The organism is Bradyrhizobium sp. JHI2711, assembly GCF_056156565.1.
Map to the genome: position 1 here is coordinate 901,044 of NZ_JBPZPT010000002.1, position 43,957 is coordinate 945,000.

At 65.4% G+C, this 43,957-nt stretch carries 40 protein-coding genes, 2 tRNA genes, 1 rRNA gene and 1 riboswitch (1 of these 44 running past the window's edge); of the genes, 26 read left to right on the forward strand and 17 right to left on the reverse strand.

Annotated features, from left to right (window positions below):
- Window positions 1-575: the 3' portion of a LysR family transcriptional regulator gene (locus ACTEK7_RS16770; RefSeq protein ID WP_225147401.1), read on the forward strand. It extends 313 nt beyond the left edge of the window; 575 of the gene's 888 nt are visible here — the last part of the coding sequence; its start codon lies off the left edge, out of view; the stop codon is at window positions 573-575.
- On the opposite strand, the gene ACTEK7_RS16775 is transcribed toward ACTEK7_RS16770, so the two are convergent.
- Window positions 572-1,225, reverse strand: coding sequence for a DNA-3-methyladenine glycosylase family protein (locus ACTEK7_RS16775; RefSeq protein ID WP_225147400.1), 654 nt, complete (start codon window positions 1,223-1,225; stop codon window positions 572-574). The genes ACTEK7_RS16770 and ACTEK7_RS16775 overlap by 4 nt on opposite strands.
- 184 nt (window positions 1,226-1,409) lie before the next feature.
- Between ACTEK7_RS16775 and gluQRS the strand changes: the two genes are divergently transcribed.
- A complete protein-coding gene (gene gluQRS / locus ACTEK7_RS16780) occupies window positions 1,410-2,282 on the forward strand; it encodes a tRNA glutamyl-Q(34) synthetase GluQRS (protein ID WP_225142852.1) in 873 nt (290 codons plus the stop codon).
- A 101-nt stretch (window positions 2,283-2,383) separates the two neighbouring features.
- Window positions 2,384-3,637 carry an ATP-binding protein gene (locus ACTEK7_RS16785; RefSeq protein WP_225147399.1) on the forward strand — a complete coding sequence of 418 codons (1,254 nt, stop codon included), beginning with the start codon at window positions 2,384-2,386 and terminating at the stop codon, window positions 3,635-3,637.
- On the opposite strand, the gene ACTEK7_RS16790 is transcribed toward ACTEK7_RS16785, so the two are convergent.
- Window positions 3,564-4,457 carry a YihY/virulence factor BrkB family protein gene (locus ACTEK7_RS16790; RefSeq protein WP_225147398.1) on the reverse strand — a complete coding sequence of 298 codons (894 nt, stop codon included), beginning with the start codon at window positions 4,455-4,457 and terminating at the stop codon, window positions 3,564-3,566. The two genes, ACTEK7_RS16785 and ACTEK7_RS16790, sit on opposite strands and share 74 nt — an antisense overlap.
- Before the next feature lie 313 nt (window positions 4,458-4,770).
- Here ACTEK7_RS16790 and ACTEK7_RS16795 point away from each other — a divergent pair, with 313 nt between their 5' ends.
- From ACTEK7_RS16795 to ACTEK7_RS16820, 6 genes are all read left to right on the forward strand, one after another.
- On the forward strand, window positions 4,771-4,965 hold the full coding sequence (locus tag ACTEK7_RS16795) for a twin transmembrane helix small protein (RefSeq protein ID WP_036020744.1): 195 nt from the start codon (window positions 4,771-4,773) through the stop codon (window positions 4,963-4,965).
- A 2-nt stretch (window positions 4,966-4,967) separates the two neighbouring features.
- Window positions 4,968-5,552, forward strand: coding sequence for a cob(I)yrinic acid a,c-diamide adenosyltransferase (locus tag ACTEK7_RS16800; RefSeq protein ID WP_225147397.1), 585 nt, complete (start codon window positions 4,968-4,970; stop codon window positions 5,550-5,552).
- A 127-nt stretch (window positions 5,553-5,679) separates the two neighbouring features.
- The gene (locus tag ACTEK7_RS16805; protein ID WP_036020746.1) at window positions 5,680-6,429 is read left to right on the forward strand and encodes an electron transfer flavoprotein subunit beta/FixA family protein; all 750 of its coding nucleotides are present in this window, start codon (window positions 5,680-5,682) and stop codon (window positions 6,427-6,429) included.
- Window positions 6,429-7,373, forward strand: a complete 945-nt coding sequence (locus ACTEK7_RS16810) for an electron transfer flavoprotein subunit alpha/FixB family protein (RefSeq protein WP_225147396.1) — start codon at window positions 6,429-6,431, stop codon at window positions 7,371-7,373. Before ACTEK7_RS16805 ends, ACTEK7_RS16810 begins: the two co-directional genes overlap by 1 nt.
- Window positions 7,374-7,569: 196 nt before the next feature.
- Window positions 7,570-8,451 (forward strand): 3-hydroxybutyryl-CoA dehydrogenase, encoded by an 882-nt coding sequence (locus tag ACTEK7_RS16815; protein WP_035996839.1) that lies wholly within the window; start codon window positions 7,570-7,572, stop codon window positions 8,449-8,451.
- A gap of 204 nt (window positions 8,452-8,655) precedes the next feature.
- A complete protein-coding gene (locus tag ACTEK7_RS16820; protein WP_036020754.1) occupies window positions 8,656-8,850 on the forward strand; it encodes a glutathione S-transferase family protein in 195 nt (64 codons plus the stop codon).
- A gap of 4 nt (window positions 8,851-8,854) precedes the next feature.
- Here the strand turns inward: ACTEK7_RS16820 and tlpA are convergent, their stop codons facing one another.
- Window positions 8,855-9,520, reverse strand: coding sequence for a thiol:disulfide interchange protein TlpA (gene tlpA / locus ACTEK7_RS16825; protein WP_225113053.1), 666 nt, complete (start codon window positions 9,518-9,520; stop codon window positions 8,855-8,857).
- Window positions 9,521-9,620: 100 nt separating this feature from the next.
- On the opposite strand from tlpA, the gene argH reads away from it, so the two are divergent.
- The 3 genes from argH (at window position 9,621) to lysA (ending at window position 12,695) form a co-directional block, all read left to right on the forward strand.
- Complete coding sequence (gene argH / locus ACTEK7_RS16830; RefSeq protein ID WP_225147395.1) at window positions 9,621-11,018, forward strand: argininosuccinate lyase; 1,398 nt, start codon at window positions 9,621-9,623, stop codon at window positions 11,016-11,018.
- Between the two features lie 94 nt (window positions 11,019-11,112).
- Window positions 11,113-11,406: an LPS translocon maturation chaperone LptM gene (gene lptM / locus ACTEK7_RS16835; RefSeq protein ID WP_035996882.1), complete on the forward strand. Its 294-nt coding sequence runs from the start codon at window positions 11,113-11,115 to the stop codon at window positions 11,404-11,406.
- Window positions 11,407-11,429: 23 nt separating this feature from the next.
- A complete protein-coding gene (lysA, locus tag ACTEK7_RS16840) occupies window positions 11,430-12,695 on the forward strand; it encodes a diaminopimelate decarboxylase (protein ID WP_035996848.1) in 1,266 nt (421 codons plus the stop codon).
- Between the two features lie 131 nt (window positions 12,696-12,826).
- On the opposite strand, the gene ACTEK7_RS16845 is transcribed toward lysA, so the two are convergent.
- Complete coding sequence (locus ACTEK7_RS16845; RefSeq protein ID WP_225147394.1) at window positions 12,827-13,717, reverse strand: NAD(P)-dependent oxidoreductase; 891 nt, start codon at window positions 13,715-13,717, stop codon at window positions 12,827-12,829.
- Window positions 13,718-13,941: 224 nt separating this feature from the next.
- Window positions 13,942-14,325, reverse strand: coding sequence for a carboxymuconolactone decarboxylase family protein (locus tag ACTEK7_RS16850; RefSeq protein ID WP_028134137.1), 384 nt, complete (start codon window positions 14,323-14,325; stop codon window positions 13,942-13,944).
- A 169-nt stretch (window positions 14,326-14,494) separates the two neighbouring features.
- Between ACTEK7_RS16850 and ACTEK7_RS16855 the strand changes: the two genes are divergently transcribed.
- Window positions 14,495-17,155 carry a TIGR02302 family protein gene (locus tag ACTEK7_RS16855; RefSeq protein WP_225147393.1) on the forward strand — a complete coding sequence of 887 codons (2,661 nt, stop codon included), beginning with the start codon at window positions 14,495-14,497 and terminating at the stop codon, window positions 17,153-17,155.
- Window positions 17,156-17,358: 203 nt separating this feature from the next.
- Here the strand turns inward: ACTEK7_RS16855 and ACTEK7_RS16860 are convergent, their stop codons facing one another.
- Both ACTEK7_RS16860 and ACTEK7_RS16865 read right to left on the reverse strand, forming a co-directional pair.
- Window positions 17,359-17,733 (reverse strand): response regulator, encoded by a 375-nt coding sequence (locus ACTEK7_RS16860; RefSeq protein ID WP_035996894.1) that lies wholly within the window; start codon window positions 17,731-17,733, stop codon window positions 17,359-17,361.
- A gap of 37 nt (window positions 17,734-17,770) precedes the next feature.
- Entirely contained in the window at window positions 17,771-18,649 is an 879-nt protein-coding gene (locus tag ACTEK7_RS16865) for an MJ0042-type zinc finger domain-containing protein (RefSeq protein ID WP_225128574.1), read from the reverse strand.
- A 180-nt stretch (window positions 18,650-18,829) separates the two neighbouring features.
- Here ACTEK7_RS16865 and ftsE point away from each other — a divergent pair, with 180 nt between their 5' ends.
- From ftsE to ACTEK7_RS16885, 4 genes are all read left to right on the forward strand, one after another.
- Window positions 18,830-19,489 (forward strand): cell division ATP-binding protein FtsE, encoded by a 660-nt coding sequence (gene ftsE, locus ACTEK7_RS16870; protein ID WP_057028593.1) that lies wholly within the window; start codon window positions 18,830-18,832, stop codon window positions 19,487-19,489.
- Window positions 19,482-20,450: a cell division protein FtsX gene (locus ACTEK7_RS16875; protein ID WP_225147392.1), complete on the forward strand. Its 969-nt coding sequence runs from the start codon at window positions 19,482-19,484 to the stop codon at window positions 20,448-20,450. Before ftsE ends, ACTEK7_RS16875 begins: the two co-directional genes overlap by 8 nt.
- Window positions 20,451-20,732: 282 nt before the next feature.
- Window positions 20,733-21,437: a YdcF family protein gene (locus ACTEK7_RS16880; protein ID WP_225147391.1), complete on the forward strand. Its 705-nt coding sequence runs from the start codon at window positions 20,733-20,735 to the stop codon at window positions 21,435-21,437.
- 11 nt (window positions 21,438-21,448) lie between these two features.
- On the forward strand, window positions 21,449-22,219 hold the full coding sequence (locus ACTEK7_RS16885) for a lysophospholipid acyltransferase family protein (protein ID WP_035996922.1): 771 nt from the start codon (window positions 21,449-21,451) through the stop codon (window positions 22,217-22,219).
- A 97-nt stretch (window positions 22,220-22,316) separates the two neighbouring features.
- Here ACTEK7_RS16885 and ACTEK7_RS16890 read toward each other — a convergent pair whose 3' ends face one another.
- Window positions 22,317-22,928 carry a gamma-glutamylcyclotransferase gene (locus ACTEK7_RS16890; protein ID WP_109142250.1) on the reverse strand — a complete coding sequence of 204 codons (612 nt, stop codon included), beginning with the start codon at window positions 22,926-22,928 and terminating at the stop codon, window positions 22,317-22,319.
- Between the two features lie 110 nt (window positions 22,929-23,038).
- On the opposite strand from ACTEK7_RS16890, the gene ACTEK7_RS16895 reads away from it, so the two are divergent.
- Complete coding sequence (locus tag ACTEK7_RS16895; RefSeq protein WP_035996928.1) at window positions 23,039-24,223, forward strand: DUF2125 domain-containing protein; 1,185 nt, start codon at window positions 23,039-23,041, stop codon at window positions 24,221-24,223.
- 119 nt (window positions 24,224-24,342) lie between these two features.
- Here the strand turns inward: ACTEK7_RS16895 and ACTEK7_RS16900 are convergent, their stop codons facing one another.
- From ACTEK7_RS16900 to ACTEK7_RS16910, 3 genes are read right to left on the reverse strand one after another with little or no spacing between them, the layout of a single operon-like run.
- The gene (locus ACTEK7_RS16900) at window positions 24,343-25,278 is read right to left on the reverse strand and encodes a prephenate/arogenate dehydrogenase family protein (protein WP_225128579.1); all 936 of its coding nucleotides are present in this window, start codon (window positions 25,276-25,278) and stop codon (window positions 24,343-24,345) included.
- Window positions 25,275-26,372: a histidinol-phosphate transaminase gene (hisC, locus tag ACTEK7_RS16905; RefSeq protein ID WP_225147390.1), complete on the reverse strand. Its 1,098-nt coding sequence runs from the start codon at window positions 26,370-26,372 to the stop codon at window positions 25,275-25,277. The genes ACTEK7_RS16900 and hisC overlap by 4 nt, the downstream gene beginning before the upstream one ends.
- Window positions 26,373-26,406: 34 nt before the next feature.
- Window positions 26,407-27,255, reverse strand: a complete 849-nt coding sequence (locus tag ACTEK7_RS16910) for a chorismate mutase (protein WP_036040392.1) — start codon at window positions 27,253-27,255, stop codon at window positions 26,407-26,409.
- Window positions 27,256-27,411: 156 nt separating this feature from the next.
- Window positions 27,412-27,491, forward strand: a riboswitch (SAM riboswitch).
- 94 nt (window positions 27,492-27,585) lie between these two features.
- Here ACTEK7_RS16910 and metX point away from each other — a divergent pair.
- Entirely contained in the window at window positions 27,586-28,788 is a 1,203-nt protein-coding gene (metX, locus tag ACTEK7_RS16915; protein WP_225134394.1) for a homoserine O-acetyltransferase MetX, read from the forward strand.
- A 2-nt stretch (window positions 28,789-28,790) separates the two neighbouring features.
- Complete coding sequence (gene metW, locus ACTEK7_RS16920; protein WP_035996939.1) at window positions 28,791-29,453, forward strand: methionine biosynthesis protein MetW; 663 nt, start codon at window positions 28,791-28,793, stop codon at window positions 29,451-29,453.
- Window positions 29,454-29,569: 116 nt separating this feature from the next.
- Here the strand turns inward: metW and ACTEK7_RS16925 are convergent, their stop codons facing one another.
- Window positions 29,570-30,433 (reverse strand): alpha/beta fold hydrolase, encoded by an 864-nt coding sequence (locus ACTEK7_RS16925; protein WP_225147389.1) that lies wholly within the window; start codon window positions 30,431-30,433, stop codon window positions 29,570-29,572.
- Between the two features lie 213 nt (window positions 30,434-30,646).
- On the opposite strand from ACTEK7_RS16925, the gene ACTEK7_RS16930 reads away from it, so the two are divergent.
- Window positions 30,647-31,300: a TIGR02594 family protein gene (locus tag ACTEK7_RS16930; protein ID WP_109142255.1), complete on the forward strand. Its 654-nt coding sequence runs from the start codon at window positions 30,647-30,649 to the stop codon at window positions 31,298-31,300.
- Between the two features lie 128 nt (window positions 31,301-31,428).
- Here ACTEK7_RS16930 and ACTEK7_RS16935 read toward each other — a convergent pair whose 3' ends face one another.
- Window positions 31,429-32,217, reverse strand: a complete 789-nt coding sequence (locus ACTEK7_RS16935) for an MOSC domain-containing protein (RefSeq protein WP_225142819.1) — start codon at window positions 32,215-32,217, stop codon at window positions 31,429-31,431.
- A gap of 239 nt (window positions 32,218-32,456) precedes the next feature.
- Between ACTEK7_RS16935 and clpB the strand changes: the two genes are divergently transcribed.
- Complete coding sequence (gene clpB, locus ACTEK7_RS16940) at window positions 32,457-35,096, forward strand: ATP-dependent chaperone ClpB (protein WP_035996950.1); 2,640 nt, start codon at window positions 32,457-32,459, stop codon at window positions 35,094-35,096.
- A 41-nt stretch (window positions 35,097-35,137) separates the two neighbouring features.
- Here clpB and ACTEK7_RS16945 read toward each other — a convergent pair whose 3' ends face one another.
- On the reverse strand, window positions 35,138-35,557 hold the full coding sequence (locus tag ACTEK7_RS16945) for a nuclear transport factor 2 family protein (protein WP_225147388.1): 420 nt from the start codon (window positions 35,555-35,557) through the stop codon (window positions 35,138-35,140).
- Window positions 35,558-35,683: 126 nt separating this feature from the next.
- On the opposite strand from ACTEK7_RS16945, the gene ACTEK7_RS16950 reads away from it, so the two are divergent.
- The gene (locus ACTEK7_RS16950) at window positions 35,684-36,424 is read left to right on the forward strand and encodes a helix-turn-helix domain-containing protein (RefSeq protein WP_225147387.1); all 741 of its coding nucleotides are present in this window, start codon (window positions 35,684-35,686) and stop codon (window positions 36,422-36,424) included.
- 200 nt (window positions 36,425-36,624) lie between these two features.
- On the opposite strand, the gene ACTEK7_RS16955 is transcribed toward ACTEK7_RS16950, so the two are convergent.
- From ACTEK7_RS16955 to ACTEK7_RS16965, 3 genes are all read right to left on the reverse strand, one after another.
- Window positions 36,625-36,888, reverse strand: coding sequence for a hypothetical protein (locus tag ACTEK7_RS16955; RefSeq protein ID WP_035996955.1), 264 nt, complete (start codon window positions 36,886-36,888; stop codon window positions 36,625-36,627).
- An 82-nt stretch (window positions 36,889-36,970) separates the two neighbouring features.
- Entirely contained in the window at window positions 36,971-38,590 is a 1,620-nt protein-coding gene (locus ACTEK7_RS16960) for a Vgb family protein (protein ID WP_225147386.1), read from the reverse strand.
- A 154-nt stretch (window positions 38,591-38,744) separates the two neighbouring features.
- Window positions 38,745-40,808 (reverse strand): M23 family metallopeptidase, encoded by a 2,064-nt coding sequence (locus ACTEK7_RS16965; RefSeq protein ID WP_225147385.1) that lies wholly within the window; start codon window positions 40,806-40,808, stop codon window positions 38,745-38,747.
- Between the two features lie 1,126 nt (window positions 40,809-41,934).
- Here ACTEK7_RS16965 and ACTEK7_RS16970 point away from each other — a divergent pair.
- The 3 genes from ACTEK7_RS16970 to ACTEK7_RS16980 all read left to right on the forward strand — a co-directional run bounded on the left by ACTEK7_RS16970 (window position 41,935) and on the right by ACTEK7_RS16980 (window position 43,801).
- Window positions 41,935-43,423 (forward strand): 16S ribosomal RNA (locus ACTEK7_RS16970).
- A gap of 192 nt (window positions 43,424-43,615) precedes the next feature.
- A tRNA-Ile gene (locus tag ACTEK7_RS16975) sits at window positions 43,616-43,692 on the forward strand.
- Window positions 43,693-43,725: 33 nt separating this feature from the next.
- Window positions 43,726-43,801 (forward strand) — tRNA-Ala (locus ACTEK7_RS16980).
- Window positions 43,802-43,957 lie beyond the last annotated feature (156 nt).

Sequence of the window (43,957 nt, forward strand, 5' to 3'; positions counted from 1 at the left end):
GGCTGATGCCGCGCTTGCCAGCCTTCCTGCGCGCGCACGATCATATCCAGCTCGAGATCATCACCCATCCATTTCCGGCGAGCGTGCGCCGGCGTGAGGCGGACGTGGTGCTGCGGCCCTTCGATACCGGGGAGGAGAACCTGGTCGGCCGCAAGATCGGCCGTCTCGGCACCGGCTTCTATGCCTCGCGCGATTATGCCGCCGGTCGGTCCCTGCCGGAACGGCGCGGCGACTGGAAGGAGCACAGCGTCATCGGCTTCGCCGACCAGACCTCCAATGCGCAGCTTGCGCGCTGGAGCGACGTCGTCACGCGGCAAGCAAGGGTGGTGATGCGCTGCTCGTCCCAGGGCGACATGCTGGCGGCGGCCCGAGCCGGAATCGGAATCTCCGCGCTGTCGTGCTTCGTCGCGGAAAGCTATTCCGATCTCGTGCGCGTCGCTCCGCAGAAGCTTGCCAGCGTCGCGGATCTCTGGCTGCTGGCCCATCCCGACCTCGTCGAGCTGCCGGCGGTGCGCGCCGTGATCGAATTCGTCGCCGAATGCGCCCGGACCGACCGCGCGCGGCTGCGCGGTTAGCCCGATCCTGCTAGGACGCCCTCACGCTTCTTCACCGCGCGGTAATAGCTCCACCACAGATGCGCCGCCGCACCGCGCAGCGGACGCCAGGGCTCGGCGATCGGCGCCATCTGCTTCTCCGTCGGCCGCGCCTTGAGGCCGAGGCCGATACGGATGCCTTCCTGCACGGCGAGGTCGCCGGCCGGCCAGGCATCGCCGTGGCCGAGGCAGAACAGCAGGTAGAGGTCGGCCGTCCAGGGGCCGATGCCGGGCAGCGCGATTAGCGTGTGATGCGCCGCATCGGCATCCTCCTCGGCGAGCACGTCGAGATTCAGCCGCTGCGCGGCGATCTCGCGGGCGAGATGCTTGAGCGTCTTGATCTTGGCGGCGGAGAGGCCGAGCCGCCCCAGCCGGTCGGCGCGGGCGCGGCGCACGGCGTCATGGTCGAGCGGATCGAATGCGGCCGACAGCCGCCCCCAGATCGCCGCGGCGCTCGCGGTGGAGAGCTGCTGCCCGCAGACGATGTGCGCGAGCCCCGTAAACCCGGGCTCGCGCCGCCGCAACGCCGGCATGCCCGCGATCTCGAGCACGGGCTTGAGGCGCGGATCGCGCTTGATCAGCGCGTGAACGGCCTCTTCGAGATCGGACTGGGTTTCGAGGTGGATGGTCATGGCGGGCGGGTTCTCTCCAGCGTCATGGCGGGCTTGTCCCGGCCATCCACGTCTTTCTCACCGCGAGGCACTGTGTAGCATGAGCGGTGATCGTGGTGTTTGTTCGTGACGTTGACACCATCGGTCTGTGGTACCGAAGAACGTGGATGGCCGGGACAAGCCCGGCCATGACGAGATTCATGTGATGGCACCACCCGTTTTCCGATTCGCCCCGAGCCCGAACGGCTTCCTGCATCTCGGCCACGCCTATTCCGCGCTGCTCAACTTCGATCGTGCGCGAAAGACGGGCGGGCGGTTGTTGCTGCGGATCGAGGACATCGACGTGACGCGGTGCCGGCCGGAGTTCGAGACGGCGATCTACGAGGATCTCGCCTGGCTCGGGATTGCCTGGGAGACGCCGGTGCGGCGGCAGTCGGAGCATCTCGCCGATTATCGCGCTGCGCTGGACAAGATGTCTGCGCTCAGTCTCGTCTATCCCGCCTTCGAAAGTCGGGCCGAGATCGCAAGGCTGGTCGCGGCGCGCGAGGCCGACGGGCCGTGGCCGCGCGATCCCGACGGCGCGCCGCTTTATCCGGGCGAGGCCAAATCGCTGTCGGTTGACGAGCGCTCGCGGCTGATCGCCTCGGGCGCGCCCTATGCGCTGCGGCTCGACATGGCGGCCGCCTGCCGTCACGCCCCAGGCGTGAGCTGGAACGAGCTCGGCGAGGGGCCGGACGGCGCGCGCGGCGTGGTGCCGGCGCGGCCGGAGGCCTGGGGCGATGTCATCCTGGCCCGCAAGGAGACGCCGACCAGCTACCATCTCTCGGTGGTCGTCGACGACGCGCTCCAGGGCGCCAGCGAGATCGTGCGGGGGCAGGACCTGTTTTACGCCACCGCGGTGCACCGCCTGCTCCAGGTTCTGCTCGGCCTGCCCGAGCCGGCCTATCGCCATCACCGGCTGATTCGCGATGAGGCGGGTCGGAAGCTGTCGAAATCGGGCCGCTCGACCGGTCTGCGCGAATTGCGCGCGGCCGGCCTCACGCCTGCCGCGATCCGCCGGCTAGTGGGATTAGGTTAAGTTTCTCTGGGGGTTAGCGAAACGTCGCCGTGACTCCGGGCGTTCCTCCGTGCCATGCTTGGCCAGCGCGGGGTTCGAAGAGGGTACTTCGAAGGGGATTCATGGCGGCGAAGACGCGTCCAGTGCGCACCACCCGGACGTCCAAGCGGCGGCCGCTTCGGAAGCGGCCCAAGGCGGGCGGTCAGCTGCGCAAGCGCAGCACCAAGGCGGTTGCGCCGGATGTCGTCCAAGCGGCGCTGGCCGCGTTTGCCCATGAGGTCCGCACCCCCCTGACCGGCATTCTCGCGATCAGCGACCTGCTCGCGACCTCCGACCTAGGCGAGCGGGAGCGGCGCTGGGCCGACACCATCAAAGCCGGCGCCGAGCATCTGGCGAGCCTCGCCACGCTGTTCGTGGATGCTGCCAGAACGGGGAAGGGCGGCAGCACGCCGCGCCAGGACCTGTTCGATCTCAAGGCGCTCGCCCGCACCGCCGGCGATTCGCTGGCCGGCCGTGCCGCGGCCAAAGGTCTCCAGGCCAAGGTCGAGATCGCCGAAAAGATCCCAGGGCTCGTGGTCGGTGATTCCGTCCGCCTGCGCGCCGCGCTCGAGAACCTGATCGACAACGCCGTGAAATTCACCGATCAGGGCGGAGTGGCCCTCGCCGTCGAGCCGTGGCGTCCCGCCAAAGGCAAAGCAAAGGGCAGAGTCGGCGTCGCCTTTGCGGTGTCCGACAGCGGCATCGGCCTGACCATGGCCGAGATCAAGCGGCTGTTCCGCCCCTTCACCCAGGCCAATGTCACCATTGCCTCACGCTTCGGCGGCGCCGGCTTGGGTCTCTCCTCGGTCAAGCAATTGGCGCGGGCGATGGGCGGCGACATCAATGTCGCTCCGCGCCGCGGTGGCGGCGCCACCTTCACATTGACGGTGTCGCTGGACTTGGCGGGACCGGGCACCGCCCGCAAGGCAAAGGACGGCAGCGAGCCCGAGGCGGTCGCTGCGCTTCGCGTTCTCAGCGTCGAGGACAATCCGTTCGGCCGCGTCGTGCTCAACACCATCCTGACCGAGCTCGGCCATCACGCCGAGTTCATCGGGCGCGGTGAGGACACCGTGAACCGGCTGGAGCAGGGCGCATTCGACGCGGTGCTGATGGACATGGTGCTGCCGGGCATCGACGGCATCGAGGCCATCCGGCGGATCCGCAGGCTGCCAACGCCGCTGGCTCGGATCCCGATCATCGGCGTGTCCGGCCGCGGCGAGGACGAGGCCGCCTCGCGCGAAGCCGGGGCCGACGCCTTCCTGGTCAAGCCTGTGTCTCCGCGGGCTTTAGCGACTGCGCTGCTTGAAGCGACACGCCGTGAGGAAGCCGCGACTTGATGATCGCAGCGTTCAGCTCGCCGCCGTAAACGAAGATCGCGGCGATGAAGTACAGAAACACCAGCGCGATGATCACCGAGGCGAGCCCCGCATACATCGTCACGTAATTGTTTGCGAAGCGGGCCAGGTATTGGCCGAACACGATGCTCGAGATCAACGACGCCACGATGGTGAAGACGATGCCGGGCAATATCTGCAGGAAGCTGCGCCGTCCCGCCGGCAGCCAGGCATGTAGGATGATCAGCGCCACCACCAGCGCGCCGATGGAGATGCCGTAGCGCACCCAGGTGAGGATGCTCTCGTTGGATTCGACGAACAGCGGAATGTGGCGCCGCGCCGCCTCGATGATGAGCGGACCGAGCACGATCAGGAACGCCATGGCGAGCGCCGTGAAGGCCGCAATGATCGTATAGGCAATTGATTCCAGCCGGAGCCAGTACCAGCTTCGCATCTCCACCACCGCATAGGCGCGGTTGAGCGCGACCCGCAGCGCCTCGACGCCGTTCGAGGCGAAGTAGACCGACAGCGCCGCGCCGATGGTCAAAAGGCCGGTCCGGGTGGTGGTTAGCACGTCATGAACCTCGCCCGAGATCGAATCGGCGACTTGCTTGGGCCAGACCTGGAGCATCAGGCTGGCGGCCTGGTCGGCGAGTTCCTTGGAGCCGAAGAAGCCGGCGAGCGCGGTCAGCACGATCAGGAACGGGAACAGCGCCATCAGCGTCGACAGCGCGATGTGGCTCGCGATCGCCCAGCCGTCATCGGCGAGGAACGTGTAAAACGCGTCCTCCAGCACGCAGTAAATGTAGCGGATGGCTTTCACTTGGCACCTACACCGCTGCTCTCTCCCTCTGCACGTAGGGAGAGGCCAGGAGAACGAGCAATGGGCGCAAATCGAAAAATCATCGCGCTACCATCTGATATTCTTGGCCCAAAAGCCAGTTCGCGAAGCCCCCCTTTGTCATTCCGGGGCGCGCGCAGCGCGAGGCCGGAATCCATCTAGCCGCGGCGCAAGTGGCGCGATGGATTCCGGGCTCGACGCGCCGGGTCTCGCTGCGCTCGATCCCGCCGCGTCGCCCCGGAATGACGAGCTGGGGAGATGGCGGACCGGCACACACGGTGTTATCTACCCTCAAATGGCATCTTTTCTGAGTACTTTCATCCTGCCGGCCGCAGCCGGCGCCGTGGCACTGGTGCTGCTGCTCGGGCTCATCAACATGATGCGCGGCGGCTCGCCCAACACCTCGCAGAAGCTGATGCGCTGGCGCGTGCTGCTTCAGTTCGTGGCGATCATCGTCGCGATGCTCGCGGTCTGGGCTATGGGACGCTGATCATGGTCGTACTCAATCGCATCTACACGAAGACCGGTGACGACGGCACGACGGCGCTGGGAACCGGCGAGCGGCGGCCGAAATACGATCTGCGCATCGAGGCCTATGGCACGGTCGACGAGACCAATGCCGCGATCGGCCTGGTCAGGCTCCACACCGCGGAGATGCCCGAGCTCGATGCGATGCTCGGCCGCATCCAGAACGATCTGTTCGATCTTGGTGCCGATCTCGCCGTGCCGGAGCGGGAAGGCAAGGACAAGGGCAAGGCCGAGCGGCTGCGCGTGGTGGCGAGCCAGGTCGAGCGGCTCGAGCGCGACATCGACGCGCTCAACGACAAGCTCGCGCCGCTGACTTCCTTCGTGCTTCCCGGCGGCACGCCGGCCGCGGCCTATCTGCATGTGGCGCGCACGATATGCCGCAGGGCGGAACGCGTGATCGTGGAACTGGCGGCCCAGCCGGACGAGCCGGTCAGCGCGGCTGGCATCCATTATATGAACCGTCTGTCCGACTTTCTGTTCGTGGCCAGCCGGGCCGTGAACGGCAATGGCGCCGGCGACGTGCTCTGGGTTCCCGGCCAGAACCGCTGACCCATCGCGCTCGGCGCATTTCAGAAGGCCAAAATTAGACCCGTTCGCGCGTTGACCGGGGCAGATCAGGCCTTTAGGTTCCGCGCCAGTTGATAACCCCCCTCCCAAATTGAGTGAAAGAGGATCGATGAAGGTCTTAGTGCCGGTAAAGCGGGTGGTCGATTACAACGTCAAGGTCCGCGTCAAGGGCGATGGATCGGGCGTTGAACTCGCCAACGTCAAGATGTCCATGAACCCCTTCGACGAAATCGCTGTCGAGGAAGCGCTGCGCCTGAAGGAAGCCGGCAAGGCCACCGAGGTCGTGGTGGTCTCGATTGGACCTGCGCAGGCGTCCGAGACGATCCGCACCGGTCTTGCCATGGGCGCCGATCGCGGCATCCTGGTGAAGGCGGACGGCACCGTCGAGCCGCTCGCCGTCGCCAAGATCCTGAAGAAGGTTGCGGACGAAGAGCAGCCGGGCCTGATCATTCTCGGCAAGCAGGCGATCGACGATGACTCGAACCAGACCGGCCAGATGCTGGCCGCGCTGCTCGGCTGGTCGCAGGCGACCTTCGCCTCCAAGCTCGAGGTCGAAGGTACCGACTTCAAGGTGACGCGTGAAGTCGATGGCGGTCTGCAGACCGTGAAGCTGAAGGGACCGGCGATCGTCACCACCGATCTCCGCCTCAACGAGCCGCGCTACGCCTCGCTGCCCAACATCATGAAGGCGAAGAAGAAGCCGATCGCGGAGAAGACGGTCGCCGATTACGGCGTCGACATCGCCGCGCGCCTCGAAGTTCTGAAGACGGCTGAGCCCGCGGGCCGCAAGGCCGGCGTCAAGGTCAAGGACGTCGCCGAGCTGGTGTCGAAACTCAAGAACGAAGCCGGGGTGCTCTGATGACGACGCTTCTGATTGCCGAACACGACAATGCGTCGCTCAAGGACGCCACCAACAAGGCCCTGACCGCAGCTGCCGCGCTTGGCGCGGATGTCGAGGTGCTGGTCGCCGGCCAGAACGCCAAGGCCGCGGCGGATGCCGCTGCCAAGCTCGCTGGCGTGAAGAAGGTGCTGCTCGCCGATGGCGACCTCTACGCGCACGATCTCGCCGAGCCGCTGGCTGCGCTGGTGGTGTCGCTGGCGTCCGGCTATGACGCCATCGTCGCGCCGGCGACCTCGCGCTTCAAGAACGTGATGCCCCGCATCGCCGCTCTGCTCGACGTCATGCAGGTCTCGGAGATCACCAAGGTGGTCGCGCCCGATACCTATGAGCGCCCGATCTACGCCGGCAACGCCATCCAGACGGTGAAGTCGAAGGATGCCAAGAAGGTCATCACGGTCCGCACCTCGACCTTCGCCGCAGCAGGCGAGGGCGGCAGCGCCCCGATCGAGACCGTGGCGGCGGCGGCCGATCCGGGCCTGTCGACTTTCGTCGGTGAGGAAGTCGCCAAGAGCGATCGCCCCGAGCTGACCTCGGCCAAGATCATCGTCTCCGGTGGCCGCGCCATGCAGAGCCGCGAGAACTTTGCCAAGTACATCGAGCCGCTCGCGGACAAGCTTGGGGCCGGTGTCGGTGCCTCGCGCGCCGCGGTCGATGCCGGCTATGCGCCGAACGACTGGCAGGTCGGCCAGACCGGCAAGGTGGTGGCCCCCGAGCTCTATGTCGCGGTCGGCATTTCCGGCGCGATCCAGCATCTGGCCGGCATGAAGGACTCCAAGGTGATCGTTGCGATCAACAAGGACGAGGACGCGCCGATCTTCCAGGTCGCCGACTACGGCCTGGTCGCCGATCTCTACCAGGCGGTTCCGGAGCTGACCGCCGAACTCGGCAAGCTCGGCAAGTAAAAGGCATCGAAAACACCGGCCGGAGGTATAAACTCCGGCCGGTGTTGCGTTTCTGAGGCGTTTTCTTTGGCGTGGGGCGCGCCTTGGAGGCGATCCAATCTAGGTTTCGAGCCAAGGTTCTGATTAAATCGGACCTCCCGGCTCGAGGGGAAAAGGCAGGGCGCGCCCCCCGCGCGCCGTTCCGGTGGATGACAATATGGCGGCAGTGATCAAGAAGGTCGGCGTGATCGGCGCGGGTCAGATGGGCAATGGCATCGCGCATGTCGCGGCGCTCGCTGGCTTCGACGTGGTGCTCAACGACGTTTCGGCCGACCGCCTCAAGTCGGGCATGGCCACCATCAACGGCAATCTGGCGCGCCAGGTCTCCAAGAAGGCCGTCACCGAGGACGACAGGGCCAAGGCGATTGCGCGTATCAAGCTAGCCGAGAAGCTGGACGATCTCGCCGATTGCGACCTCGTCATCGAGACCGCGGTCGAGAAGGAAGAGGTCAAGCGCAAGATCTTCCACGAGCTCTGCGCCGTATTGAAGCCGGAGGCGATCGTCGCCTCCGATACGTCCTCGATCTCGATCACGCGCCTCGCCGCCGCCACCGACCGCCCGGAGCGCTTCATCGGCATTCACTTCATGAATCCAGTGCCGTTGATGGAACTGGTCGAGCTGATCCGCGGCATCGCCACCGACGACGCCACCTTCGAGACCGCCAAGGACTTCGTCGGCAAGCTCGGCAAGCAGGTCGCGGTCTCCGAGGATTTCCCGGCCTTCATCGTCAACCGCATCCTGCTGCCGATGATCAACGAGGCGATCTACACGCTGTATGAAGGCGTCGGCAACGTCGAGGCGATCGACGCGGCGATGAAACTGGGCGCCCACCATCCCATGGGTCCGCTCGAGCTTGCCGATTTCATCGGGCTCGACACCTGCCTCTCCATCATGCAGGTGCTGCACGAGGGGCTAGCCGACTCCAAGTACCGCCCGTGCCCGCTGCTGGTCAAATACGTCGAGGCCGGCTGGCTCGGCCGCAAGACCCAGCGCGGCTTCTACGACTACCGCGGCGCCAAGCCGGTGCCGACGCGGTAAGGTGGCCTTGTGCCCCGGACGCAGCGCGGAGCGCTGCAGAGCCGAGGCCCAGGAGCCGCGCGCTGAAGGCTAGGTCCCGGCTCTGCGGTGCGTCACTTGCGTGCCGCCCCTTGTCCGGGACACGATTGCCCGTACTGCTCCATGACAATTCATGTCGCGTTAACCTCTCGCGCCTAGGTTACGGCCGGCACGAGGGTTCGCGTAATGGACATGATGGCAATGGTCAGCAGCATGCTGGCCGCACAGCAAGGCGCGCTGCAGTCGAATATCGCGGCGACGCTGACCAAGCAGAACGCGGATATGGAGAAATCCACCGTCCTGACGCTGCTCGGCACCGGCCAGCCCTCGCTCGCCAATGTCGCCCCCGGCGTCGGCGGCAATCTCAATGTGACGGCCTAAACCCTTAAAGCGCCGCGGCGGCCTTGCCGGTTGCCGCGCGGATCAGCTTGAGCGCGTCCTCACTCGCCCATTCCGCCGGCCCCGCGATCGTCGCGATTTCACACCCCTGCGGGTCGACCAGCACGGAGGTGGGCATGCCCAGTGCCCGTCCCACGGCCTTAAGATCCTGGAACACCTTGGCTTTCTGGTCGCTGAAATAGGCGAGCCGGGTCAGGTTGGCCTCTTTCAGGAAGGTTTTCGGCTTCTCCAGGTCGCGGGTGTCGATGTTGATCGCCACCACCTCGAAATTCGGGCCCGATAGCTTGCCCTGGAGCTCGTCCAGCGCCGGCATCTCCTTGCGGCAGGGCACGCACCAGGTGGCCCAGAGGTTCACCAGCAGGGTCTTGCCGCGGAAGTCGGACAGCTTCTTCGGCTTGCCCTCGGCATCCTCGAAGGTGAGGTCGGGCAGCTTCAGCGGGGCGCTTGCCATGGTCAGCGCCGCCACCTCGCCATGGGCGAGCGGGGCGATCTTCTGCGCCGTCGCCACCGCCGCCTTGCAGGTCGGATCGCCCAAGGGCGCCCGGCTCGGGCCGAGCCCGTACAGCGCGGCGAAGCCGGCCAGCCCGACGATCGCCACGGCGGCGATGACGAAGGGGATGCGGCGCGTGGCGGAGGGCTTCTGGTCGAGCATATCGTTTGTCATCCGGTCGCAGATATGGCTATCAGGGGCCTCTTAATACGGCTGGCCGCGGCCAGCAAACGTGCGGCAAATCAGGCGTGAGCAGGGGATCATGAGCAACAAGATGTGGGGCGGCCGGTTCTCGGAACGCCCCGACGAGATCATGGAAGAGATCAACGTCTCCATCGACGTCGATCGTCACCTCTTCGCCCAGGACATTGCCGCGTCCAAGGCCCACGCCGCGATGTTGGCCAATCAGGGCATCATCACGGCTTCTGATGCGAAAAATATCGGCAAGGGTCTAGACACAATCCTGTCAGAGATCGGCAAGGGCGGCTTCGAATTCAAGCGCGCGCTCGAGGACATCCATATGAATGTCGAGAGCCGCCTGTCGGAGCTGATCGGCCCGGCCGCCGGAAGGCTGCACACCGCGCGTTCGCGCAACGACCAGGTCGCCACCGACTTCCGTCTGTTCGTCCGCGACGTCATTGACGAGACCGATGCCGCGCTCGCCGCGTTCCAGCAGGCCCTGGTGGACCGCGCGCTGGAGCACGCCGCAACCGTGATGCCCGGCTTCACGCATCTGCAAACGGCGCAGCCCGTCACGTTCGGCCATCACCTGCTGGCTTATGTCGAGATGGCGGCGCGCGACCGCGGCCGCTTCCAGGACGCCCGCAAGCGCCTGAACGAATCGCCGCTGGGCGCGGCTGCGCTCGCCGGCACCTCGTTCCCGATCGACCGCCATGCCACCGCGAAGGCGCTCCTGTTCGACCGCCCGATGGCGAACTCGCTCGATGCCGTCTCCGACCGCGATTTCGTGCTGGAGACGCTGTCGGCCGCCGCGATCTGCGCCGTGCACATGTCGCGCTTTGCCGAGGAGATCGTGATCTGGACCTCGCCGCTGGTCGGCATGATCCGGCTCAGCGACAAGTTCACCACGGGATCCTCGATCATGCCGCAGAAGCGCAACCCGGATGCCGCCGAGCTGGTGCGCGCCAAGACCGGCCGCGTCATCGGCGCGCTCAACGGCCTCCTGATCGTCATGAAGGGCCTGCCGCTCGCCTATCAAAAGGACATGCAGGAGGACAAGCAGGGCGCCATGGAGGGTTTTGCCGCGCTGTCGCTGGCAATCCGCGCCATGACCGGCATGGTCCGTGATCTCGTTCCGGACGAAGCCAAGATGAAGGCGGCCGCGGGCGAGGGCTATGCCACGGCGACCGACCTCGCCGACTGGCTGGTGCGGACGCTGAGGATGCCGTTCCGCGAGGCGCACCACGTCACGGGCCGCATCGTCGCCAAGGCCGCCGAGGGGGGCGTCGCGCTGCACGAGCTGCCGCTCAAGGAAATGCAGGCGATCGAGCCCAAAATCACCAAGGACGTGCTCGGTGTGCTCTCGGTCGAATCGTCGGTGAAGAGCCGCACCAGCTTTGGCGGCACCGCGCCGAAGAACGTGGCGTCCCAGGCCAAGGCCTGGGCGAAGCGGCTGGAAAAAGAGCGAAAATTGGGCTGAGGGCAAAATTTCGCTTATGTTTCATGGTCATCCGGCTCTCGCCAGAACGCGCCAATCTCTGTATGGTGCGCCGCGCGTAGTGGGGATTTTCGTCGTGACGTCAAAGTTTCGCCCGGCCGGCTCGGGGTGGGCCATCATTGTCTTGAGCCTGACGGCGCTCGCGCTTGCAGGTTGCGGCCGCAAGGGCCCGCTGGATCTGCCGCCGACCGCCTCCAACGCCCCCGCAGCCACCGGCGCCGCACCCGTCGAGCCCGAGACCGCGGCCCAGAAGGCGCCGAGCCTGTTCGAACCCACGGCCAGCGCGGATGCTGCGCCCGCGGCGGCCAAGGGCCGGAAGAAATCGTTTATTCTCGACCCGCTCCTGGACGAACCTCCCGGCAAGAAATAAGCCGGGACAACCGAGCCTGCGCCATGAACCATTTCGACTATCGCAACGGCGTGCTGCACGCCGAGGCGGTGAACCTGTCCGAGCTGGCCGCCACCGTCGGCACGCCGTTCTACTGCTATTCGACCGCAACGCTGGAGCGGCATTACCGCGTCTTCACCGAGGCCTTTGCCGGCGAGAAGGTGCTGGTCTGCTACGCCATGAAGGCGAACTCCAACCAGTCGGTGCTGCGGACGCTGGCCAAGCTCGGCGCCGGCGCCGACGTGGTTTCGGGCGGCGAGCTGAAGCGCGCTTTGGCCGCCGGCATTCCCGCCAGCAAGATCGTCTTCTCCGGCGTCGGCAAGACCGAGGCAGAGCTGCGCGCGGCGCTCGCCGCCGACATCCTCTGCCTCAACGTCGAATCCGAGCCGGAACTCGAACTACTGTCGCGCCTGGCGACCGAGATGGGCAAGACCGCGCGCATCTCGCTCCGCGTCAATCCCGACGTCGATGCCGGCACGCACGCAAAGATCTCCACCGGCAAGTCCGAGAACAAGTTCGGCATCCCGATCGTGCATGCCCGCGAGGTCTATGCGCGCGCGGCGAAGCTGCCCGGAATCAAGGTGACCGGCACCGACGTGCATATCGGCAGCCAGATCACCGACCTGTCCGGCATGGAGACCGCGTTCCGCATCCTCTCCGAATTCGTGCAGACGCTTCGGGCGGACGGCCACGACATCAGCCACGTCGATTTCGGCGGCGGTCTCGGCATCCCCTATTACATGGATCGCGAGGCGCCGCCGGCGCCCGCCGCCTATGCCGCCATGGTCAGGCGCGTCAGCCACAATCTCGGCTGCACGCTGATGTTCGAGCCGGGCCGCATGATCGTCGGCAATGCCGGCATCCTGGTCGCCAAGGTGATCTATGTGAAGCACGGCGACGGCAAGAATTTCGTCATCATCGACGCGGCCATGAACGACCTGATCCGCCCGACACTGTACGAGGCGCATCACGACATCCTGGCGGTGAAGCAGCCGGCCAAGGGCGCCGCCACCATCAAGGCCGATGTCGTCGGCCCGGTCTGCGAGACCGGCGATTATCTCGCCCTCGACCGCACGCTGCCGACGCCCGCGCCCGGCGATCTCCTCGCCATCATGACCGCCGGTGCCTATGGCGCCGTGCAGGCCGGCACCTACAACACCCGGCCGCTGGTGCCCGAGGTGCTGGTGAAGGGCGACCAATACGCCGTGGTGCGCCCGCGCATCGAGGTGGAGCAGCTCATTGCAATGGACACGCCGGCGCCGTGGCTGTGAGGCCGCTACCAAAACCTGCAAAACAACCCCATGCACAGTAGACCGGGGGTTTCGGAATGATGCGTGGCCGTCGGGCAAAACCGCTTGAACTGTCGAGCAGATTCAGCACGACCGCGCTATTTCGCTGAACGTCAGTTTTTTCCGCCTACGATCACACCCGCTTTCTTCTCGATCGGCTTGATGGCCGCGGTGAAATCGGACTCGGCGCCTTCTGCGCGGATCACGGTCTCCCACAGCCGCCCGACCGCGTCGGCGACCTCCATCGACAGGCCGAGCTGCGTCATCTCCTCCAGTGCCAGCCGCACGTCCTTCACCATCAATCCCGTGGCGAAGCCGAAGTCGAAGGTGCGCGGCAGCACCGCGCGCGGAAACTTGTCGCGGCTCGCGGTGTTCATGCCCGAGCCCGCATTGATGACGTCGATCATCACGGCGGGATCGAGCCCGGCCTTCACGCCCATCACCACGGCTTCCGACGTCGCCACGATCGCGGTGGCCGACAGGAAATTGTTGGCGAGCTTCATGGTCTGCGCCGCGCCCGGCTTCTCGCCGATGAAGAACACCTTTCCGATCACCTCGAGCGCAGGCTTGAGCAGCGCGAACTCGGCTTTCGGGCCTGACACCATCACGGCAAGCGTGCCCTTCTCGGCGCCGCCAACGCCGCCGGAGACGGGACAGTCGATCTGCACGATGCCGCGCTCTTTGAGCAGCCCGTGAATCTTCGCGGCCATCGCCGAGCCGACGGTTGAGAGATCGACGAAACGTTTGGCACGCGTGCCCTCGATCACGCCGCCAGCGCCGGTGGCAACGTCCAGGGAAGCCTGCAGCGAGGGCAGGCTCGCCATCACGGTCTCGACCTGGTCAGCGACGTCCTTCGGCGACGACGCGGCAGTGGCACCGCGCGCGACTAGCTTGTCCATGACCTCCTTGCGCGTGTCGAATACGACGAGCCTGTGCCCCGCCTCGATCAACCGCCGCGCCATCGGGAAACCCATGTTTCCGAGCCCGATGAATCCGATGTCCATGGTGTTTCCCTTTGGTTGTTGTTGAAAACGCGCACACCGCCCTCGATGTCGTCCCGGACAAGCGCGCCCTAAAGCGCGCGCCGGTCCGGGACTCATAACCACAGGGAGGAATCGTCGCGCAAAGGCGCCGCTCCGAGTCGTCGTAGCCACATCGTCCTGTGGCTATGGGTCCCGGGCTCGCGCTTCGCGCGCCCCGGGACGACAGTTGAGATTGGCGCTGGGTCTCACGCCTTCCCGTCGATCTCCGCGAACACTTCGCGCGCGATGCGGAAGCTGTCGACCGCGGCGGGCATGCCGCCATAGATCGCGACCTGCATCAGGATCTCGCGGATCTCCTCGCGGGTGACGCCGTTGGTCAGCGCGCCCTTCAGGTGCGCGCGAAACTCGTGCTGACGGTTGAGGATCGCGATCATAGCGATGTTGAGCATGCTGCGGGTCTTGCGCGGCAGCTCCTCGCGGCCCCACACCGTGCCCCAGCAATATTCGTTGAGCATCTCCTGGAACGGGCGGTTGAAATCGTCGACGTTCTTCAGGGCGTTGTTGACATAGGCCTCGCCCAGCACAGCTTTGCGGACTTCCAGGCCCTTGTCGTGCATCTTCTTGTCCATGGCGTTTCCTTCGTTTCCCTCGAGATTGGCGCGCGGAAATTACGGGGTTGCACCCGGCCAGTCACGTCCTCGTGTTATGCGGGAAAAGGAGGCGCTCCCGTACGGGAACGGATGCCTCAGTGCTGCCGTTGTGATAGGCTCTGCTCTACCGGGCAACCTGGAGAGTTGATTGAACGGCGTCACCCCCGAGCCGTCAGACCCGATCCGCAACGGCGATGCGCTGTCGCGGCTGAAGCTGGCGCAGGCCCTTGATCGGGCAACTTATGCCATCGCGTGGGAGCGTGCCTGGCCCAATGCGGCGCGCCTTCTGACCGTCGTCGGCCTGTTCCTGGTGGTGTCCTGGGCCGGCCTCTGGCTGGCGCTGCCGTTCACGGCCAGGGCCGTCGGTCTCGCCCTCTTCGCCGCGATCGCGGCGGCCGCCCTGTTCCCGCTGATTCGCTTCCGCTGGCCGAGCCGCGAAGAAGCGCTCGCCCGGCTCGACCGTGGCTCCGGCATCCGGCACCGCCCGGCCACCACGCTCACGGACACGCTGACCTCACAGGACCCGGTCGCGCAGGCGCTGTGGCAGGCGCAGCGCGAGCGCACGCTCGCCTCCATCAAGCGCATCCGCGCCGGTGTGCCGCAGCCCCGGCTCGCGCTTCACGACCCCTGGGCGCTGCGTGCCCTCGTGATGGTGATGCTGGTCGCGACCTTCTTTGCCGCGGGTGACGAGCGTGCGATGCGCCTTGGCGCCGCCTTCGACTGGAACGGGGTGTTGGCCCCGGCCAATGTTCGCGTCGATGCCTGGGTCACGCCGCCGCTCTACACCGGCAGGCCGCCGGTCATCCTGTCGGCCGCCAACAAGGAAGCGGCGGCGCTGCCCGCCAGCGGCCCGCTCGCCGTTCCCGCCGGCTCGACCCTGATCGTGCGCTCCTCCGGCGGCAATTTGGATGTCGCCGTCTCCGGCGGCCTCAAGGAGGTCGCCCCGGCTGAAGCCGGCCCCAAGGGAACCAACGAAAAGCATTTCGCGATTTCCGGCGACGGCACCGCGCAGGTCCGGGCGCCCTCCGGCCAGCCGCAATGGGCGTTCGCCGCCACGCCGGATCGTCCACCGACGATCGCGCTCGCGAAGGACCCGGAGCGCCAGGCGCGCGGCGCGCTCCAACTCTCCTACAAGATCGAGGACGATTACGGCGTCACCGGCGCCGAGGCGAAATTCGCCCCGCGGCCGACCGACGCCAAAGATGGTGTCAAGGATGGCCCTAAGGATGGTCCGAAGGCCGCCGTCGGCGATGGCGACAGCAGGACGGCGCCGCGGCCGCTGTTCCAGCCGCCGAAATTCCCGCTCGCGCTGCCGAATGCGCGCACCCGCAACGGCGTCGGGCAATCCGTGAAGGATCTCAGCGAGGATCCCTATGCCGGCGCCGAGGTCACGCTGACGCTCACGGCCAAGGACGAGGCCGGCAACGAGGCCGCCAGCGAGCCGTTCAACATGCGCCTGCCCGAGCGGCTCTTCACCAAGCCGCTGGCCCGTGCATTGATCGAGCAGCGCCGCATCCTCGCGCTCGACGCCAACAAGAATTCGGACGTCTATGCCGCGCTCGACGGGCTGATGATCGCGCCCGAGATGTTCACGCCGGAGCCGGGACAATATCTCGGACTGCACAGCGTGGCCCGGCAGCTCGAAGCGGCGCGTACCGACGATGCCTTGCGCGAGGTCGTGGCGAGCCTGTGGGCGCTTGCGGTGACGATCGAGGACGGCAAGATCTCCGACGTCGAGAAGGCGTTGCGCGCGGCTCAGGAAGCGCTGAAGCAGGCGCTGGAGCGCGGCGCGAGCGACGAGGAGATCAAGAAGCTCACGCAGGATCTGCGTCAGGCGCTGAACGATTTCATGCGCCAGCTCGCCGAGCAGTTCCGCAACAACAATGACCCGCAGCAGCTGGCGCGGCCGCTCGATCCGAACACCAAGGTCCTGCGTCAGCAGGATCTGCAGAACATGATCGACCGGATGGAGCGCCTGTCGCGCTCCGGCGACAAGGATGCGGCCAAGCAGTTGCTCGACCAGCTCCAGCAGATGCTGGAAGGCCTGCAGATGGCGCAGCCGGGGCAGTCCGGCGAGAGTGACATGGAGCAGGCGCTCAATGAGCTCGGCGACATGATCCGCAAGCAGCAGCAATTGCGCGACAAGACGTTCAAGCAGGGCCAGGATTCCCGGCGCGACCGCTCGCGCGGCAAGCAGCAGCAGGGCGATCAGTCCATGTCGGAGCTGCAGCAGGACCAGCAGGGACTGCGCGATCGCCTGAAGAAGCTGCAGGACGAGCTTGCCAAGCGCGGCCTCACCCAGAAGGGGCAGAAGGGTCAGCAGGCACAGAAGGGCCAGAAGGGTCAGCAAGGCGAGCAGGGCCAGCCCGGCCAGAACGGCGATCAGGATGGCGACCAGGGCGATGACGGCAGCCTGGATGCAGCCGACGGTGCCATGGGCGATGCCGGATCAAAGCTCGGCGAGGGTAATGCCGACGGCGCCGTGGACTCGCAGGGCAAGGCACTCGACGCCATGCGCAAGGGTGCGCAGAAGATGGCCGAGGCGATGCAGCAGGGCGATGGCGACGGCCAGGGCGACGGCCCCGGCCAGCGTGCCGGCCGGCAGCAGAGCGGCGGCAACCAGACCGATCCGCTCGGCCGGCCGCTGCATGGGCGCGAATATGGCGACGATTACACGGTCAAGATTCCCGGCGAGATCGACACGCAGCGTGTCCGCCGCATTCTCGAAGAGCTCCGCCGCCGTCTCGGCGATCCCTCGCGGCCGCAGATCGAGCTCGATTATCTCGAGCGGCTGCTGAAGGAGTTTTGAGGGACGGCTCAGTTCTCGTAGCCCGGATGAGCGCAGCGACATCCGGGGCAGTGTTCCCGCATATTAGCTGCGCTGATGCGGGCTACGATCGCGCCACAGTTTTCGTCATTGCGAGCGCAGCGAAGCAATCCAGAGTCTTTCCGCGACGGCAGTCTGGATTGCTTCGCTGCGCTCGCAATGACGATATGGGGATACCGCCGACGCTAGCCCTTCTTCGCCGCCAGCGCATCGGCGACCGCCGTGCGGATATCGGCGACCGAGAACGGCTTGGTCACGACGTCATGCACCAGCGCGTTCAGGTTCGAGGCGCGCTCGCGCTGGTCGGCAAAGCCGGTCATCAGCAGGATGGTCAGGTCGGGAAAATCGCGCGCCGCGGAGAGCGCCAGCGCGATGCCGTCCATCACCGGCATCTGGATGTCGGTGAGCAACAGGTCGAAGGCGCCATCCTCGCGGGTCAGGATCTCCAGCGCCTCTGCGCCGTCCTGGGCGGTGACGGTCTCGTGGCCGTCCATGGCAATGGCGCGCGCCACCAGCGCGCGCATCGAATCCTCGTCGTCGGCGATCAAGATCTTCGGCATGAGACGAACCTTGGTATCAACCTCCCCTGGGGGGCGATTATACGCTGCCGCCGGCAATGTCGCGCCGGTTGAAGAAACGAACGTCGATGTTGCGGCCTTCCGGCGGCGGTGAGGCCAGGCGCGAGCGGAAGAAGGCGCGCTCACCTGGCCGCAGCACGGTCTGCTCCAGCACCGCATTCCAGGCATAGATCTCCGCGCCCTGGGCGTCGCGCACGGCAAAACGCAGCCGCGGAATGTCGAGCGGCTTCTTGCCCTCGCCGACGATGACGCCCTCGATCACCAACACCTGTTTACCGTCCACGGTCTCGCTGGAGAGCTTGACGTCCTTGAAGGCGAGACCCCGCAAGTTCACCTCGAGCCCGACCATCTTGTAGAACGCTGCCGTCTGCGGCAGCAGCCGCACCACGTCGCCGCGCCAGAGCACCAGTGCCAGCACCAGCGCGCCCATCGCGGCGCAGGCGGTCGGCAGGCCAAGATAGGATTTGCGCGGAGCTGTGGTGGCGACCGGGCGGCTCACCCGCGCGCCGCGGCGGGGGAACAGGCTGCGGAACCAGGACTGGTGTTGCGCGCCGACGGCCTCCTCTTCGGCCTGCCGGGCCGCTGCCGACCATTCGTCCTCGGTCTCGCGGGTCTCCTCATCCGGCCAGTCGCTGGCGATCGAGGGACTATCGACGACCGGCGTATCAGTGGCGCCGTCGTCCTTGGCATAGGAGTTCCATTGTTCGGCGAGGTCGGACTGGTCGTCGGCTCGGCTGGCCGCGGCCATGGCCGGAACGGACGCCTCCTCGATGGCATCCTCGGCGTGGGCGATCCAGGTCTCCTTGCAGCGGGAGCAGCGGACCGCCCGCCCGTTCGCCCCAAGGCTCGCGAGCTTGATGGCGTAGGATGTCATACAATGGGGGCAGACGATATGCATGGACGAGCCTTGATGCATGAACGAAGGTCTTGACGATGCCACGGTCGCGGAGACCGGGCGCCCCTTATGCTACTGGGCGACCGTTAACGAACCGGAAACCATAACGGCGGCAAAACCCGTTGATCGCGTATGGCGGAGCGCCGCAAGGCGGCCCGCGCCTCCTCTCGAACGGAGCTGAGCTTGGTTCGGTTCGAAAATGTCGGATTGCGTTACGGTCTGGGGCCGGAGATTTTGCGCGACCTCACCTTCCAGATCCCCGCGCATTCCTTCCAGTTTCTCACCGGACCGTCCGGCGCCGGCAAGACGTCGCTGCTGCGCCTGTTGTTCCTGTCGCATCGACCGACGCGGGGCCTCGTCAATCTGTTCGGCCACGACATCTCGCAGCTCGGCAAGGACGAGATCGCAGACCTGCGCAAGCGCATCGGCATCGTACTCCAGGATTTTCGCCTGCTCGATCACATGACGACCTATGAGAACGTCGCGCTGCCATTCCGCGTCATGGGCCGCAGCGAGTCGAGCTACCGCAAGGAGGTGATCGATCTGTTGCGCTGGGTCGGCCTCGGCGACCGCATGGACGCGCTGCCGCCGATCCTGTCGGGCGGCGAGAAGCAGCGCGCCGCGATCGCGCGCGCCGTGATCTCGCGGCCGCAGCTGCTGCTCGCGGACGAGCCGACCGGCAGCGTCGATCCGACGCTCGGCCGTCGGCTGCTGCGGTTGTTCATCGAGCTCAACAAATCAGGCACCGCCGTCATCATCGCGACCCACGACATCGGCCTGATGGACCAGTACGAGGCGCGGCGCCTGGTGCTGCACCAGGGACGGCTGCACGTCTATGAGTAGGCTGGACGAGCGCGGCGTGCTGGTCGATCTCGGGCAGGAGCGTCCGCAGCTTCCGGCCAAGGCGCGCAACATGTCGCCGATCGTGCCGCGCGCCTCGATCCACGGCAGAGCGCTGCTCGCGGTGGTCGCCATCATGACGTTCCTCGCCTCGATGGCCACGGGCACGGTGCTGCTGGTGAGTGCCTCCGCCGCCGAATGGCAATCGGATGTCGCGAGCGAAATCACCATCCAGATTCGTCCGCAGGCCGGCCGCGATCTCGATCGCGACACCGCCGCCGTGGCGGAAGCGATGCGCACGCAAGCCGGTATCGTCGAGGTCAAGCCGTTCACCAGGGACGAGAGCGGCAAGCTGCTCGAGCCCTGGCTCGGCACCGGCCTGTCGATGGACGATCTGCCGGTGCCACGCATGATCATCGCGCGCGTGCAGCCGGGCACGCCGCTCGATCTCGGCGCCTTGCGCGCGCGCGTGGCGCAGGTCGCGCCGGGCGCCAGCGTCGACGATCACCGCGCCTGGATCGAGCGCATGCGCCTGATGACGAACGCCACCGTGCTGGCCGGCCTCGGCATCCTCGCGCTCGTCATCGTCGCAACCATCATCTCGGTGTCGTTCGCGACGCGCGGCGCAATGGCGGCGAACCGTCCGATCGTCGAGGTCCTGCATTTCGTTGGCGCCGGCGACCGCTACATCGCCAACCACTTCCTGCGTCATTTCCTCAGGCTGGGCCTGGAGGGCGGCGTGATCGGCGGCGGTGCCGCCATGCTGATGTTCGGCTTCTCCGAGTCCATCGCAGGCTGGTTTTCCGGGACTCCCGTCGGCGACCAGTTCGCCGCGCTGCTCGGCACCTTCTCGCTGCGCCCCTCCGGCTACATCGTGCTCGCGGTTCAGGCCGTCCTGATCGGCGCCATTACCGCAGTCGCCTCGCGCCAAACGCTGTTCGCGACATTGAACGATGTTGATTGAGTTTCTTTTCTTCCCTTCTCCCCTTGTGGGAGAAGGTGGCGCGAAGCGCCGGATGAGGGGTTCTGTCCACGCGTACAAATGTCGAGGTGAATGCGCGGAGAGAACCCCTCACCCGTCTCGCCGCTTTCGCCATAGCCGATGCAAAGCATCGGCGTTCTTAAGAACGGCGGCCGGCGGCCGCCTATGCCACCCTCTCCCACAAGGGGAGAGGGTGAAGAAACCGGACTCCACTTCGCCTCAAAACGTCATAAAATCAGATCGGGAAGGGATCACCGACATCGCATGAGCTCGCCGACCGACGATCGATCGCCGAAACTGCCGCGCGGCTGGCTGCGCGCGGCAATCGTGTCGACGATCGCGCTCGCCTTCGTCGGCGCGGCGGCGGGCTTCATTGCGTTCCTGGCGCAATTGCGCGGGGCCGAGAAAGTACCCGATCGCAAGGCGGACGGCATCGTGGTCCTGACCGGCGGCTCCTCGCGGGTATCGGACGCGATGGAGCTGCTGGCTGCCGGCTACGGCAGGCGGCTCCTGATTTCCGGCGTGCATCCGACCTCGACGGCGAACGACATCTCCCGCACCTTGCCGGAGAATCAGTCCTTCATGACCTGCTGCGTCGACCTCGACCGCACCGCGCTCTCGACCCGCGGCAACGCCGCGGAGGCGCGGCGCTGGGCCGAGGGGCGCCGGTTTACGTCTCTGATCGTGGTCACCTCGAACTATCACATGCCGCGCGCGCTGGTGGAATTCTCGCATGCGATGCCGCGGACGACGCTGATCCCGTTCGCGGTGGTCGGCGAAAAATGGCGCGAGGAGCCGTGGTGGATCTCAGGCTCGACGCTGCGGCTGCTCCTGTCCGAATACGTCAAGTACGTTGCGGCCGAGCTCAGGGTGCGGCTGGAGGATTTCGGGATTGACCTTTGGCCTGAGATGTCGGAGCAGCCTGCAGGTCAGCAACCGAAGCGGCCCGCCACCGCGCAGGCCAATTGATCGGACCATCGATGTTCCTGATTTTCCTGCGATCGCTCGTGTTCAACGTGCTGTTCTACGCCGTGCTGGTCTGTCTGGCGATCGTTGCGCTGCCGACCTTTGCATTGCCGCCGCGCGCCATGCTGACGGTGGCGCAATGGTGGGCCAAGGCCACGCTGGTCCTGATGCGCCTGGTCTGCAACATCAAGGTGGAATTCCGCGGGGTGGAGAAGATCCCGACAGGACCGCTGCTGATCGTGGCCAAGCATCAGTCGTTCTGGGAGACTTTCGTGCTGCCGGGCTTTTTCAATCGCCCGATCTTCATCCTCAAGCGCCAGCTGATGCAGATCCCGGTGTTCGGTCAGTTCCTGGTCAAGACCGGGATGATCGCGATCGACCGCAATGCCGGCGTCAAGGCGCTGCTCGAGATGACGCGGCGCGCGCGCGAGGCGGTGCGCAGTGGAAAGCAGCTCGTGATATTTCCGGAAGGCACGCGCCGTGCGCCGGGCGCGCCGCCCGATTACAAGACCGGCTTTGCGCAGATCTATTCCTCCTGCGGCGTGCCGTGCCTGCCGATCGCGCTCAATTCCGGCCTGTTCTGGCCGCGCCGCACCTTCATGCGCTATCCGGGCACGCTGGTGGTCGAGTTTCTCGAACCGTTGCCGCCGGGCCTGCCGAAGGACGAGTTTCTCGCACGCGTGCAAGCGGCGATCGAGGACGCGACCGCCCGGCTCGTCGAAGCAGGACGGAAGGAGCAGGAGCAGTTGATCGGCTCGGCGCCGAGCTACGCGCCGACCGGCTAAAGCGCGATGAGATTGGGATGAATCTTCATCGCGCTTTAGGTTGTTGTTTACGCATGATCTTTCCGGAAAACCGCTTCGCACGTTTCCGGATCATGCTTTAGCGGCTTTCCCGATCCTGGTCCCGAGCCGCCGCGTGCAGGGAATGCGCATCACCATGCAGCATCAATGCAAGCTGATGCAGCTGCGTGTCGCGAAAGCCTTCGGCCTCGATCGCCTTCACCGTCGCGGTGACGTAGTCGCGGTTGGCGCCGGACTGGCCGTGGCCCTGGACGACATGGCGGTGCTGCTCGGCCAGCGAGAGGCGGCCGGCATATTGCACATGACCGCGGTCGACGACGTAAGCGAGAGCGGCGACGCGCTGGCGTGCATCGTTCTCCAGCCACACCGAGCGCATCACCTCGCGATAGACCGAGGTGACCTGCTCGCGTGCGCGCAAATATGCGACCACTTCGGCACGGTTCTTCTCGGCGACGCGGAAGGCGATGCCGCGGCAGGCGCCGCCGCGGTCGAGTCCGAGCACCAAGCCCGGCTTCTCCGGCGTGCCGCGATGCACGAAGGAATAGACGCAGAGCGCGCGATGCTCGCCGACCAGCCGCGCCGGGACGCGCTCCTCGAAATCGAAGCCCGGCCGCCACATCAGCGAGCCGTAGCCGAACACCCAGAGGTCGCCCTTGGCTGTGGTGACGGAGGGGAGGGTGATTTCGGACATTTCGGGGACGGCTACCAGAACCCTGCGCCCAAGCGAAGCGATTTCTGCGCCTTTCGTCGCAGGCCCGCCCCGCTTACATTTGCCTGAATCTGGCGTCAAAGGGTCGCCGCATGTCCAATATGACCGTTGCCACTGGCCGCCGCTCCCGCTGGGGCCTTTTCATCGCCCCCGTTCTCGTCCTGGTCCTCGCCGTCGGCTGGACCTGCTTCTGGTTCTATGCGGCGTGGCAGGCCGAAATCGTCGCCGACGCCTGGCGGGCGCAGGAGGCCAAGGCCGGCCGCATCTATGATTGTGCCAAGCGCTCGATCGCCGGCTTCCCGTTCCGCTTCGAGGTCCAGTGCTCCGGCGCCAGCGTCGCCCTGGTCTCGCAGAACGCGAGCAAGACGCCGTTCACGGCCAAGCTCGACAACATCCTGGTCGTGGCCCAGGTCTACGACCCCAAGCGCATCATCGCCGAATTCGCAGCGCCCGCCACGCTGATCGACGGCATTACGCAAAACACCTTCACCGTGAATTGGAGCAAGGGCCGCGCCAGTGTGGCGGGTCTGCCGGCTGTGCCGGATCGCGCTTCCATCGTGTTCGACGACCCCAGCCTCAACCGTCTCGATGGCAGCGTGCAGGTGCCGCTTGCGCGCGCCAAGCAGGTCGAGCTGCACGGGCGCCTTGCCGATGGCTCGCCGGCCGATCATCCGGTGATCGAGACCGTGCTCCATGTCGCGCAGGGCAGCATCCAGGGCGTGCATCCGCTGCTCTCCGAGCCGTTCGAGGCGGACACCCGCGCCAAGATCACCGGCCTCTCCGACCTCACGCCCAAACCGTGGCCGCAGCGCTTCCGCGAGATCCAGGCCGCCGGCGGTCACATCGAGATCGTGCAGTCGCGCATTCAGCAGGGCGAGATGATCGCGGTCGCGGCCGGCACGCTCGGCCTGTCGCCCAACGGCCGGCTCGACGGCGAATTGCAGATGACGGTGACCGGCCTCGAGCGCGTGATCCCGGCGCTCGGCATCGAGAAGATGCTGGAGGAGGGCGTGCCGCAGGCCACGCTGGACCGCGTTGCGCCGGGCGTGAAGTCGCAGGACCTCAACAATCTGTTCGGCGCGCTCGACCGCGCCGTGCCGGGCCTCGGCAAGGTCATCAAGCAGAACGCCAATGCCGGCGTTGCCGCCGGCATCAATTCGATCGGTACCGAGAGCACGCTGGAAGGCAAGAAAGCGCGGAGCTTCCCGCTGAAATTCGTCGACGGTGCCGTGCTGCTCGGCCCGGTCAAGGTCGGTCAGATCCCGCCGCTGTATTAGTTGGCTCCCGTAGCCCGGATGGAGCGCAGCGCAATCCGGGGTTCTTGATCACAGCTGGCACTGTCCCGGATTACGCTTGTGCTCCATCCGGGCTACGCAGCTTTGTCCGGGCTACAGGCTCACGGCTTCTTCAGCGCCGCATGCGGCCGTCCGAAATCGGGCGCTGCGGAATCCTGGCCGATCTCGACGATGCCGCGGCGGATGGCGCGGGTGCGGGTGAAGTGGTCGAACAGCGCCTCCCCGTCGCCGCGGCGGATCGCGCGGGTGAGCTTGGCCAGATCCTCGGTGAAGGTGCCGAGCATCTCCAGCACGGCCTCCTTGTTGGCGAGGAAGACGTCGCGCCACATCGTCGGATCGGACGCCGCGATGCGGGTGAAATCGCGAAAACCGCCGGCGGAGAATTTGATCACCTCGGATTCCGTCACCTGCGCCAATTCGTCGGCGGTGCCGACGATGGTGTAGGCGATCAGATGCGGCAGGTGGCTGGTGATGGCGAGCACGAGGTCGTGATGATCCGGCGTCATCACCTCGACCTTGGCGCCCATCGCCGCCCAGAACGCGCGCAGGTGCTCCGTCGCCGCTGCGTCGCTGCCATCAGGCGGGGTCAGGATGCACCAGCGGTTGATGAAGAGCTCGGCGAAGCCCGAATCCGGGCCGGAATGCTCGGTGCCTGCCACCGGATGCGCCGGCACGAAATGAATGCCGCCCGGCAGATGCGGGGCCATGTCGCGGACCACAGCGCCCTTGACCGAGCCGACGTCGGAGACGATCGCACCCGGCTTGAGATGCGGCGCGATCTCCTGCGCTACGGGTCCGCAGGCGCCGACGGGAATGCAGAGGATGACGAGATCGGCATCCCTCACGGCCTCAGCATTGGTCGCCACCACCTGATCGACGATGCCGAGCTCGGCGACACGCGCGCGTGTCTTCTCCGAGCGTGCGGTGGTGACGATTTCACCGGCAAGCCCCTGGAGCTTCGCAGCGCGGGCGATCGAGCCTCCGATCAGGCCGAAGCCGATCAGCGCGACGCGCTGGAAGTGCGCCTGCGCGCTCATTTGCCGCCCATGAAGTCGCGCAAGCCTTCGACGACGAGGCGGTTGGCCTCCTCAGTGCCGATGGTCATGCGCAGCGCATGCGGCAGGCCGTAGTTCTTCAAGCCGCGCAGCACGAGCCCCCGCTTGGTCAGGAACGCGTCGGCGTCATCGGCGGTCGTGCCCTTGTCCGTCGGGAAATGGATCAGCACGAAATTGGCGACGCTCGGCGTCACCTTCAGCCCGAGCTTGCCGATCTCCTCGGTGAGCCAGTTGCGCCAGGTCTCGGTGAACTGCTTCGACATCGCCTGATGCGCGGTATCCTCGATCGCGGCGACCGCGGCATACATCGCCGGCGTCGACACGTTGAAGGGACCGCGGATGCGATTGACCGCGTCGATGACGTGCTCGGGCCCGAACATCCAGCCGATGCGCAGCGCGGCAAGACCGTGGATCTTGGAGAAGGTGTGCGTCACCACCGTGTTCTCGGTGGTGGCGACGAGCTCGATTCCCATCTCATAGTCGTTGCGCGAGACGTAGTCGCAATAGGCGGCGTCCAGCACCAGCAGCACGTGCGAGGGCAGGCCGGCGCGCAGCCGCTTGACCTCGTCGAACGGAAGATAGGTGCCGGTCGGGTTGTTGGGGTTGGCGAGCCAGACCAGTTTTGTCCGCGGCGTCACGGCTTTGAGAATGGCGTCGACGTCGGCAGTGAAGTTGGTTTCGGGCGCGACCACGTTCTTGGCCCCGTTCCCCATGGTCGCGATCGGGTAGACCAGGAAGCCGTGTGTCGTCGAGATCGCCTCGTCGCCCTGGCTGAGATAGGTGTGCGCGAGCAGATTGAGGATCTCGTCCGAGCCGGCGCCGCAGATGATGCGGTTGGGATCGAGGCCGAACGAGCGGCCGATCGCCTCGCGCAGCACGCGCGAGGTGCCTTCCGGGTAGTCCTCCAGATGATCTGCCACGCGCTTGAAGGCTTCGATCGCCTTGGGCGAGGGCCCGAACGGCGTCTCGTTGGCGGAGAGTTTGAACACCTTGCGGCCCGGCTCCGGCACCGGGCTCTTGCCGGGCGTGTAGGGCGCAATATCGAGAATGCCGGGATTCGGCACGGGGCGGGACATCTTGGACTCCGGATAGGCTGGGCTGCTCGCGATTTTACGATTTCGGCCCGGTCGGGGGCACCGTATAGCGCGTTGCGTGGCTGCCGACGAGGGCCACAGAGCGCACCGAGGCCCCCGCCTCGATCAGGGCAGCCCTGATCTTGTCGATGCTGGTCGCGCCGGTGACCGAGACCAGCAGCGCCGCGCCGTCGAAGGCGGTATCGGGCACGGCCACGATCTCGGCGAGCGGCGACAGCGCGCGGGCGACCTCGGCGTTCCATCCGGAGACGCGCACGCTGAACGTCTCGACCTCCGTCACCAGGGCGCTGTCCGCAACGCGCGAGATCGCGAACACCGGCAAGGCGGCCGGATGGTCGGCGCGCTCGATGAAAGGCATCCGTGCGATGATCTTCGGTGCGCCGTCCGCTTCCAGCTCCAGCCACCATGGCGTGCGGCTCGAGGTCGCCGAGACCATTGCCAGATCACCCTTGGATTTCGCTACCGCCTCGACCGCGGCCTGTGCGCTGAAATGCGCGACGTAAGGCACTGTGAAGCCGAAATTGAAGCGCACGGAATCGCGCATCGCCGCCTCGCTGGCCGAGATGTCGGCATGCACCGAGAACGGCGCCTGTACGTAAGTGAAGGTCGAGATGATGACGCGCCAGATGCTCTCGACCGTGTCGAGCGGCAGGATGCCGCGATGACGCTGCACGATCTCGCGCATCATGGCAGCCTCGCGCGCGGGACGGAACGCCGAGCCGACCTCCTGGGTCTGCTTCACCTGGATCAGGCGATCGATGATCTCGCCGCGCTGCATGAGGAGGCGATGCATGCCCTCGTCGATCGCGTCGATCTCCTTGCGCAGTTCCTGCAGCGATGGTGGCGCGGGCGGACGTTGGGACATGTCTGGTCGTCGATCGTTCCGGTGGGGGATATCCTGATTAGGCAGTCGGGGCGGCGAAAGCAAAGAGAAATGACGTGCTTTGCGGGCGTCGCGGCAGAGGCGAATTGGGGCGATCCGGGCCGCGACTTGACGAAAACCGCCCAAGACGGTAGCTTTTGCCCGTTCCGTGGTCATTTGAGCCGGCCGGCTTGCAGCCACGTTAAAAAACTCGCTAAACAGGCCGGGGACGCTTCCGATCCCGGCCGAACCTATCGTTCAGGCCGGGTTTTTCATGGCCTGATGTCAGCGGCGCGGTCGAGCAGCCAGTCGCAAACGAGGTCGATGTCCGAGATGGGTAGCGTCAAGTCGATACCGAGTCCTGCGATCAGCGCCGACGAGCGGTCGCACGAGGTGGATCATCCAAGCTCGCTGGTTGCGCATTTCGGCACCGAGCAGCCGCTGCGGCTCGATTGCGGCGTCGATCTCTCCCCGTTCCAGATCGCCTACCAGACCTATGGCGAGCTCAATGCCGATCGCTCCAACGCCGTGCTGATCTGTCATGCGTTGACCGGCGATCAGCATGTCGCCAACGTGCATCCGGTCACCGGCAAGCCGGGCTGGTGGGAGACGCTGGTCGGCCCCGGCCGCCCCATCGATCCCAAGCACTACTTCATCATCTGCTCCAACGTGATCGGCGGCTGCATGGGCTCGACCGGGCCGGCGTCGATCAATCCCGCCACCGGCAAGGTCTGGGGCCTGGACTTCCCCGTCATCACCATTCCGGACATGGTGCGCGCGCAGGCGATGCTGATCGACCGGCTCGGCATCGACACGCTGTTTGCCGTCGTCGGCGGCTCGATGGGCGGCATGCAGGTGCTGCAATGGACCGCCGCCTATCCGGAGCGCGTGTACTCCGCGCTGGCGATCGCCTGCGCGACGCGGCACTCGGCGCAGAACATCGCCTTCCACGAGCTCGGCCGCCAGGCCGTGATGGCCGACCCCGACTGGCATGGCGGCGGCTATGCCGATCGCGGGATCCATCCGCATCGCGGGCTCGCGGTGGCGCGGATGGCTGCGCACATCACCTATCTCTCGGACGCGGCGCTGCACCGCAAGTTCGGCCGGCGCATGCAGGACCGCGAGCTGCCGACCTTCTCGTTCGACGCCGATTTCCAGGTCGAATCCTATCTGCGCTACCAGGGCTCGTCCTTCGTCGAGCGCTTCGACGCCAATTCCTATCTCTACCTGACGCGGGCGATGGACTATTTCGACATCGCCGCCGACCACGGCGGCGTGCTGGCCAAGGCCTTCGCCGGCATCGAGACCCGCTTCTGTGTGGTCTCCTTCACCAGTGACTGGCTGTTTCCGACCTCGGAATCGCGCGCACTGGTGCACGCGCTGAACGCCTCGAGCGCGCGGGTGTCCTTCGCCGAGATCGAGACTGATCGCGGCCACGACGCCTTCCTGCTCGACGTGCCCGAATTCTTCGACATCTCCCGGGCCTTCCTGCAATCGGCAGGCAAGGCCCGCGGGCTCAACCTCGAGGACCGTTAGCGATGTCCGTGCAGGAAGTGCTGCCGCTGGACGGCGTTGCGGCCAGGCCGTCCGGTGATTATCGCGCCGATCATCGGCTGGTCGCCGAGATGGTCAAGCCGGGCTCGAAGGTGCTCGACGTCGGCTGCGGCGACGGCGATCTGCTTCAGCTGCTTGAGACCCGCGGCATCGACGGCCGCGGCATCGAATTGTCGCGCGAGGGCGTCAACCGCTGCGTCGCCAAGGGGCTCGCGGTGGTGCAGGGCGATGCCGACACCGATCTCGTCAACTATCCCGACGATGCCTTCGACTACGTGATCCTGTCGCAGACGCTGCAGGCGACGCGGCAGCCGAAGGTCGTGCTGGAGAACCTGCTGCGCATCGGCCGCCGCGCCATCGTCTCGTTCCCGAATTTCGGCTTCTGGAAGATGCGGCTCCAGCTCCTGATCGGCGGCCACATGCCGCGCACGGAGAATCTGCCGGCGACCTGGTACGACACCGCCAACATCCATTTCTGCACCATCAAGGATTTCGTGCAGCTCTGCGACGAGATCAACGTCAAGATGGAGCGCTCGGTCGCGCTCGATCTCTACGGCCGCCCGGTGCCGCTGAACCTGCCCTGGTGGGTGTGGAACATGTTCGGCGAGCAGGCGGTGTTCTTGCTGAGCCGCGGCGGGGGGAAGTAGTTTCTCTCCGTCATTCCGGGGCGATGCGAAGCATCGAGCCCGGAATCCATCGTCCAACAGCGCCTGCAGCCCGATGGATTCCGGGCCTGCGCCTTCGGCGCATCCCGGAATGACAGCTAGTGGGAAACCAGCGACCGCGGGTCCCGCACCGGCCAACGTCCTGCTTCCACCAGCGTCACGAACCGCTCGACACTCTCGTTGAACAGCGCGGGCTCCTCCAGGTTCAGCACGTGGCCGGACTTCGGAAACATCGCGAGCCCCGCCGCGGGCAGGTGCTTCTTCAGGAACAGGCTGGCGCCCACGCAAGGCTCGTCCTCGTCGCCGCAGATGATCAGCGCGGGTGTTGCCGCGCCTCTGATCGCGTCCGTCATCGTGTAGATCGAGGGACGGCCGCCCTGGAATCCGCGCATGGTGCGCGCCGATCCCATGGCATCGTGCCGCGCCAGTGCGGCGTAGAAATCGGCATGCCCGCGTGGATCCTTCACCAGGAACGGAATCCGGCTCGGCGCCTCGCGCGTCACTTTCGCGACCTCCACCGAGCCCAGCGTCTCGAACTGCTCGGCATTGGCGCGACACTGCTTGCGCCAATCGTCGAGGTTCTCGAGTTCCGAGCCGGAGCCGACGCCGGCGAGCGTCATCGACAGTGCGCGCTGCGGCGCGCTCAACCCGATCTGCAGCGAGGAATAGGCACCCATCGAAAGACCGACGAGATGCGCGCGCTCGATGCCGAGATGATCGAGCACCGCAAGCGCATCGGTGTAGAAATGCGTGTAGGTGTAGACCTCGCCGTCAGGCACGTCCGATGGCGTGTAGCCGCGCGCCGAATAGGTGATGCAGCGATGGCCACGCGAGAAGTAGCGCATCTGCGGCTCCCAATTGGTGTAGTCGGCCGCGAACTCGTGCAGAAAAAGTATCGGCGTTCCCTGGCCCGCCTCCTCGAAATAGATGCGGACGCCGTCCCTGGTCGTGGCGTGGGGCATTAACCGTTTCCCTCTGTTTCAAGCCGTGTTCGAGGATCGCAGTTAATTCTGTTGTCGGCAATGCGGCAGCAGCGCCGAGCACGAACACAAAATCATTGCAGCCATTCGCGGGCGTTGCGTCTTTTTCTCGCCACATCGGGCGGCTTAACGGCCAAACGGATGTCGGCCATTGCACGGGCCGGCGGGAAGTGGGGGTGTCAAGAAGGATGAAGAATGTTCGAGTTGTTTGCGTCTCGCCTGTCGCGTTGTGTTGTCGCGCTGGCGCTGTTCTTCGCGGCGTTCGCCGTGTTCGTTTCTCCGGCCTCGGCACGGCCGTATCATCGTCATAGCGCGGAGCGGCACGGTTACGTGCATCACGCCAGACATCATCACCACCGTCACTATCGCCATCATGCCCGCAGTTCGCGCTTCGAGCGCAGCGCGGCGCAATTGCAGGCAAGCGGCTTCGCCGACACCCAGGCGAGCTATGATCCGAATGCCAATGCCAGCGGTGCCGGCATGAACGGAGGCTTCAGCGGAGGATCGGGTCTCGTCTCCGAGGCGCGCCGCCATATCGGCGGCAATCCGACCGGGCGCGGCCGCCTGTGGTGCGCGCGCTTCATGAACATGGTGCTGGAGCATACCGGCCATCGGGGCACCGGCTCCGACATGGCGAGCTCGTTCGCGCGCTACGGCACGCGCATCTCCGGACCGCAGGTCGGTGCCATCGCCGTGATGTCGCGCGGCCGCCGCGGCGGTCATGTCGGCATCATCACCGGCATCGACGCGCAGGGTAATCCGATCATGATCTCTGGCAACAACGGCAACCGCGTCCGCGAAGCCCCGGTCTCGCGCGGCAAGATCTATGCGTATGTGATGCCGAACTGACGGTGGAGCTGTAGCGACGGTCTCGTAGGGTGGGCAAAGCGAAGCGTGCCCACCACCTCCCTCCGCTCGACGAGATGGTGGGCACGGCGCAAGAGCGCCTTTGCCCACCCTACGGCAGCGGAGTTAGCTCACAGCAGCTTCGGCTCTTCCACCGCCACCACATCGCCGACGCCGACGTCACCGTCGGCGATCACCTCGGCATAGATGCCGCAGTCCATATGGCCGAGATGGCGCGAGAGCGTGGGCGGGATTTCGAGATCGCGCTTGGCGGTCTCGGGGTCGACATTGGTGGCCGGGCAGCGGACGATGCGCTTGATCACCTTCAGTCTGGCCTGCCCGATCGCGAGCGTCTGGCCGACGAGGTCGAGCTCCGACCAGGCCGGCCAGCCTTTCACGTAGAGATTGGCGCGGAAGCGCAGCGGATGCACGGCGACGCCGCCGAGCATGGTCTCGATGGCGCGGACGCTGTCGAGATTGATGATGGAGACGACCTTGCGGGCGACGTCGGAGAAGCTGTGGTCGCGGCCGGAGAGAATTTTGGGCGGGCCCTTCAACTCGGGCTGAAAGTTCTCTGTGAAATAGGCCTCGATGGCGGCGCGCCCGGCGGCGGTCTCGAGATCGCCGCTGGCGACGATCTGGCCATCCTTGCGGATGGTCAGCACGTTGGTTTCGTCGTCGAACCGGCTGTCGAGCTCGGCCAGCCGCTCATTGCGCGCCAGCATCAGAAACTGGATTTTCGGCTTCCATTCGGGCGCCTCGGGGTTGAACCCGCTCGGGCCGTTCTCGATGGCGTAGCGGCGGTCGGCCGGCAGGGTCTGGCCGACCCGCAAAGGAACGTGCGACAGGCGCTCCGGCGTCAGGCCCTTGATCGGGTAGCGGTAGAGGCCGGTGATCTCGGCGGTATGGCTGGCTGTCATGCCGCTACTTAAGGGATTCGGCCCGCCATCGCCAAGCCCGCCCGTCCGCGCACGAAATTGTGAAGTAGCCTCTTTCGCATCCGCAACCTGCTTCCCACATCTGGCCCAGGCCGGCGGCAACGCCGGCAAAAGACGACCGTTACCGGTTGAGAAACGTCAATGCGGTAATTGGAAACCCAATGAAGATGCCGTTTGGGGTGCCTTAGAGGGCCCCGAGGGCAGGCCGAGGGACAGAAAAGATGAATATCGAGAAGTATACCGAACGCTCCAGGGGCTTCATCCAGTCCGCGCAGTCGCTCGCCATGCGCGAGGGGCACCAGCAGTTCTCAACCCTGCATGTGCTGAAGGTCCTCTTGGACGACAATGAGGGGCTCGCCGCCGGTCTGATCGACCGCGCTGGCGGCAATTCCCGCGCAATCCTGAAGGCGACCGAGGACGCCCTCAACAAGGTGCCGAAGGTCTCCGGCGGCGGTGCCGGGCAGATCTATCTCGCGCCCGAGCTGGCCCGCACTTTCGATGCGGCCGAAAAGGCCGGCGAGAAGGCCGGCGATAGCTTCGTCACGGTCGAGCGGCTTTTGCTCGGGCTCACGCTGGAAAAGACCAGCGAGGCCGGCACCATCCTGAGCAAAGGCGGCGTCACGCCGCAAAACCTCAACGCGGCGATCGAGGCGCTGCGCAAGGGCCGCACGGCCGACAGCGCGACCGCTGAGAACGCTTATGATGCCCTGAAGAAGTATGCCCGCGACCTCACCCAGGCCGCGCGCGACGGCAAGCTCGATCCGGTCATCGGCCGCGACGAGGAGATCCGCCGCACGATTCAAGTGCTCTCGCGTCGGACCAAGAACAATCCCGTCCTGATCGGCGAGCCCGGCGTCGGCAAGACCGCCATCGCCGAAGGCCTCGCGCTGCGCATCGTCAACGGCGACGTGCCGGAGAGCCTCAAGGACAAGAAGCTGCTCTCGCTCGACCTCGGTGCATTGATCGCCGGCGCGAAATACCGCGGCGAGTTCGAGGAGCGGCTGAAGGCCGTGCTGCAGGAAGTGACCGGGAGCGAGGGCACCTTCATCCTGTTCATCGACGAGATGCACACGCTGATCGGCGCCGGCAAGGGCGACGGCGCGATGGACGCCTCCAACCTGCTCAAGCCGGCGCTCGCGCGCGGCGAGCTGCACTGCATCGGCGCGACCACGCTCGACGAATATCAGAAGCACGTCGAGAAGGACGCCGCGCTGGCCCGGCGTTTCCAGCCGATCTTCGTCAGCGAGCCCTCGGTCGAGGACACCATCTCGATCCTGCGCGGCTTGAAGGACAAGTATGAGCAGCATCATGGCGTGCGGATCACCGATTCCGCGCTTGTTGCGGCGACGACGCTGTCCAACCGCTACATCACCGACCGCTTCCTGCCTGACAAGGCGATCGACCTCATGGACGAGGCCGCGGCGCGGCTGAAGATGCAGGTCGATTCCAAGCCGGAAGAGCTGGATTCGCTCGACCGCGAGATCATCCGGCTCAAGATCGAGCAGGAGGCGCTGAAGAAGGAAAGCGATGTCGGCTCCAAGTCCCGGCTCCAGACCCTGGAGAAGGACCTGGCCGAGCTCGAGGAGAAGTCGGCGGCGCTGACGGCGCGCTGGAGCGCGGAGAAGAACAAGCTCTCCGACGCCCAGAAGCTGAAGGCCGAGCTCGACGGCTTGCGTGTCGAGCTCGCCAATGCGCAGCGGCGCGGCGAATTTCAGAAGGCCGGCGAGCTGGCCTATGGACGGATCCCGCAGCTCGAGAAGCAGCTTGCCGATATCGAAGCCAAGGAGAACTCGGGCGAGATGATGGAGGAGGCTGTTACCGCCAACCACATCGCGCAGGTGGTCTCGCGCTGGACCGGCGTGCCCGTCGACAAGATGCTGGAAGGCGAGAAGGAGAAGCTCCTGAAGATGGAGGAGCAGCTCGGCAAGCGCGTCGTCGGCCAGGCCGAGGCCGTGCGTGCGGTCGCAACCGCCGTGCGCCGCTCGCGTGCCGGCTTGCAGGACCCGAACCGCCCCACCGGCTCGTTCATGTTCTTAGGGCCGACCGGCGTCGGCAAGACCGAGCTGACCAAGGCTCTCGCGGAGTACCTGTTCAACGACGAGACCGCGATGGTCCGCCTCGACATGTCCGAATACATGGAGAAGCACTCGGTCTCGCGGCTGATCGGCGCGCCACCGGGCTATGTCGGCTATGACGAGGGCGGCGCGCTCACCGAGGCGGTGCGGCGCCGACCCTACCAGGTGGTGCTGTTCGACGAGATCGAGAAGGCGCATCCTGATGTCTTCAACGTGCTGCTGCAGGTGCTCGACGACGGCCGTCTGACCGACGGCCAGGGCCGCACCGTCGACTTCCGCAACACGCTGATCATCATGACCTCGAACCTTGGTTCGGAATATCTGGTGAACCAGCCGGAGGGCGAGGACACCTCGGCCGTGCGCGAGCAGGTGATGGGAATGGTGCGGGCGCACTTCCGCCCCGAATTCCTCAACCGTGTCGACGAGATCATCCTGTTCCACCGGCTGCAGCGCAGCGAGATGGGACGCATCGTCGAGATCCAGTTCGCGCGGCTGCAGAAGCTCCTGACCGATCGCAAGATCGTGCTGAGCCTCGATGCCGCGGGCCGCGACTGGCTCGCTGCCAAGGGCTGGGATCCCGCCTACGGCGCAAGGCCCTTGAAGCGGGTGATCCAGCGCTACCTCCAGGACCCGCTCGCCGAGATGATCCTCGCCGGCGACGTCAGGGACGGCGACAATGTCGCGATCTCGTCCGAAGGCAATGTGCTGACCTTCAACGGCAAGGCGCCGCAGACCGCCGAGATCACCCAGTTCGAGGCGCCGGTGGCGAAGCGGAAGCTGAACTGATGAAATACACGCCCTCCGCGCCAACCTCGCGGAGGGCGTTTTCAATCCGCTAAGAACGCGTCCACCACTGCCTGATCGCGGTCGTAGACCCAGCATTCGCTCAGCAGGCCTTCACGCACGGCATAGACCAGCAACCGTTCCAATTCAGCCGTGCGACCGTCCCGGCTGAATGATTCCCGTGCTAGAATGGCGCCGCGCCGCGGCCCGGCCATCACGTCATCGATGGCGAGCAGTTTTCGGTTGGAGCGGCGTGCGACCTCGGCCAGAGTGGCAAGCGCGGCCGCCTTGCCGCGGTGAGTGCCGGCGAGCGGATTATGGCCGGCATAGTGCAGCATGAATTCATCGTGGTAGCTGGCGGCGATCGCGGCGCGGTCACCGGCCTGCCAGGCGGTCGCGTAGCGCGTGACGGCGGCGCGGATCGCGGCGATTTGTGCGGCGTCATCTACCAGAACTCTGTCCATCGATATGATCTCCCGGGTCATCGGCAGCGCTGTGCCGGTGCGCTATGATGAGGCATGACCTCGCCTTCCGGCTTTCAGGAACTGGCTATCAGCACGCCGCCCAGCGGCGGACCAAAGAGGGCGCGGATGCTCGATTGGGACGCGCGGGTGCTCTATCTCGGTCCAGCCTTCGGGCTGACGCCCCACCGCAATGCCACCGGCGTGCTGGCCGTCGCGCTCGACGGGGCGATAGGCGTAGCTAACGATCCGAGGGCGCGCTCACCGTCTTATCGCGAGACCCGCAGCGTGCTGATCATGCCCAACAGTCTGCACCATCTCCGCACCGATGCTGGACGGATGGCCTTCCTCTATGTCGATCCCCTCGGCCGCGATATCGAGGCGCTTCGCTCACGAATGAAGGAGGTCGAATCGAGGGCCGCGTTCGACATGATCGACGAGAGGTCGGTCGTCGCGCTGTTCGGCGCCATCGCGGAGCGACGCCTCGCATCTGAGGACGCGCAGCAAGCAGCCCGCGATATGCTTGGGATCGGATCAAGTCCGCAGCCAGATGCAAGAATTGCCGCCGCCATCGAGCGGATGCGCGAGCAGCCCAGCGGTTCGCACACCCTTGCTGAACTCGGCCGCAGGGCCGGACTTTCGTCCTCGCGCTTCCTGCATCTTTTCAAGGACGTCACGGGTGTGCCGCTCCGCCGCTACCGGATCTGGTCCCGGATCGGCGCTGCCGCGCGGGCGGTCGCACAAGGCCAATCGTTGACCGAGGCCGCGCATGGCGCGGGCTTTTCCAGCTCCGCGCATTTCAGCACGGCCTTCCGCGACATGTTCGGTATGATGCCGTCGGAATTGTTCGCACGGGTGCGCGCGGATTAATGTCTGCGACGTGCTGTTGCAGGTACTCGACGACGGCTGCTGCCGATGGCCAGGGCCGCACCGTCGATTCCGCGACATGCTGATCATCATGGCCTCGAACCTCGGTCCGAGTATCTCGTGAACCAGCCGGAGGGTGAGGATCTGAAATGAAAGCCGCCCCGGAGGGTCACCTCTCCGGGGCGTCCTGTTTTGCTGTCTGGCTAGTTGCCAGGGGCCGAGGCGGAGCGCGGCTCGACGCCGTCCTCCTCGTCCTCCTCCAGCTCCGACAAAATATCCACCAGCTCGCGCACCCGGCCCTGCGCCAGCGGGCGCAGATCGTTGATCATCGGCTCATCGTTGGCGAGCCAGGCCTGGGCCTCAGCAAGCTCCTCAGCGGTCGCGCCGGTCCCGATGATCTGGGCAATGGTGACGTCATCGGCGCGGTCCACGGCCTTGACGACATCGTCGCGTGAGAGGCGCGTCATGAGCGATCCTCCTGCTGGCTTCCGTCAGCGTCTAACCGGGGAACCGGCGTGACGGTTCCCGCCAGTCCCGTGCACGTAGCTCCTACTTCTTCACCACCTTGTAGATCGCATTCTCGACATCCGAGCTGACGTAGATCGCGCCCGTCGCGCCGACTGCGACGCCGGTGGGGATATGCGTCGGCAAGCCGCCGGGGGCGCCGGTCAGGCCGATCGGGAGATTGGCTGCGATCTCGGTGACCTTGCCGGATTCCGGCACGATCTCGATCAGCCGCTTGGCGCCGACTTCGGCGACGATCAGCTTACCGTCGCCGGTGCGCGCGATGCCTTCTGGCATCTTCAGATCCTTGGCGATCACGGTCTTTTCGCCGGTGCTGTTGATTTTGGAGATGATGCCAGCAAAAGCCTCGGTGACGTAAACCTCGTCGCCGGCCCCGCGGACGAGACCCATCGGACCCTCGAGCGCGCCGATCAGCGTGGTGCGATCCTTGCCGTGCTCGCCGCTCACCTTGACCAGCGACTTGGTGCCGAGCTCGGCTACCAGGATGCTGCCGTCCGCGAGCACGACCGCGTCATGCGGCGCCTTGAAGTCGTGCAGCATGTCGCGCGTCGCGCCGGTCTTGCCGTCGATCACCTGCACGGTGCCGGTGAACCAGCTCGACAGGACCACGTCGTTGCCCTTCGCCGTCGCGCTCATCGGATATTCGAGCGTCGTGCCAGCGGCGTGCATGCGCGCCTTTTCGGTGACCTCGCCGGTCACGCCGTCCACCGTGCGATAGGCGAACAGGTCGGCGACGTGGATCGTGTCCTTGCCGTTCTCCGAGGTGACGCCGATGCCGCCGGGCAAAGCGAGCTTGCCGATGATGATCTGCTTGGCATGACCGGTCGCGGGATCGACCTCCTGGATGCCGTTGTCGGCCATGTTGGAGACGTAGATGCGGTCCTTGTCGTCGATGGCGAGATTGTCCAGCGACGGCTTCAGCTGCGCGACCATGGTCTTGGCGCCCGATTTGGGATCGACCCGGACGAGCTGGCCGAGCGCGGTGTCGACCACAAGGAGGTTGCCCTTGGAATCGAAGTTCACGGCAGCCGGGATCTTGAAGCCGTCGGCGACGACACTCAGCTCGGCCTTGTCGACGTCGACCCTTGCGACCTGGCCCTTGAACCACAGCGGACCATAGAGCTTGTCGTCGGGACCGAACTCGAAGCCGTTGAGGCCGCCCATCTTCTCCATGATCTGGCGGGGCGGTTTGACGCCCTCGACGTCGATCTCGTAGAGCGCATCGCCGAGGAAAACGGTGGTGGCGTAGAGCCTGCCGTCCTTGCGGAAGGCGAGCGAGTTGATGCCGGGCAGGCCGCTCGCGAGCTTCTTGATCGGACCGTCGCCCTTGCGCGCATAGAGATCGCCGGCGAGGAAGCCGGTCCAGGCCATGGTGCCGTCGGGTGCGAACGCAATGTCGTCGGCCATCCCCACCGGTGCCGGGATCGCGACCTTGGCGCTGCCGCCGGCAATGTCGACCTCGTAGAGCGCAGCGCCCGCGACGCTGCCGGCAAACAAATGGCCGGCCTTGTCGACACCGAGCCCGTGCACACCATGGAATGCCGAGCCCGGCACGAGTCTCGTGACCTCCCAGCTGTCGGCCGATGCGCTCGTTGTGGCGAACAGCGCAGCAATCAGGGCTGCGCAGGCGAGCCTGTTTCTCATGGCGTGACCTCCCATTTTTTGGAAAGTATTCGCCCGTCCTGCGGCTTTGGCAAACAAAACTTGACGTTGTGTCGCCGCGAAGCGGCCTCGCTGCGTAGCGTGCTCGTTTGAAATTCTGTTTGAAAACGCCGGCCGATATCGGCGCGTTGCCGGCTTACCGGTTGGTGACCTGCAGCGGCCCGCCGGTGGCGTCCGACATGCGGGCGATGGCGCCGCCGCGGCCGCTCATCATGCCGTCGAGCCGGTCGCGCTCCTTCTCGAAGCTCGCCAGCATCGGGCCCTCCAGCGAACGGCCGCGCGGTAGCTTCACGCGCATCGGATCGACGAAGCGGCCGTTGACAAGGATCTCGTAATGGACGTGCGGGCCGGTCGACAGACCGGAGGAGCCGACGAAGCCGATCACCTGGCCCTGTCGCACCTTCTTGCCGGGCTCCATGCCCTTGGCGAAGGCCGACATGTGGCCGTAGGCAGTCTCGTAGCCGTTGGCGTGCTTGATGCGGATGTACTTGCCATAGCCGCCCTCGGGGCCGGCCTTCTCGATCATGCCGTTGCCGGAGGCGAAGATCGGCGTGCCGTAGGAGGTGGACCAGTCGACGCCGGTATGCATCTTCACGTAGCCGAGGATCGGGTGGCGGCGGCCGCCGAAGCCGGAGCGCATGATGGCGTTGTTGACGGGCTTTCTGACCAGGAACTTCTTCGCGCTCTTGCCGGTCTCGTCGTAATAGTCGACGAGGCCGTCGTCGGGGCTCTGGTAGCGGTAGTATTTCTTGGTCTCGCCGCCGACGGTGAGCGAGGCGAACAGCACCTCGTTCTTCTCGGTCGCGGTCACGCCCTCGTCCTCGCCCGCGTAAAACACGTCGAAGGAATCTCCGGGCTGCACCTTGCGCTGGAAATCGACGTCGTAGGAGTAGATCTTGATCATGTCCTCGATGACGGGCATCGGGACCTTGTTGCGCATCGCGGTCTCGTAGATGCTCTGGTAGAGCCGCACGCCGGAGCCGTCATCGTCATCGTCGTCGTCGCTGCTGGCGTTGGCCGCAGTATCGGCGACGGTGTTCATGCTGGAGACGTCGACGGCGACGTATTTGCCGAGATCGGACAGCGCCGCGATCGCTTCCACCATCGTGTCGTTTGCAACCACGACGCGATAGGGCTGCAGGCGGGCGCCGGGGCTTGCGGGCGCCATCAGGATGCGGAGCTTCTCGCCTTCCTTCAGGCCGCCGTCGCGGCCGCGCGGTCCGAGCGTCGCGGTGATCGCCTTGATCTCGTCGGCATTGGCGCCGAGATCGCGCAGCACGCCGGCGACGCTGTCGCCCTTCTTGACCATGTGGACGCGTTCGCCGTTGGGATTGCCGCCGGTGATCTGCTCCTTGGTCTTGGGCAGCAGCGTGACGTTCTCCGGCACCACGCGCGTCTCGAAGCCGGCATAGGGATCGGACGGCGAGGCCTCGGCGGCGTAGGCGGTTCTGATGTCGGAAGGGCCGGTCGCGCCGGAGATGTCGGCAGCCGTGTTGGCGAGCGAGGCGTAGCGCACCCCGCCATTGCCGCGCCAATTGGCGGCATCGCGCACCCGCATCAGGATGTCGTCGAGTGCCACCACCGCGGAAATCTTGGCCTTCGGCAGCACCGGCGACAGGTCCTTGGTGACGAAGGACACTTCCGCGTCGGGCTCGACGGCTTCAGGATTGTTGGGATCGTCGGACGCCGTCTTCGGGTCGGAGCCGACATCGGTCAGCAGGCGCTGGGCGTTGAACGGCGGGATCTTCGCCGACAGATCGCTCGTCGTCATCGACAGATTGCCGGCGATCCGCACGAACGGACGCACCCGCATCACGTCACGGTTGCCGACGCGGGCAACCGTCGAGACGCGCATCACGTTGCGCGAGGCGGTGGATTCGCTCGGCGGCGGCAGGCGATCGCTCTTGTGCAGCGTGGCGGCACGATCGGCGGCGCCGAATGCTCCGCGCAGCGCGCCTTCGACCCGCTCCGGCACCTTGGCGAAGGTCATCTCGCCGTCGAGCGAAGCGAAAACGGCGCCGCCGATCAGGGCTGCGCCGCAGAGTCCGGTCAAAATTGTCCCGCTGAACCATTGCACCGAGATGCGGCGGCGGTCGATCACCGCGGCTTCAGAACCATCGACGGACAGCGGCGGCTCGTGGCCGAGATCGATGATCCCGGTCTCACGCCCGTAAGTGCCGCGTGACGTCCTGTGGTTCAACCTAAGTCCCCCAACTCAACGACCCAAGATGCCCGGTTTCGAACCTGTCCCAGGCTGCCCTCTTGAACGGGGATCGCCGGAGCAGGCAAGCCGCACAACTGTCCGCGCCCAGAAAGCCCCTTGATGGGGCCGGCCGAAATTACGAACAGCTGGACGGGTAAAGCTCTCTCGATGTCTTTCGAATGCCGAAGGAAGGTCGCGTCATTTGCAACATCGCCTTCCTCTGACCCCATGAAAATCGCCGGCAGCCCCCACAGGCGTCCCCGCGATTCAAGCTTGTCTCTTATCAGAACGCCGCGGGATTGTGGCTCAAGTACGGCGCCAAATATGGAAAAAGTTTCCTAAATGCCGGGCCGTAAAGGCCCCCGTCAGATCATGGGCTGAGCTCGGGCGGGGTGGGGGACAGGGCCCCATCTAGCAGGGGAGGCGGGCGCCTGGCCGGGGGGGCGTCAGCCCTTGGGACGGCACGCCTCCCAAGGTGGCGGGGGTGCGGAGGAGGGGCCCCGGGGGAGGCCGCCAGGGAGGGCTCCAAGACGCCCTCCGGAGCCCGCCGGCGGGCAAACTTTTTTTCAGATTTTTTGCCGGGCGGGCTCGTTCGATGTGCCCGGCGGCTTTCTAAATGGCTGGAATCGTGGGTGTTTTCTCGCTGGTCCGCTGTGCGACGATTTGTTGACGATTGGCGTTGACAGGCCGGAAGGTGGGGCCTATAACCCCAACCACTGAGCGCGGCGCCGCCGGGTCACTGACCAAGGCGAGCGAACGCGCCACTGATGCTCCTCACCTTGTTGAGTGACACAACAGCCGACACCAGTCGGTTGGAGTTCATCCATCGTCGGTAAGGGTGTCGGAACCCTTCCTCTCAGGAAGGTTGAGGCCTCCATGGTCTCGGGCTGTTTGACAAGTGAAGATGAAGAAAGAGAAACGTGGACGGCGGAGTCCTTGCGGGTCTCGCTTCCGAGAAGCTTCGGCTTTTCTGATCGAGACCGGACGAAAGACTTCGGCGGTACACGTTTTAAAGGAAACACCATCGTTGCCAGCGATGTGAATCGCGGGCAGCACATCGACTTCGGTCGATAATGGTGGGACCTCGTCAAACGTTGTGATCAGCCGGTTCAAAGTTCAAGTCCAACTTGAGAGTTTGATCCTGGCTCAGAGCGAACGCTGGCGGCAGGCTTAACACATGCAAGTCGAGCGGGCGTAGCAATACGTCAGCGGCAGACGGGTGAGTAACGCGTGGGAACGTACCTTTTGGTTCGGAACAACACAGGGAAACTTGTGCTAATACCGGATAAGCCCTTACGGGGAAAGATTTATCGCCGAAAGATCGGCCCGCGTCTGATTAGCTAGTTGGTGAGGTAATGGCTCACCAAGGCGACGATCAGTAGCTGGTCTGAGAGGATGATCAGCCACATTGGGACTGAGACACGGCCCAAACTCCTACGGGAGGCAGCAGTGGGGAATATTGGACAATGGGGGCAACCCTGATCCAGCCATGCCGCGTGAGTGATGAAGGCCCTAGGGTTGTAAAGCTCTTTTGTGCGGGAAGATAATGACGGTACCGCAAGAATAAGCCCCGGCTAACTTCGTGCCAGCAGCCGCGGTAATACGAAGGGGGCTAGCGTTGCTCGGAATCACTGGGCGTAAAGGGTGCGTAGGCGGGTCTTTAAGTCAGGGGTGAAATCCTGGAGCTCAACTCCAGAACTGCCTTTGATACTGAAGATCTTGAGTCCGGGAGAGGTGAGTGGAACTGCGAGTGTAGAGGTGAAATTCGTAGATATTCGCAAGAACACCAGTGGCGAAGGCGGCTCACTGGCCCGGTACTGACGCTGAGGCACGAAAGCGTGGGGAGCAAACAGGATTAGATACCCTGGTAGTCCACGCCGTAAACGATGAATGCCAGCCGTTAGTGGGTTTACTCACTAGTGGCGCAGCTAACGCTTTAAGCATTCCGCCTGGGGAGTACGGTCGCAAGATTAAAACTCAAAGGAATTGACGGGGGCCCGCACAAGCGGTGGAGCATGTGGTTTAATTCGACGCAACGCGCAGAACCTTACCAGCCCTTGACATGTCCAGGACCGGTCGCAGAGATGTGACCCTCTCTTCGGAGCCTGGAGCACAGGTGCTGCATGGCTGTCGTCAGCTCGTGTCGTGAGATGTTGGGTTAAGTCCCGCAACGAGCGCAACCCCCGTCCTTAGTTGCTACCATTTAGTTGAGCACTCTAAGGAGACTGCCGGTGATAAGCCGCGAGGAAGGTGGGGATGACGTCAAGTCCTCATGGCCCTTACGGGCTGGGCTACACACGTGCTACAATGGCGGTGACAATGGGATGCTAAGGGGCGACCCTTCGCAAATCTCAAAAAGCCGTCTCAGTTCGGATTGGGCTCTGCAACTCGAGCCCATGAAGTTGGAATCGCTAGTAATCGTGGATCAGCACGCCACGGTGAATACGTTCCCGGGCCTTGTACACACCGCCCGTCACACCATGGGAGTTGGTTTTACCTGAAGACGGTGCGCTAACCCGCAAGGGAGGCAGCCGGCCACGGTAGGGTCAGCGACTGGGGTGAAGTCGTAACAAGGTAGCCGTAGGGGAACCTGCGGCTGGATCACCTCCTTTCTAAGGATGATCCTTCAGCGAGCTCACGCTCACTATCGGATCGTTTTAGAAACATCAGTGGCCAACAGATCGCCAGATCGTTGAGCTGCATTGGCGGGATTTCGCCGTCTTCGTTTCTCTTTCTTCGCGGACGAACACGCGCTGGGCCTGCATCATGCAGGATCCCACGGTCCCTGACGGGATATGCGTTAGGGGCTTGTAGCTCAGTTGGTTAGAGCGCGCGCTTGATAAGCGTGAGGTCGGAAGTTCAAGTCTTCCCAGGCCCACCACTTTCATCGAGTGAGCATTCGTCTTCTGGTTACGGGGCCATAGCTCAGCTGGGAGAGCGCGTGCTTTGCAAGCATGAGGTCGTCGGTTCGATCCCGTCTGGCTCCACCAGATGGTTTGATCACCGAGATCTTGCACCGTCGTCCGCGAAACATCACTTCGCATCCTGCTAGTCTGGATAGACAGCAAGATGCGTGTTTTCTGACATCGTAAAGAGGAGATCGATCCGAGTTGGGTCGTGCAGCAGATTGTTGCGCGAACCTTCAT

Coding starts and splice junctions, on each gene's coding strand:
- ACTEK7_RS16775 (WP_225147400.1), bottom strand. CDS start 1,225: ATGACCATCCACCTCGAAACCCAGTCCGATCTCGAAGAGGCCGTTCAC.
- gluQRS (WP_225142852.1), top strand. CDS start 1,410: ATGGCACCACCCGTTTTCCGATTCGCCCCGAGCCCGAACGGCTTCCTG.
- ACTEK7_RS16785 (WP_225147399.1), top strand. CDS start 2,384: ATGGCGGCGAAGACGCGTCCAGTGCGCACCACCCGGACGTCCAAGCGG.
- ACTEK7_RS16795 (WP_036020744.1), top strand. CDS start 4,771: ATGGCATCTTTTCTGAGTACTTTCATCCTGCCGGCCGCAGCCGGCGCC.
- ACTEK7_RS16800 (WP_225147397.1), top strand. CDS start 4,968: ATGGTCGTACTCAATCGCATCTACACGAAGACCGGTGACGACGGCACG.
- ACTEK7_RS16805 (WP_036020746.1), top strand. CDS start 5,680: ATGAAGGTCTTAGTGCCGGTAAAGCGGGTGGTCGATTACAACGTCAAG.
- ACTEK7_RS16810 (WP_225147396.1), top strand. CDS start 6,429: ATGACGACGCTTCTGATTGCCGAACACGACAATGCGTCGCTCAAGGAC.
- ACTEK7_RS16815 (WP_035996839.1), top strand. CDS start 7,570: ATGGCGGCAGTGATCAAGAAGGTCGGCGTGATCGGCGCGGGTCAGATG.
- ACTEK7_RS16820 (WP_036020754.1), top strand. CDS start 8,656: ATGGACATGATGGCAATGGTCAGCAGCATGCTGGCCGCACAGCAAGGC.
- tlpA (WP_225113053.1), bottom strand. CDS start 9,520: ATGCTCGACCAGAAGCCCTCCGCCACGCGCCGCATCCCCTTCGTCATC.
- argH (WP_225147395.1), top strand. CDS start 9,621: ATGAGCAACAAGATGTGGGGCGGCCGGTTCTCGGAACGCCCCGACGAG.
- lysA (WP_035996848.1), top strand. CDS start 11,430: ATGAACCATTTCGACTATCGCAACGGCGTGCTGCACGCCGAGGCGGTG.
- ACTEK7_RS16845 (WP_225147394.1), bottom strand. CDS start 13,717: ATGGACATCGGATTCATCGGGCTCGGAAACATGGGTTTCCCGATGGCG.
- ACTEK7_RS16850 (WP_028134137.1), bottom strand. CDS start 14,325: ATGGACAAGAAGATGCACGACAAGGGCCTGGAAGTCCGCAAAGCTGTG.
- ACTEK7_RS16860 (WP_035996894.1), bottom strand. CDS start 17,733: ATGCCGAAGATCTTGATCGCCGACGACGAGGATTCGATGCGCGCGCTG.
- ACTEK7_RS16865 (WP_225128574.1), bottom strand. CDS start 18,649: ATGCATATCGTCTGCCCCCATTGTATGACATCCTACGCCATCAAGCTC.
- ACTEK7_RS16875 (WP_225147392.1), top strand. CDS start 19,482: ATGAGTAGGCTGGACGAGCGCGGCGTGCTGGTCGATCTCGGGCAGGAG.
- ACTEK7_RS16880 (WP_225147391.1), top strand. CDS start 20,733: ATGAGCTCGCCGACCGACGATCGATCGCCGAAACTGCCGCGCGGCTGG.
- ACTEK7_RS16885 (WP_035996922.1), top strand. CDS start 21,449: ATGTTCCTGATTTTCCTGCGATCGCTCGTGTTCAACGTGCTGTTCTAC.
- ACTEK7_RS16890 (WP_109142250.1), bottom strand. CDS start 22,928: ATGTCCGAAATCACCCTCCCCTCCGTCACCACAGCCAAGGGCGACCTC.
- ACTEK7_RS16895 (WP_035996928.1), top strand. CDS start 23,039: ATGTCCAATATGACCGTTGCCACTGGCCGCCGCTCCCGCTGGGGCCTT.
- ACTEK7_RS16900 (WP_225128579.1), bottom strand. CDS start 25,278: ATGAGCGCGCAGGCGCACTTCCAGCGCGTCGCGCTGATCGGCTTCGGC.
- hisC (WP_225147390.1), bottom strand. CDS start 26,372: ATGTCCCGCCCCGTGCCGAATCCCGGCATTCTCGATATTGCGCCCTAC.
- ACTEK7_RS16910 (WP_036040392.1), bottom strand. CDS start 27,255: ATGTCCCAACGTCCGCCCGCGCCACCATCGCTGCAGGAACTGCGCAAG.
- metX (WP_225134394.1), top strand. CDS start 27,586: ATGGGTAGCGTCAAGTCGATACCGAGTCCTGCGATCAGCGCCGACGAG.
- metW (WP_035996939.1), top strand. CDS start 28,791: ATGTCCGTGCAGGAAGTGCTGCCGCTGGACGGCGTTGCGGCCAGGCCG.
- ACTEK7_RS16925 (WP_225147389.1), bottom strand. CDS start 30,433: ATGCCCCACGCCACGACCAGGGACGGCGTCCGCATCTATTTCGAGGAG.
- ACTEK7_RS16930 (WP_109142255.1), top strand. CDS start 30,647: ATGTTCGAGTTGTTTGCGTCTCGCCTGTCGCGTTGTGTTGTCGCGCTG.
- ACTEK7_RS16935 (WP_225142819.1), bottom strand. CDS start 32,217: ATGACAGCCAGCCATACCGCCGAGATCACCGGCCTCTACCGCTACCCG.
- clpB (WP_035996950.1), top strand. CDS start 32,457: ATGAATATCGAGAAGTATACCGAACGCTCCAGGGGCTTCATCCAGTCC.
- ACTEK7_RS16945 (WP_225147388.1), bottom strand. CDS start 35,557: ATGGACAGAGTTCTGGTAGATGACGCCGCACAAATCGCCGCGATCCGC.
- ACTEK7_RS16950 (WP_225147387.1), top strand. CDS start 35,684: ATGCTCGATTGGGACGCGCGGGTGCTCTATCTCGGTCCAGCCTTCGGG.
- ACTEK7_RS16955 (WP_035996955.1), bottom strand. CDS start 36,888: ATGACGCGCCTCTCACGCGACGATGTCGTCAAGGCCGTGGACCGCGCC.
- ACTEK7_RS16960 (WP_225147386.1), bottom strand. CDS start 38,590: ATGAGAAACAGGCTCGCCTGCGCAGCCCTGATTGCTGCGCTGTTCGCC.